The organism is Corallococcus sp. AB011P (genome assembly GCF_003611605.1).
Classification (GTDB): Bacteria; Myxococcota; Myxococcia; order Myxococcales; family Myxococcaceae; genus Corallococcus; species Corallococcus coralloides.
In genome coordinates this window covers 57,432-114,603 of sequence record NZ_RAVX01000016.1, presented here as the reverse complement: position 1 = coordinate 114,603, position 57,172 = coordinate 57,432, and the positions used below count along the sequence as shown (strand labels likewise).

46 protein-coding genes and 1 pseudogene (2 of these 47 only partly in view) are annotated in these 57,172 nt (G+C 70.1%); 18 read left to right on the top strand and 29 right to left on the bottom strand.

The features are described 5' to 3' along the window. A protein-coding gene (locus tag D7X30_RS30400) for an NUDIX hydrolase (protein WP_120566475.1) crosses the window boundary here: on the bottom strand, nt 1-13 show its beginning. The gene continues 668 nt to the left of window position 1, outside the view; 13 of the gene's 681 nt are visible here — the first part of the coding sequence; its start codon is at nt 11-13; the stop codon falls past the left edge of the window. A 232-nt stretch (nt 14-245) separates the two neighbouring features. Between D7X30_RS30400 and D7X30_RS30395 the strand changes: the two genes are divergently transcribed. From D7X30_RS30395 to D7X30_RS30385, 3 genes are all read left to right on the top strand, one after another. Continuing rightward, on the top strand, nt 246-2,540 hold the full coding sequence (locus D7X30_RS30395) for a bifunctional UDP-sugar hydrolase/5'-nucleotidase (protein WP_233591875.1): 2,295 nt from the start codon (nt 246-248) through the stop codon (nt 2,538-2,540). Then, nucleotides 2,540-4,522 (top strand): hypothetical protein, encoded by a 1,983-nt coding sequence (locus D7X30_RS30390; protein WP_120566473.1) that lies wholly within the window; start codon nt 2,540-2,542, stop codon nt 4,520-4,522. The genes D7X30_RS30395 and D7X30_RS30390 overlap by 1 nt, the downstream gene beginning before the upstream one ends. Nucleotides 4,523-4,618: 96 nt before the next feature. Then, nucleotides 4,619-6,151, top strand: coding sequence for a hypothetical protein (locus tag D7X30_RS30385; protein WP_199724587.1), 1,533 nt, complete (start codon nt 4,619-4,621; stop codon nt 6,149-6,151). A 67-nt stretch (nt 6,152-6,218) separates the two neighbouring features. Here the strand turns inward: D7X30_RS30385 and D7X30_RS30380 are convergent, their stop codons facing one another. The 7 genes from D7X30_RS30380 to D7X30_RS30350 form a co-directional block, all read right to left on the bottom strand. Further along, nucleotides 6,219-7,976 (bottom strand): GspE/PulE family protein, encoded by a 1,758-nt coding sequence (locus D7X30_RS30380; RefSeq protein ID WP_233591884.1) that lies wholly within the window; start codon nt 7,974-7,976, stop codon nt 6,219-6,221. 77 nt (nt 7,977-8,053) lie between these two features. Next, complete coding sequence (locus D7X30_RS43690) at nt 8,054-9,820, bottom strand: MYXO-CTERM sorting domain-containing protein (RefSeq protein WP_120566470.1); 1,767 nt, start codon at nt 9,818-9,820, stop codon at nt 8,054-8,056. A 73-nt stretch (nt 9,821-9,893) separates the two neighbouring features. After that, a complete protein-coding gene (locus D7X30_RS30370; protein ID WP_120566469.1) occupies nt 9,894-10,655 on the bottom strand; it encodes a uroporphyrinogen-III synthase in 762 nt (253 codons plus the stop codon). An 11-nt stretch (nt 10,656-10,666) separates the two neighbouring features. After that, entirely contained in the window at nt 10,667-11,608 is a 942-nt protein-coding gene (hemC, locus tag D7X30_RS30365; RefSeq protein ID WP_120566468.1) for a hydroxymethylbilane synthase, read from the bottom strand. Beyond that, entirely contained in the window at nt 11,605-12,945 is a 1,341-nt protein-coding gene (hemA, locus tag D7X30_RS30360; protein ID WP_120566467.1) for a glutamyl-tRNA reductase, read from the bottom strand. The genes hemC and hemA overlap by 4 nt, the downstream gene beginning before the upstream one ends. 2 nt (nt 12,946-12,947) lie before the next feature. Continuing rightward, nucleotides 12,948-13,760, bottom strand: coding sequence for an inner membrane protein YpjD (locus tag D7X30_RS30355; RefSeq protein WP_120566466.1), 813 nt, complete (start codon nt 13,758-13,760; stop codon nt 12,948-12,950). 55 nt (nt 13,761-13,815) lie between these two features. After that, on the bottom strand, nt 13,816-14,178 hold the full coding sequence (locus D7X30_RS30350) for a hypothetical protein (protein ID WP_014398182.1): 363 nt from the start codon (nt 14,176-14,178) through the stop codon (nt 13,816-13,818). Nucleotides 14,179-14,354: 176 nt separating this feature from the next. On the opposite strand from D7X30_RS30350, the gene trxA reads away from it, so the two are divergent. Together trxA and D7X30_RS30340 are read left to right on the top strand one after the other, a co-directional pair. Continuing rightward, on the top strand, nt 14,355-14,681 hold the full coding sequence (trxA, locus tag D7X30_RS30345; protein WP_014398183.1) for a thioredoxin: 327 nt from the start codon (nt 14,355-14,357) through the stop codon (nt 14,679-14,681). Nucleotides 14,682-15,117: 436 nt separating this feature from the next. Beyond that, complete coding sequence (locus D7X30_RS30340) at nt 15,118-15,459, top strand: hypothetical protein (RefSeq protein ID WP_120566465.1); 342 nt, start codon at nt 15,118-15,120, stop codon at nt 15,457-15,459. An 18-nt stretch (nt 15,460-15,477) separates the two neighbouring features. Here the strand turns inward: D7X30_RS30340 and D7X30_RS30335 are convergent, their stop codons facing one another. The 5 genes from D7X30_RS30335 to mreC are packed head-to-tail and all read right to left on the bottom strand — an operon-like array spanning nt 15,478 to nt 20,693. Continuing rightward, nucleotides 15,478-16,119 (bottom strand): PilZ domain-containing protein, encoded by a 642-nt coding sequence (locus D7X30_RS30335; protein ID WP_120566464.1) that lies wholly within the window; start codon nt 16,117-16,119, stop codon nt 15,478-15,480. Nucleotides 16,120-16,137: 18 nt separating this feature from the next. Beyond that, a complete protein-coding gene (gene rodA / locus D7X30_RS30330; protein ID WP_199724595.1) occupies nt 16,138-17,265 on the bottom strand; it encodes a rod shape-determining protein RodA in 1,128 nt (375 codons plus the stop codon). Nucleotides 17,266-17,272: 7 nt separating this feature from the next. After that, nucleotides 17,273-19,333 carry a penicillin-binding protein 2 gene (gene mrdA, locus D7X30_RS30325; protein ID WP_120566462.1) on the bottom strand — a complete coding sequence of 687 codons (2,061 nt, stop codon included), beginning with the start codon at nt 19,331-19,333 and terminating at the stop codon, nt 17,273-17,275. Continuing rightward, nucleotides 19,330-19,830 carry a hypothetical protein gene (locus D7X30_RS30320; protein ID WP_120566461.1) on the bottom strand — a complete coding sequence of 167 codons (501 nt, stop codon included), beginning with the start codon at nt 19,828-19,830 and terminating at the stop codon, nt 19,330-19,332. The genes mrdA and D7X30_RS30320 overlap by 4 nt, the downstream gene beginning before the upstream one ends. After that, nucleotides 19,827-20,693 carry a rod shape-determining protein MreC gene (gene mreC, locus D7X30_RS30315; RefSeq protein WP_120566460.1) on the bottom strand — a complete coding sequence of 289 codons (867 nt, stop codon included), beginning with the start codon at nt 20,691-20,693 and terminating at the stop codon, nt 19,827-19,829. Before mreC ends, D7X30_RS30320 begins: the two co-directional genes overlap by 4 nt. A 229-nt stretch (nt 20,694-20,922) precedes the next feature. Here mreC and D7X30_RS30310 point away from each other — a divergent pair, with 229 nt between their 5' ends. Continuing rightward, nucleotides 20,923-22,500, top strand: coding sequence for a SurA N-terminal domain-containing protein (locus D7X30_RS30310; protein ID WP_120566459.1), 1,578 nt, complete (start codon nt 20,923-20,925; stop codon nt 22,498-22,500). On the opposite strand, the gene D7X30_RS30305 is transcribed toward D7X30_RS30310, so the two are convergent. Beyond that, nucleotides 22,501-23,601: a sensor domain-containing diguanylate cyclase gene (locus tag D7X30_RS30305; RefSeq protein WP_120566458.1), complete on the bottom strand. Its 1,101-nt coding sequence runs from the start codon at nt 23,599-23,601 to the stop codon at nt 22,501-22,503. It abuts the gene before it with no gap. Nucleotides 23,602-23,665: 64 nt separating this feature from the next. Between D7X30_RS30305 and D7X30_RS30300 the strand changes: the two genes are divergently transcribed. Continuing rightward, on the top strand, nt 23,666-24,259 hold the full coding sequence (locus D7X30_RS30300) for a nucleoside triphosphate pyrophosphatase (protein WP_120566457.1): 594 nt from the start codon (nt 23,666-23,668) through the stop codon (nt 24,257-24,259). After that, the gene (locus tag D7X30_RS30295) at nt 24,256-24,921 is read left to right on the top strand and encodes a YggS family pyridoxal phosphate-dependent enzyme (RefSeq protein WP_120566456.1); all 666 of its coding nucleotides are present in this window, start codon (nt 24,256-24,258) and stop codon (nt 24,919-24,921) included. Before D7X30_RS30300 ends, D7X30_RS30295 begins: the two co-directional genes overlap by 4 nt. A 7-nt stretch (nt 24,922-24,928) precedes the next feature. Here the strand turns inward: D7X30_RS30295 and D7X30_RS30290 are convergent, their stop codons facing one another. Continuing rightward, complete coding sequence (locus D7X30_RS30290) at nt 24,929-25,147, bottom strand: hypothetical protein (RefSeq protein WP_120566455.1); 219 nt, start codon at nt 25,145-25,147, stop codon at nt 24,929-24,931. Nucleotides 25,148-25,440: 293 nt separating this feature from the next. Between D7X30_RS30290 and D7X30_RS30285 the strand changes: the two genes are divergently transcribed. The 5 genes and pseudogenes from D7X30_RS30285 to D7X30_RS30270 all read left to right on the top strand — a co-directional run. Beyond that, entirely contained in the window at nt 25,441-26,250 is an 810-nt protein-coding gene (locus tag D7X30_RS30285; protein ID WP_120566454.1) for a DUF3108 domain-containing protein, read from the top strand. Nucleotides 26,251-26,286: 36 nt separating this feature from the next. Further along, the gene (locus D7X30_RS30280) at nt 26,287-27,972 is read left to right on the top strand and encodes a DUF4091 domain-containing protein (RefSeq protein WP_120566453.1); all 1,686 of its coding nucleotides are present in this window, start codon (nt 26,287-26,289) and stop codon (nt 27,970-27,972) included. A 25-nt stretch (nt 27,973-27,997) separates the two neighbouring features. After that, nucleotides 27,998-28,978 carry a DUF3108 domain-containing protein gene (locus D7X30_RS30275; protein ID WP_120566452.1) on the top strand — a complete coding sequence of 327 codons (981 nt, stop codon included), beginning with the start codon at nt 27,998-28,000 and terminating at the stop codon, nt 28,976-28,978. Nucleotides 28,979-29,101: 123 nt separating this feature from the next. After that, entirely contained in the window at nt 29,102-29,323 is a 222-nt protein-coding gene (locus D7X30_RS43175) for a hypothetical protein (protein WP_233591886.1), read from the top strand. Then, nucleotides 29,274-29,405: pseudogene (locus D7X30_RS30270) on the top strand (di-heme oxidoredictase family protein); the annotation flags it as partial. The gene D7X30_RS43175 and the pseudogene D7X30_RS30270, both read left to right, overlap by 50 nt. 10 nt (nt 29,406-29,415) lie before the next feature. On the opposite strand, the gene D7X30_RS30265 reads toward D7X30_RS30270, so the two are convergent. From D7X30_RS30265 to cysS, 7 genes are all read right to left on the bottom strand, one after another. Next, a complete protein-coding gene (locus tag D7X30_RS30265) occupies nt 29,416-29,766 on the bottom strand; it encodes a hypothetical protein (protein ID WP_120566450.1) in 351 nt (116 codons plus the stop codon). 188 nt (nt 29,767-29,954) lie between these two features. Further along, nucleotides 29,955-31,373: a hypothetical protein gene (locus D7X30_RS30260; protein WP_120566449.1), complete on the bottom strand. Its 1,419-nt coding sequence runs from the start codon at nt 31,371-31,373 to the stop codon at nt 29,955-29,957. A gap of 61 nt (nt 31,374-31,434) precedes the next feature. Then, nucleotides 31,435-31,953, bottom strand: a complete 519-nt coding sequence (locus D7X30_RS30255; RefSeq protein ID WP_014398200.1) for a DUF507 family protein — start codon at nt 31,951-31,953, stop codon at nt 31,435-31,437. 138 nt (nt 31,954-32,091) lie between these two features. Continuing rightward, complete coding sequence (gene uvrC, locus D7X30_RS30250; RefSeq protein WP_120566448.1) at nt 32,092-34,032, bottom strand: excinuclease ABC subunit UvrC; 1,941 nt, start codon at nt 34,030-34,032, stop codon at nt 32,092-32,094. Between the two features lie 10 nt (nt 34,033-34,042). Then, nucleotides 34,043-36,208: an excinuclease ABC subunit UvrB gene (uvrB, locus tag D7X30_RS30245; RefSeq protein WP_199724586.1), complete on the bottom strand. Its 2,166-nt coding sequence runs from the start codon at nt 36,206-36,208 to the stop codon at nt 34,043-34,045. 79 nt (nt 36,209-36,287) lie between these two features. Continuing rightward, nucleotides 36,288-37,964 carry a M28 family metallopeptidase gene (locus D7X30_RS30240; RefSeq protein ID WP_120566446.1) on the bottom strand — a complete coding sequence of 559 codons (1,677 nt, stop codon included), beginning with the start codon at nt 37,962-37,964 and terminating at the stop codon, nt 36,288-36,290. Nucleotides 37,965-38,011: 47 nt separating this feature from the next. Continuing rightward, nucleotides 38,012-39,481: a cysteine--tRNA ligase gene (gene cysS, locus D7X30_RS30235; protein ID WP_120566445.1), complete on the bottom strand. Its 1,470-nt coding sequence runs from the start codon at nt 39,479-39,481 to the stop codon at nt 38,012-38,014. A gap of 128 nt (nt 39,482-39,609) precedes the next feature. Here cysS and D7X30_RS30230 point away from each other — a divergent pair, with 128 nt between their 5' ends. Further along, nucleotides 39,610-41,091 (top strand): FHA domain-containing protein, encoded by a 1,482-nt coding sequence (locus D7X30_RS30230; RefSeq protein WP_120566444.1) that lies wholly within the window; start codon nt 39,610-39,612, stop codon nt 41,089-41,091. Nucleotides 41,092-41,509: 418 nt separating this feature from the next. Here D7X30_RS30230 and D7X30_RS30225 read toward each other — a convergent pair whose 3' ends face one another. Continuing rightward, entirely contained in the window at nt 41,510-42,004 is a 495-nt protein-coding gene (locus D7X30_RS30225) for a CarD family transcriptional regulator (RefSeq protein ID WP_014398206.1), read from the bottom strand. A gap of 338 nt (nt 42,005-42,342) precedes the next feature. Here D7X30_RS30225 and D7X30_RS30220 point away from each other — a divergent pair, with 338 nt between their 5' ends. Together D7X30_RS30220 and D7X30_RS30215 are read left to right on the top strand one after the other, a co-directional pair. Then, a complete protein-coding gene (locus D7X30_RS30220; protein WP_233591873.1) occupies nt 42,343-44,655 on the top strand; it encodes a DNA internalization-related competence protein ComEC/Rec2 in 2,313 nt (770 codons plus the stop codon). Then, entirely contained in the window at nt 44,655-44,915 is a 261-nt protein-coding gene (locus D7X30_RS30215; RefSeq protein WP_120566442.1) for a hypothetical protein, read from the top strand. Before D7X30_RS30220 ends, D7X30_RS30215 begins: the two co-directional genes overlap by 1 nt. A gap of 9 nt (nt 44,916-44,924) precedes the next feature. Here D7X30_RS30215 and D7X30_RS30210 read toward each other — a convergent pair whose 3' ends face one another. Beyond that, nucleotides 44,925-46,130 (bottom strand): carbohydrate-binding family 9-like protein, encoded by a 1,206-nt coding sequence (locus D7X30_RS30210; RefSeq protein ID WP_120566441.1) that lies wholly within the window; start codon nt 46,128-46,130, stop codon nt 44,925-44,927. Between the two features lie 185 nt (nt 46,131-46,315). Between D7X30_RS30210 and D7X30_RS30205 the strand changes: the two genes are divergently transcribed. Both D7X30_RS30205 and D7X30_RS30200 read left to right on the top strand, forming a co-directional pair. Continuing rightward, on the top strand, nt 46,316-46,951 hold the full coding sequence (locus tag D7X30_RS30205) for an outer membrane beta-barrel protein (RefSeq protein ID WP_120566440.1): 636 nt from the start codon (nt 46,316-46,318) through the stop codon (nt 46,949-46,951). Between the two features lie 128 nt (nt 46,952-47,079). Further along, entirely contained in the window at nt 47,080-47,916 is an 837-nt protein-coding gene (locus tag D7X30_RS30200) for an FHA domain-containing protein (protein ID WP_120566552.1), read from the top strand. 13 nt (nt 47,917-47,929) lie between these two features. Here D7X30_RS30200 and D7X30_RS30195 read toward each other — a convergent pair whose 3' ends face one another. From D7X30_RS30195 to D7X30_RS30175, 5 genes are all read right to left on the bottom strand, one after another. After that, complete coding sequence (locus tag D7X30_RS30195; protein WP_120566439.1) at nt 47,930-48,370, bottom strand: PH domain-containing protein; 441 nt, start codon at nt 48,368-48,370, stop codon at nt 47,930-47,932. Between the two features lie 64 nt (nt 48,371-48,434). Beyond that, nucleotides 48,435-49,340 (bottom strand): lipopolysaccharide assembly protein LapB, encoded by a 906-nt coding sequence (locus D7X30_RS30190; RefSeq protein WP_120566438.1) that lies wholly within the window; start codon nt 49,338-49,340, stop codon nt 48,435-48,437. Between the two features lie 56 nt (nt 49,341-49,396). Next, entirely contained in the window at nt 49,397-50,707 is a 1,311-nt protein-coding gene (locus D7X30_RS30185; RefSeq protein WP_120566437.1) for an adenylosuccinate synthase, read from the bottom strand. A 12-nt stretch (nt 50,708-50,719) separates the two neighbouring features. Next, complete coding sequence (locus D7X30_RS30180) at nt 50,720-54,388, bottom strand: UvrD-helicase domain-containing protein (RefSeq protein WP_120566436.1); 3,669 nt, start codon at nt 54,386-54,388, stop codon at nt 50,720-50,722. After that, nucleotides 54,385-57,172: the 3' portion of a PD-(D/E)XK nuclease family protein gene (locus tag D7X30_RS30175; RefSeq protein WP_120566435.1), read on the bottom strand. It continues 458 nt past the right edge of the window; the window shows 2,788 of its 3,246 coding nt (coding positions 459-3,246); its start codon lies beyond the right edge, outside the window; it ends in the stop codon at nt 54,385-54,387. Before D7X30_RS30175 ends, D7X30_RS30180 begins: the two co-directional genes overlap by 4 nt.

Here is a 57,172-nt window from a genome sequence, read left to right as displayed (position 1 = left end):
TGCTGGGACGCATGTCTGCCTGCTCTCCTGGTGTCCTGGTAGGTGGAGGTGCCACGGTGGCGTTGCTTGCCCGTGCACCCTTGATCCCGTAGGTTGCGCCGTCCTCAAGTCGTCACTCCCTACGAATCACGGATCCGCCACGAATGTGTCGCGCACTGCTCGGCCTCTTCTGCGCCTGCGCCCTGGCCCTCGCCTCGTGCATGCCTGTGCTGGAAGGCCAGGATTACCACCTTGAAGGTCAGGAGGTGCGGCTTACCCTCCTCCATACCTCTGACATCCACTCGCGGCTCGTCCCGTACGACTTCACGCCGCTGAAGACGGACCAGGACCTGGAACTCATCCCGGAAGCCGGTCCCTTTGGCGGTGCCACGCGCATCGCGTCCATCCTCAAGCGCGAGCGCGCCAAGGGCGACCGCGTCCTGCACCTGGACTCTGGAGACTGCTTCCAGGGCGCGCCCATCTTCAACGTGAACACGGGCGAGGCGGAGTTCCGCTTCCTCTCCGAGTCCCGCCTGGACGCCGCCGTGGTGGGCAACCACGAGTTCGACGCGGGCGCCCTCAACTTCGTCCAGAAGGCGCGCAACTTCGCCAACTTCCCGCTGCTGGCCGCCAACTACTACTGGGACGACCCGAAGACGACCGGCACCAACGGCGCTTCCATGGTGACCAGCCCCTACACCATCCGGACGGTGAAGGGCCTGCGGGTGGGCGTCATCGGCATGGCGAACATCTCCTCGCTCAACTCCATCGTGGAGGGCGGCAACAGCCTGCAGGTGACGCCGCTGGAGCAGAACGAGGCCGCGCGCTCCTATGTGGAGCTGCTGCGCCCGGTGACGGACCTGATTGTCATCGTCAGCCACCTGGGCCTCACCGAGGACCAGGATCTCATCCAGGGCTACGAGGCCTACTATGAGTACGGCCGCGCGAAGCCCTTCATCAACCGCTCGCGCGACGCGTGGAAGGTGCTGGAGTGGTTCGGCCCCGAGGGCAACGACAAGTCGGTGGTGCGCGTGCACATCGCGGGCGTCAGCGGCATGGACGTCATCCTGGGCGGCCACCTGCACGTGGTGCTCAACCCGCCGCAGCTGGTGACGGACCCCGCCGGCCGCAAGGTCGTGCTGTCGCACTCGGGCGCGTTCGCCAAGTACGTGGGCCGCCTGGAGCTGGTCGTGAAGATGCCGAACCAGCGGGGCGAGGCCGAGGGCGCCGAGGTCGTCAGCCAGGACTACCACGCGTTCCCGGTGGACAGCCTCTGGTGCAACGAGGCGATGCGCAGGCTCCGCTTCGAGGACGGCGTCTTCTGGGATCCGGGCAAGTTCATTGAAGCCCCGGGCGTGCGCGAGGCCATCGCGGAGTGCGGCCGTCAGGAGGACGCCCAGACGACGGACCTGCTCATCCCGTACCTGCTGGGCATGGACGTGAAGCTGCAGCTCACCTCCATCTTCTCCTACGCCCCCCTCGACGTGCAGCGGCGCAACAACTCCAATGGCGGTGACTCGCCGCTGGGCAACATCGCCGCGGACTCCATGCGCAAGCGCAACCGCGTGGAGGCGGAGATGGCGCTCACCAACTCCCTGGGCATCCGCGACAACCTCTACGCGGGCGTCGTCACGCAGGAGGCGATGTTCAACGTGTTCCCGTTCGAGAACACCATCAACATCATGTACCTGTCCGGCGTGGAGATGCAGGAGATGTTCGACTTCGTCACCGAGCGCTCCGCGGAGCGCGGGTGCGTGAGCCAGGCGCAGATCTCCGGCGCGCGCTTCACCATGGACTGCGCCCAGGTGCAGCTCAACGACCTGCGCGTCGCGTGCACCCCGGCGACGGTGGCCACGGACTGCCCCCAGGAGGGCCGCGAGGGCCACGCGCCGTGGCAGTGCCTGGAGGACACCGCCGGTTCGCGCTGCTGGGCGCACCCGGGCATCGACATCCAGATCAACGGCAGGCCGCTGGACACCAACGGCACGTACAAGGTCGCGGTGAACGACTACATCGCCAAGGGCGGCTCCGGCTTCACGGTGCTCAAGCGCAACACCACGCGCATCGAGACGGGCATCAGCCTGCGCGACTCGCTCATCGGGTACATGCAGGGCTTCTGCAGCTGCGACGACCTGCTCAACGGCCGGGAGACGTCCAGCAACGGCACGCGCTGCGGCTCGCTGGTCAACGGCCAGTGGACGGTGGATGAGAAGACGCTGAACTCCTGCAAGGTGTCCAAGGCCTTCGAGGACGGGCTCGACAAGACGGTGGGCAGCTGCTCCTGCCGGGATCTGCTCAAGGTGACCACGAACGCCGCCGAGCAGCCGAAGGCCATGGCCCAGTGCGGCCTGCCGGACATGACGCGGGACGCGGCGCTGGCGGAGTGCGCGCTGCCGCAGGGCCCGTACACCGGCCGCTGCACCTGCCGCGACCTCCTGACGGGTGGAAACCCCACCTGCGGAACCATGACGAGCCAGCTGCGGTCGTTCTGTGAGAAGCCCACAGCCATGCCCATCGCGAGCGCCATCGAGGATGGCCGCATCGGGCGGAGGGTGAAGTAATGAAGCGACTCTTCCTGCTGTCCACGCTGGCCCTGGCGGCCGGCTGCTACACCAAGGAGTCCGAGGCTCCCACCGGACTCACCTCCTTCCGCGTGGAGGTGACGAGCATCACCACCGCGGGTTCCGCCACGGCGCTGCTGCCGGTGGTGAACGCCTGCGTCGCGAAGTACGGCAACAACCAGGCGGCGGTGCCGCTCGAGGTGCGTGGCACGACTGACTGCCCCTACACCCTGCCCCGTTCGGACGTGGACATCGGTCTGTCCATCACCGCGATGGACGGCACCGGCGGGGAGATGACGTCCTTCAATGGGCCGGTGTCCTTCCGGGTCATCCCGGGCGACCTCACCGGTGAGTACGGCCAGCGCTGGACGCAGCTCACCAACGGCAAGGGCACCGGCACCGTGCGCGTGGCCCACCTGTACGGTGAGACGCACGTCTGGGTGCAGGACCAGGACCTGGAGCTGATCTACGCGGACGGCGGCGTGGTGGGTGACCTGGCCCAGTTGCCCCAGGAGCCGGCCATCCGCACCCTCGCGACCGGCCTGTCCCCGAGCATCCGGTTCGAGGAGCCCTCCCTCGCCACCATCAATCTGCCCGAGGGCGGCTCGGAGACGAGCGTCTTCGTCAAGCAGTTCATGCGCGTGGGCCGCAATCCGGAGTCCGGCGAGCCGCTGACGCAGAACTGCGACCCGTCCGACCCCAACAACGGCAAGCCGATGATGCTGCTGGTGACGGGCACGGACTCCAGCGGCTTCTACGTCACGGACATGACGGCCTGCCGCGTGGATGAGAAGAGCGTCACGGGCGCGAACATCCAGACCGCGGAGCCGGACGGCTTCAACCCGGGCCGCTTCAACAGCATCTACATCTACAACTACTCCTTCCCGGAAGGGCTGGACTCCGGCGACCTGCTCTGGACGCTGTCCGGCACGGTGGCGGAGTTCACCAACACCACGCAGATGAGCTTCCCCGCCTGGACGCTGCGGGAGAACGTGCGCCTGCTGCCCCAGGACCAGTGGAACAAGTACCTGGACCAGGTGCCGCCGGTGGAGGTGAACGGCCGGCTGTGCGGCTACAGCGGCTCGCCGTACCTGGACGACATCCTGTGTGGCTATAGCTACAAGAACTACAAGATGGAGAGCCTGGAGTCGTCGCTGGTGAAGCTGCGCCGGGTGAAGTTCCCCAAGGTGTTCCGCAACTGCGACGCCAACGGCAACAACGACATGCCCATGTTCTGCCCGGTGGGCAGCAGCGCGTCTCGCAGCTGGCAGAACTGCTTCGCGGAGCCGCCGGATGATCCGGACCTGCCGGAGCGCAAGTGCGTCATCGACTGCACGCTGGGCATCGGCGAGTACGCCGGCACCATCTGCGCGGAGAAGACGACGTACACGAACTTCGGCCAGTTCGTGGTGGAGATGAACGCCACCGGTCCGGCGTCCATGGGCATGGACGAGTCCGTCCCCAACCGCATCATGAACGTCACGGTGGGCACCACGCCCGTGCGGCCGGACAAGGCGCTGCCCCAGGGCTACCGGATGAACATCATCTGCAACCAGCCGGTGCGCGCGCGCTTCGGCCAGGTGAGCGTGACGGCGGACCAGACGGACACGCTCATCGCGGCCAACACCCGCTACGAGTACACCCTGAAGGACTCCGAGGTGACGGTCGCGCTGGTGCGTGACGCCGCCGCCACGGCCAACGCCGCGTGCAAGGTCGCGCCGGACACGCGCTCGCGCATCAGCCTGCAGATCAAGGACGCGGTGCCGGACCTGAACCCGGACTGCAACGAGAACGACGCCGACGCGGCGAAGGCGCTCCAGTGCAAGCAGCTGCGGGCGGCCACCTTCGACGTCGTGGGTCACCTGAAGCACGTGGGTCCGGCGCGTCCGCGCTGGAACGTCCTGCCGAGAGATCAGGACGACCTGTGCTGCTATCCCGGGCCCGGGATGGAGTGCCCGAAGCCCATCAAGCCGTGCCAGTAGCCACCATTCACCTTTGAGCAGTCGCATTGCGCGCCCCGGCGGTATGCCGGGGCGCTGGGAGGAGCGGTCTCCCCCGGACCGCTTCCTGGAGGGACATTGAAAACGTTGCAGACGCTGGCCCTGGCGGGCCTGACAACCCTTTCCGCGCCCGCTTGGGCCGGGGACTTCGTGGACACCCGTTTGTCGTTCGTCTTCGCGGACGACAACGTGCTTGCGGGCGCGGGAGAGACCACTCCCAACAGCCCCAACGCGCGCTTTGGCGCGGGCAACCAGAACACGCAGTTCTACGACAACTTCAACACCAAGTTCTCCGGCTTCGAGTCGCTGTCGAACGTCGTGCTCTACAAGCGCATGCCGGCGTTCTTCGAGGGCCTCACGACGGAGGCGGCCCTCACGCTGCTGGTGCTGGAGCGCCCGTCTGGTGGTGTCGACATCCTCGACAACTCCAGCTACGTGCGCCTGAACTACCAGCCGCCGGGCTGGGGTGAGAAGGAAGGCATCTCGCTCACCGGCTTCCCGGTGTCCGCGGACCGCTTCCGTCTGGGCTACGCGTACCGCATCTCGTGGGGCGGCAGCCCCATCTTCACCAACCGCGCCACCGCGGCGGGTGTGCCGGGCGCCAAGCTGCAGCTGACGCGCGACCGCTGGTACGCGTACGTGGGCGGCAAGACGGCGCTGGTGCTCAACGACCTCATCCTGGAGCAGGAGACGCTCTACGGCGTGATGGCCGGCGCGGGCTGGGACATCCTGGAGACGCTGCGCGTGGAGGCCGGCGGCGGCTACTTCCAGAAGGGCATCGTCCCGGGCCTGGCGAACCAGTCCATCGAGGCGGGCGTCAACGCGGCCGGTGTGTCCGGCCAGATTGTCTACCACGTGGGTGTGCCGGTGGGCACGAGCGTGGACTTCCGCCTGTACAAGAACGACCCGGAAATCTACCAGCGCTTCTTCGCGCCGGAGACGTACCCGGGGGGCCTGTCCTACTCCTTCTCGCTGGAGGGCAGCTACCTCACGCAGACCCTGCAGGACCCGGACAAGTTCGGCGCCACCAAGCCCCAGGGGGCCACGGCGCTCGCCTTCCAGGGCCGCGCGAAGCTGAACCGCTTCCGCTTCAACGCGCTGGCGCTGGTGCGCAGCCTGTCCTTCATCCAGTTCGACGTGCCGGGCTTCCCCCCGTTCCAGGACTTCCCCACGGGCACGGTGCTGAAGCCTGAAGTCTTCGGCGCGGTGGGCGTGGACTACAACATCGCGGGCCTGCACCTGACGCCGGGCTTCATCATCGGCGCGCAGCAGCCGGCGTCCTTCCGCAGCCCGGTTCCGCTCGTGGGCGGCAGCAACCCGCCCCCCAGCCTCACCGGTACGCGCACGGTCGTGGTGCGTGACGCCAACCAGCTGAGCATCCTGCCCAGCACCTGCGGCGGCACCAACGCCTGCGAGGCGGAGCTCATCTGGTCCGCCAAGGCCACCTTCCGGTGGGACCTGTCGGAGACGGTCGCGGCGGTCGGCGAGGTCTACTACACGTACGACACCAACCGGACCACGTTCGAGGACGACGTGACGGGCATCGCGCAGCCGAACTTCGAGAAGCCGCACGCGCTGGGCTTCAACACGCTGCTGCAGGCGCGCTTCTAGGCCGCCCTGCCCGCTTCCGGGCAGCTTCGCGGGGCCCGCCGTGCTTCACGGCGGGCCCTTCGTGTTTCTAGAAGGCGGACGTCATCCGCACCACCTCGTCGAAGGCGGTGAGGCCCTGCGCCAGCTTGCGCACGGCGGCCTCGCGCAGCGTGCGCATGCCACCGCGGCGCGCGGCCTGCGTCAGGTGCTCGTAGGGCGCCTCGCGGGCGATGAGCTCCCGCACCTCGCGGTTCGTGGAGACGATTTCGAAGACGCCGGTGCGGCCGGAGAAGCCGGTGCCGCGGCAGCGCACGCACCCCGCGCCCTTGGACAGCTTCACGCCGCCGGGCAACAGCGGCAGCGGCACTTCCAGGGCCAGGAGCTCGTCCGGCGTGAGCACCGCCTCCTCCGAGCAGTGCACGCAGACGCGGCGCAGGAGGCGCTGGGCCATGACCCCCAGCAGGCTCTGCGCCAGGAGGAACGCCGGCACGCCCAGGTCCTTCATGCGCGCCACCGCGCCCAGCGCGTCGTTGGTGTGCAGCGTGGAGAGCACCAGGTGGCCGGTGAGCGCGGCCTGGATGGCGTTCTCCGCCGTCTCCGCGTCGCGGATTTCGCCCACCATGATGACGTCCGGATCCTGGCGCAGGATGTGGCGCAGCGCCCCCGCGAAATCCAGGCCCACCTTGGGCTGCACCTGCACCTGGTTGAAGGTGTCCCACACCATTTCGATGGGGTCTTCAATCGTGGTGACGTTGACGTCCGGCCCCGCCACCGCCTTGAGCGCGGAGTAGAGCGTCGTCGTCTTGCCGCTGCCCGTGGGGCCCGTCACCAGGATGAGGCCGTGGGGTTGATCAATCCACGACTCGAAGTGGCCCTTCTCGTCCGGATCGAAGCCCAGCTGGGCGATGTCCTGCACCAGCGTCTCCGGGTCGAAGATACGGATGACCACCTTCTCGCCGAAGGCGGTGGGCAGCGTGGAGACGCGCAGCTCCACCTCGCGGCCGTCGCGCTCCGTCTTGATGCGGCCGTCCTGGGGGCGGCGCTTCTCGGAGATGTCGATGCGCGCCAGCATCTTCACGCGCGACACGATGGGCGGGTGCACCTGCGCGGGCAGCGTGTAGACGGGGTGCAGCACACCGTCGATGCGCAGGCGCACCACGGCGGTGGCGCGCTTGGGTTCGATGTGGATGTCCGACGCGCGGTTGTCGAAGGCGTAGCGCAGCAGGTAGTCCACCGCCTGCACCACCGGCCTGTCTGACGCCTCCAGCTCCTGCGTGCCGCTGAGCGACACCAGCTGCTCGAAGTTGGCGATCTGCGCGTTCGCACCGCCAAAGTCGTCCGCGGCCTTGGCCAGCGTCTTCTTGAAGCCGTAGATGTCCGCGATGGAGCGGAGGATGTCCGTCTTCGCGGACAGCACGGGCTCCACCGGCTCGCCGGTGAGCCGGTGGAAGGACTCGAAGAGCTCGCGGTCGAAGGGGTTGGCCACCGCCACGCGCAGCCGCCCCTGTTCGGTGCGCTCCAGGGGCAGCAGCACGTGCTTCTGCGCGTAGGGCCGGGACACCGTGCGGGTGGCCAGCGCCATGTCCATCTTCAGCGGATCCAGCTTCCGGTAGGCCAGCCCCGCGGCGCGCGCGGCGGCCTCCGTGACGCGGTCCTCGTCCAGCACGCCCCGCCCCCCCGGCGCCGGAATCTGGAAGGCCGCGACCACCTCCACGGGCGACACGTCATACCGGGCCGCGTCCTTTCCCGTCCCGCCCTGCGCCTTGAGGACGCGGGCGCGCGCGGCGGGCTCCCGCGCCAGCACCTCCTGCGCCTGCTGGGGTGTCAGCAGGCGCTGGGCGACCATGGCCTCCAGGAGGAAGCCCAGGGTGAAGTCCGTGGCGCCGCGCGAGGGGCCGCTGCTTCCGGGGGGAGCCGCCTGGGTCACACGTTCCTCCTTCTGCGGGTGGCCAGGAGCAACACCCCGAGCCCCACGAGGAATGCCGCGGAGGAGGGGGCGCTCTGGCAGCCGCAACCGCCGGGGTCGTTCGTCGAGCCACCCGTGCCACCGTCCACCGGCGGGGGCGGCGGCGTGCCACCGTCACTGCACAGGGTGCAGGTGCCGCCGTCCGTCTGGGCATACGGGTCGTAGCACTGGCCGCCATTGCCGCAGTACAGACCATTGGGGCAGTCCTGGTTGCTGCGGCAGGCGGCAATGCAGGCGGTCCCTTCCGCGAACGGCACGCACTGGAGCGGCGAGGCGCAGGTGTTCGCGCCGCAGTCGCGGAAGCAGAAGCGATCCTCGCCGGTGCCCGCCGGGCGGCAGGTGCTGCCGGGGCTGCATGAGCAGGTGGACACCGAACACGGCTCCGTGCACACGCCCTGCGGGTTGCCGTTGAGCTTGAGGCACGTCTGGTTGGTGCCGCACTCCGAATCCTGGAGGCACGGGTCGCCGACGCTGCGCGTGCCCGTCTTCTGCTGGATGCAGGCGTGGTCGCACGAGCGGCAGGCGTGGTTGCTGCCGCAGTCGCTGTTGGTGGCGCAGTCGGCGACACACACGTCGCCCCCGTTGTCGGGCAGCGTGTTGCAGGTATAGCCCTCGCGACAGTCCCCCTTGCCCGGGCGGCAGTTCTTCAGACAGCGCTTGCCCACGGCGCCCACGCTGGTGCACGTGGAGCCGATGGGGCAGTCCGCGTTCGCGATGCAGGACTCCGTGCAGTAGCCGTCCGTCCACGCCGGGAAGGCGGTGGTCTTGTCCGCATCCGTGAGGCAGCGCGATTCCGGCGCGCCGCAGGTGCTGGCGTTCGCGCAGGGGTTGCCCACCTTCGTGGTCGACCCGAAGGCCTCCGGCAGACAGGCGAACTGCGAGCCGGGGATGAGGGTCGACGCGCGGCACTGGTAGGGGTCCGGGCAGGCACCGGGCGTACCGACCGGGCACGGCTTGGAGCAGATCTTCTGCGAGGCGCCGCTGGTGGTGGACTGGGCGGTGACGCAGGTGAGCCCCGCGCCGCACGCGGTGGTGTCACAGGGCGAGCCCACCGCACCCGTCTGGGGATAGCGCTGGCAGAACGCCCCCCGGTCATACGACGACAGGGCGCGGCGCTGGGTGCCGGTGTCCAGCGTGATGTACATCACCGCGTCCGAGTAGAAGTACGTGCTGCCCAGGCCCAGGCACTGGCCCACCCCGCGCATCACCGCCGACTGGATGTCGATGAAGCCCGCCGGCGTGGGGGAGAGCGTGGTGAACTTGTAGCTCACGGCGTTGAGGAAGATGTCGCACTGGTAGACGAGGCCACCGTGGGTCAGCGGCACCGCGGCCACCACGCTATTGCTGGCGTTGAGCACGTCCGAGAACTCGGCGCTGTTCGGGTCCGTGACCCAGACGGCGGCGACGCTGAAGCCGTCCAGCCGGTCATTCACGTTCGGGATGGGGACGATGGTGGAGCGGCCCTTGTAGGTGAAGGCGGGCCACGCGCAGTCCACGTCCTGCCAGGCCTGGAAGGCCTTCTTCACCGCGTCTTCCACCAGGGACAGGTCATTGCCCCCGGGCTGGGTGTTGCGCGCGTCCACGTAGTACGGGAACGGATCCTGGCTGTTGTTGAGCACCCAGTGGTCCAGGTACTGGTAGCCCAACTGATCCTGGGCGTGCGCTGTCGCGGCCAGCGCCAGCAGTCCAAGGAGGAAGACACTCCGCTGCGTCCCACGCTTCATCACCCGCACCTCTTCACGTCACGTCCGCACGGGGCGCTCCGCCTGGGCGCCCGGACGTCACCGGGCGGACAGTCTACCCGTGAACGGCGCGAACGGTGGCATCCACCAGCGCTTCGGGCGTGGGGCGCTCGGCCACGGCGGCCACGGGGATGCCCAACTGCGTCAGCGCCGTCGCCGTGGTGGGGCCAATGGCCACCACCTTCGCGGAGGCCAGCGGCTCACGGCCCACTCCCTCCACGAAGGCCTCCGCGGTGCGCGGCGAGGCGAAGAGCACCACCTGGGGCGGAGCAGCGGCCAGCTGGGCCAGCGCCTCGGGTTCGACGGCGGCCGGCGCGCTGCGATAGGCCGTCACGCGGGTGACACGCACGCCCAGGTCGCGCAGGCCGTCCTCCAGCTCCCGCCGCCCCTCCTCCGCCGCGGGCAGGAGCACGTCGTCCTCCGGCCCCAGCACGTCGCGCAGGGCGGTGAAGAGCGCCGCGCCGGTGCCCTCGTGAGGTTCGGCTTCCACCTTCAGGCCGTAGCCCTCCACGGCCCTCGCGGTGCGCGGCCCCACGGCGGCCAGCTTCACGCGGGACAGCCGGTCCAACGTGCCGGCGAGCCGCAGGGCCTCCAGGAAGGCCTCCACGGCGGAGGGGCTGGCGAACACCACCCAGTGGTAGCGCTGCACGTGCTCGGCGGCGGACGCGAGCGGGCGCGGGTCCTCCGGCGGATGCAGCTCCAACAGCGGCAGGCTGAGGACGTCCGCGCCCTCGTCCTCCAGGAGGAAGCACAGCTCTTCGGCCCGCTCACGGGGGCGCGTCACCAAGATTCGGATGCCATCCAGTCGCCGGTCCACGGGCCGGCACTCTAGGCGCGGGGCGCGCCTTCGCGGCGGCCGAAATCGCGCAAGATGTCTCCCGCCCCGCGCGACAGGAGTTCGTCCGCGAGCGCCTCGCCCAGCCGCTCCGCTTCCGGTACGGGCCCCTTCACCTCGGCCCGCACCACCAGCGAACCGTCCGGCCGGCCCACCAGGCCGCGCAGGTACACCTGGCCGTCCTCCACCGTGGCGTGGCCGGCCAGGGGCACGGTGCAGCCGCCCTCCAGCTTCGCCAGGAAGGCGCGCTCGGCCCGCACGGCGTTGCGCGTGGCGATGTCCTCCAGGGGCTGAAGCAGCGCTCGCACGTCCGCGTCCGCCTCGCGGCACTGGATGGCCAGCACGCCCTGCCCCACCGCCGGCAGGCTCTCCGCCACCGGCACCACCTGGGTGATGTGGTGGTCCAAGCCCAGGCGCTTGAGCCCCGCCGCCGCGAGCATGGCGCCCGCGAGCCGCAGGTCGCGCGTCTTCTGAAGGCGCGTCTGCACGTTGCCACGCAGGGAGACGATCTCCAGGTCCGGCCGGCGCGCGCGCAGGATGCAGCTGCGCCGCAGCGAAGACGTGCCCACCTTCGCGCCCGCGGGCAGCATCGCCAGCGTGTGCCCGTCCGGGCTGCAGAACGCGTCGCGCGGGTCCTCGCGCGCCGGCACCGCCGCCAGGATGAGCCCCTCCGGGAACACCGACGTCATGTCCTTGAGGCTGTGCACCGCCACGTCCGCGCGGCCATCCAGCAGGGCCTGCTCAATCTCCTTCACGAACAGGCCCTTGCCGCCCACCGCGGACAGCGGCGCGGACAGGAAGCGGTCGCCCTCGGTGGACATCTTCACCAGGGTGACCTCCAGGCCGGGGTTGCGCTCGGTGAGGAGCGAGGCCACGTGATTCGCCTGCCACAGCGCCAGCGGGCTCTCCCGCGTCGCGATGCGCACCGTCTTCATCGCCGGCTCCCGGTGGCCACCACGGTGTTGCGCGCCTCCTGAGGGGGCGCGGTGGGCTCTTCCGGAGCGATGGCGGCGGCCTCCGCCTCCGTGAGGCCGAACAGCTCCGCGGCGGCTCCCGCCAGCCGGTTGCCCTCACCCTGTGGGCCCACGGCGCGCAGGCGCGCGGTGGGCTCATGCAACAGCTTGTTCACGATGGCTCGCCCCATGGCTTCGATGCTCTTCTTCTGCTTGTCGGTGAGCCCGTCGCCCATGCCCAGCAGCGTGCGCTCCACCTCCGCGCGGGCAATGGCCTCCGCGCGCTGACGCAGGCGCGCCAGCACGGGCATGCCGTCGCGCAGCGCGCGCTCCCGGGCGAAGCGCGCCACCTCCTGCGCCACCAGCCCGCCCGCCTTGTGCGCCTCTTCCGCGCGCGCGGCGGTGTTGTCCGCGACGAACTTCTGGATGTCGTCCACGTCGTACGCGTGCACCCAGTCCAGCGTGCCCACCGCCGGGTCGATGTCGCGCGGCACCGCCAGGTCCACCATGAACAGCGGCCGTCCCTTGCGCGCCCTACTCAGCGCGCCGACATTTTCGCGCGTGAAGATGGGCACCGGCGACGCGGTGCTCGTCACCACCACGTCCGCGGCGCCCAGCAGCGTGAAGAGCTCCTCGAAGGGCTTCGCCACGCCGCCCACCTCCGCCACCAACGCCTCCGCGCGGGCGAGCGTGCGGTTGGTCACGATGAGCTTCCCGGCGCCCGCGTTCTTCAGGTGCCGCGCCGCCAGCTCCCCCATCTCTCCCGCGCCCACCACCAGGACGGTCTTGTCCTTGAGCCCGTCGAACACCTTGCTCGCCAGCTGCACCGCCGCGGACGCCATGGACGTCGCCGCGCGGCCCACCGCCGTCTCCGTGCGCACGCGCTTGGCGCAGCCGAACGCCGCCGCGCACGCGCGCGTCAGTTCCCCGCGCACCGCGCCCGCGCCCTGGCCTCGCTCGAAGGCGTCCTTCACCTGCCCCAGGATCTGGGCCTCGCCCAGCACCATGGAGTCCAGGCTGGCCGCCACTCGGAACAGGTGCACGAGCGCCGCCTCGCCCTGGTGCTCGTACAGGTGCTCCAGCGCCTCAGCGCCGCCCAGCGAGTGCAGCGTCTCCCGCGCGCGCTCCCGCGCCAGGTCCGCGCTGGGGGCCGCCAGGTACACCTCCACGCGGTTGCACGTGGACACCCAGAGCGCCTCCACGGGCGCCTGCGCCAACCGCTGCAACACTTCCGTCTGCCGGGCTTCGGGCAATGCCAGCCGCTCGCGAACGCCCAGGGGCGCGGTGCGGTGTGACACGCCAATGCAGATGAATTCCATGGCTACGGCATCCCCGGGCCAGCGGCGGACAGATCGTAGGACGACAGGAAGGAGACCAGCACCAGGCAGAAACCGGCCATGGTGAGCAGCGCCACCCGCCGGCCGCGCCAGCCGGCGAAGATGCGCGCGTTGACGAGCGCGGCGAACATGCCCCAGGCGACGAACGTCGCCACGTGCTTGGCTTCGAGCGCCCAGGCGAGCCCCCGCAGCGTGGTGGTGAACAGGGCGCCGGTCGCCAGCGTGAGCGACAGCGCGATGAAACCCCACACGACAAGCCGCCGGTTGAGCGTGTCCAGGAACTCCAGGGACGGCAGCCGCGAGAAGAGCAGCCCGAAGTGCTTGGCCTTCACCTCCCGCTCCATCAGCAGGTACATGACGCCTACCCCCGCCGCCACGCCAAAGGCCGTCATGCCCAGCAGCGCGATGGTGACATGCACCGGCAACAGCGGCTGGCGCACCGCGTCCGGCAGCGGCGTGGACCCGCCATGCAGCAACATGCCGATGAGCAGCACCGCCACCGCCAGCGGCGTGAGGAACGCGCCAATGACGGGCTTGCGGTAGCGCACGTCCAGCGCCAGGAACAGCGCCAGCAGCAGGAAGGCGAAGGTGGACATGCCCTGCGCGGGGCCCACCAACCGGCCCCCCTGCGCGCTCAGCAGTTCGATGAGCGCAACGCAATGCATCAGCAGCCCGGTCCCCACCAGCACCCGGCCGGTGACGGCGAGCACCTGGGACTGGCGGACCAGGAAGGCGAGGTAGACGAGCGCGGCCAGGCCGTAGGCGTGGCAGGCGAGCGAGACGAGCGTATGGCTCATGGCGGCAGGCTCATAACCCCGGCCGAGGAGGCATTCAGTCCTGCCTCAGCCCATTTTACATTTTATTGAGAATGAAGGCCGCCAGCAGGTCGGTCTCCGAATTGGGCTTGCGCTCGGGAGCGGGCGCCCCCACTTCCGCCACATAACCCGGAACCACTTCGTATGCGGAGTCCCCGACCAGGATGGAGTCGGCCATCTGCTCAGCCCCCAGCCGGCCGAGCTGCTCCTCGGTCTTCACCCGGGAGACCAGTTGGTGCGTGTCCTCCCCGGACACCAGCTGCACCACATGGACGGCGGGCGTGAGCGGCCAGGCGCTCCCACCCTCGGCGGCGACCACCAGGCGGCCCTCGCGCAGGTCTGCTTTGTCCTCCAGCGCCCACTCCTCGAGCTGGGCCTGGGACAGGAAGAGCTTCGTCACGCCGCGCAGACTACACCACCCTCATGTCCGGCGGGCCCGGAAATGGGGTGCAACCTCCGGCCAGATGCGGCATCCGTTCCACCGGAAGCGGCCCGGCCTTCCCGTCCCCCGAGGCATCCGCCGGACGCGAAGCTAAAGGACGTATCCTACTCAAGCAGTAGACACGAGGTGACGACATGGCTGGCGACGTGATCAACATCGGTGATTCGGACTTCCAGAAGCAGGTCCTGGATTCGCAACAACCCGTGCTCGTGGACTTCTGGGCCACCTGGTGCGCGCCCTGCCGCGCCATCGCGCCCTCCGTCGAGGCGCTGTCCGCCCAGTACAAGGGCCAGGTGACGTTCGCGAAGATGGACATCGACGCGAACCAGGACACGCCCCAGAAGTATGGCATCCGCTCCATCCCCACCCTGTTGCTCTTCAAGGGCGGCAAGGTGGTGGACCAGATTGTCGGCGCGGTGCCGAAGTCGCGCATCGAGGACGTGGTCCGGAAGAATCTCTGAGCCCATGTGTTCCCGGTGACGGGCCCGCTCCACGGCCGTCTCCCTCGTCCCCTCCCACCCATGGTGCCCCTGGCCCTCATCGCCAGGGTTCGCGCCCGGTGAGAGGGGACGTTGCTTATGGGCTCCCAACCAGACACCCGGGCGTGACATGGCTGGCGGTTCGATATGTCTGTAGAAAGACAACTCACCGCGACGGTAAGGGCTTTCACGTACCGGGTGCAGCGCGCCCCCTGACGCAGACGTTTCTCTGCTCTTGAGACAAACGCCCGACAGGGACGGATGGACGATCCTCCCGTCATGTTTTGTTCAACAGACATTGAAATTGCATTACGAGTCAAACACGACCCCAACATGTCTTGTTGACAGAGTTCGCCACAACAGACACAAGTCGCGAGTACACGCCTGTCTTGATTGGCGAGTTTCTACAGGAGTTTTCATGGCACGCCTTCGTAAAGAATTGACCTCGCAAGCACCGCTGACCCCTGCCCTGACGTCGTGGGCGGAGGCCCTGGGTGATGCCATCGGCCGCGGCATGCTGCGCGCGCTGAACACGGGGATGCCGGGCATGGGCGCCGTCGCGGCGTCGCCGGGCAATGGCGCGGTGATGGCGGGTCGCCGCCGCGGCCGTCCCCCCAAGACGGTGGCGGGTGGGCCGGTGCCCATGGACCGCCGCTGCACGGTGAGTGGTTGCACCCGCGAGCAGCGCTCCAAGGGTCTGTGTTCCGCGCACTACCAGGCCGAGCGCCGCAGGCAGATCGCCACCGGCAAGCCGGCCTGAAGGCGGCGTACCGGGGCCCTACTCGCCGCGCCAGGGGTCTCCGGGCGTGGTGGCCTTGAGCAGCTCCCAGGCCGCCATCACGTCGATGACCCGCTCCAGCTCATTGGGCAGGGAGCGGGCGCGCTGGGACTTGAGGTAGTCCTCGGTGAAGGCTCTCAGGCGCATGCCCAGGAAGAGCCGGGCGAGCGCCACCTCCGTCTGACCTGAGAAGTCCAGGAAGCGCAGGGCGAACCCGCTGCGGCCCTGGTCCTCCGGGCCACGCTCCTCCCGCACGATCTCCGCGCGAGCCTCCACGGGGGCGGCCCCCTCCTCCAGCGCGAAGCGCGCGCGCACCACCGTGCCCATGGGCAGGAAGAAGGTGCTCGCGAGGAAGGCGCCGCTGACGCTCACGTTCACGGACGTGAGCCCGGCGGAGAAGCGCCGGCCGCCCGCGTCGTCCTCCACCCAGAGGTCGAAGTGCGTGGCCAGCTGCGCGCGCGGGAAGTGCCGGTGCTCCGGCTCCCCCTGGTTCATCTCGATGCGGGGCACCGCGCCGGCAGTGGGCACGCTGCGAGTGGTCCCCACCGGCGCAACGAGCGGCCGGGGTGCCTGCGTGTCCTCCGGCCCGCGGACCGCCGTGCCGGCCTTCGCCGTCGTCACACCCTTCCTCTGCACCACCATCGGAAGCCTCCGCGGCCGTCAGAACATGTGACGGCGCATGCTGATGTTCACCAGCAGCCCGATGCACAACATCACCGACAGCATCGAGGAGCCGCCGTAGCTCATGAGGGGCAGCGTGATGCCCGTCACCGGCAACAGGCCAATGACCATGCCGATGTTTTCGAACACCTGCCAGAAAAGTGTGGCCACCACCCCCACCGCAACGAACGCTCCAAAACGGTCTCGTGCGTTGAATCCCACGCCCAACCCGAGAATGAAGATGCCGCCGTAGAGCACGAGCAACAGGAGACAGGAGAAGAAGCCGTGCTCCTCGGCCCACACGGAGAAGATGAAATCCGTGTGCTGTTCCGGCAGGAAACGCAGACCTGTCTGGGTTCCCTCACGCCAGCCCTTGCCGGTGAGGCCACCGGAGCCCACGGCGATCTTGGATTGCGCGGCGTGATAGCCGCTGCCACGCAGGTCCGCTTCCGGGTCCAACCACCCGGAGATGCGCTGGCTCTGATGTTTCTTCAGGTGGTGGCGCACGACGGTGGTGCGCGGCTCGGGCATCTCCCGGACGTAGTCGTTCCAGATGATGAGGCCGCCCACCAGCACACCCGCCACGATGGTGGCGGCCAGGTACCAGCGCACCTTGCCGAAGAGGATGACGGTGCCGGAGGACAGGAAGATCATCAGCGCGGTGCCCAGGTCCGGCTGCACCAGCACCAGCGTGAAGGGCACCATCACCACCAGCACCGGCTTCCACAGCCGTACGAGCCCGTAGGACGGCTGATTGGGCTGGAAGTCGTCGTGGTAGACCTTGGCCAGCATCAGCACGACGCCAATCTTCATGAACTCCGCGGGCTGCAGGCGGAACGGGCCAATGACGAACCAGCTCTCCGCGCCCTTCGCCGTATGCCCCACCAGCCGCAACGCCAGCAGCGCCAGGATGTTGAGCACGTAGATGGGGAGGGCCATCCGCTGAATCCAGCGGTAGTCCACCAGGCACACCATCAGCACCGCGCCCAGGCCCACGCCCAGGTAGAGCGCCTGGCTGGTCCACACCGGCGCCATGGGGGGCCGGGACGCGGACGCCAGGTTCCAGATGCCCAGCGCGCACACGCCCAGCACGCACACGACGAGCCCCCACGGCACGTGGGGCATCATCCGGCGCTCAATCCGCAGTTGCACTGTCGTCTCCGGTTTCCGAGGGCGGCTGGATGGGCTCTCCCGGCAGGTTCACCCGCGGCGGGGGCACCACGGCGCGGGTGAGCGCCGCTTCATCCAGGCTGGGCGCCGGCGGCAACGACGGCGTGTAGGGCTGGTTGGCGCGGGGCGGCGGTGACGTCGCGTCCTGCGCCTTCAAGTCGAAGTACTTCTTCATCACGGCCAGCGCCGTGGGCGCCGCGTCCACGCCGCCGTGGCCGCCGTGCTCGTTGAGCACCACCACGGCCAGCTCCGGCTTGTTCGCGGGCGCGAAGCCGGCGAACCACGCGTGGTCGCGCTCGAAGTAGCTCATCTGGTGCGTCTTCAGACGCACGGTGCCAATGCGCGTTACCTGCGCGGTGCCCGTCTTGGCCGCCACCAGGAAGTCCGCGGGCAGGCCCGACTTGAGCTTCGCGCGGTACGAGGTGCCGCCGGGCTCCTGCGCCACCGCCTCCAGGCCTTCGACAATGGCCCGCAGGTGCGCGGGGTTGATGTCCACCTTCGACACCACCTCCGGCTTGAACTCCTCCATCACCTGCCCGTCCAGGTTCTCCAGCCGCTGCACCATCTGCGGCTTGTAGAGCTTCCCGCCGTTGGCCACGGCCGCGTACACCAGCGCCAGTTGCAGCGGCGTCACGTTGACGTCGCCCTGCCCCATCGCGCTGTTGAGCGCCATGCCCTTGGTGTAGCCGCCCGGTGAGGCTTTGTCGTGGTACGCGCTGGACGGCATGATGCCGGGCACCTCCGCCACCACCGCGATGCCCGTGGGACGCCCCAGGCCCAGCAACTTGCCCATCTCCGCGATGGGGTCCAGGCCGATGGTGTCCGCCACCTTGTAGAACCACGAGTCGCAGGACGCCTTCATCGCGCCCCGGGCGTCCAGGGGCCCGTGGCCGCTCTCCTTGTGGCAGCGCCACACGCGCGCGCCCAGCCGGTAGCCGCCGGAGCAGTTCACCACCGTCTCCGGGCGGAACAGGCCGGACTTGAAGGCGGCCAGCTGCGAAATCACCTTGAAGGTGGAGCCCGGGCTGTAGTGCTCCGCGGCCACGCGGTTGATCATCGGGTGGAGCGGATCTCTCGCCAGCGTGGCCATCTGCGACGGCGTCACGCGGCCGGTCAGGAGATTCGGGTCGAAGCCGGGGCGGGACACCAGCGCCTTGATGAAGCCGGTGTTCACGTCGATGGCCACCACCGCGCCCGTCACACCCGGGAACGAACGCTCCGCCTCTTCCTGCAGGCGCATGTCGATGGAGAGCACCACGTTGCTGCCGGCCGTGGGCGGAATGACGGCGTTCTCCCCCAGCTTTTCGTTGAGCTCTTCAATCGTCTGGCCGCGCGCGTTCACCACTTCCTTGCGCACGCCGTCCTGCCCGCGCAGCTTGGACTCGAAGTAGCGCTCCAGGCCGCGCCGGCCGATGTAGTCGCCCAGCGCGTACTTCGCGCCGTCCCCGTTGAGGCGCTCCAGCTCCTCCTGGGTGATTTCGTTCATGTAGCCCAGCACGTGCGACAGCACCATGTCCGCGCGGTAGTTGCGGTGCGGCACGGGCACCACCTCCACGCCATCCAGGATGTCGCGCCGGGCGTTGAGCCGGTCGTACTCGTCGCGCGTCAGGTCCACGCGCACCGGCACCGGCTGGAAGGGCGCGTTGCGGCGGCTCGCGCGGACCAGGTCCTCAATCTTCTTGCGCTGCTCGGGGTCCCACTGGAGCAGCTCGCCCAGGCGCGGAATCACCTGCTCGAAGCAGTCCGTGCAGAAGGCCGGCGTGACGAAGGCGTCGAACGACGGACGGCTGTCCACCAGGATGGTGCCGCGCGCGTCCTTGATGACGCCCCGGTCGGCGCGCAGGCGCACCTCCTTCACGAAGTTCGCCACGCTCTTGGCGGCGTACTCGTCATGGCGGATGAGCTGGAGCCGGTACAACTGGATGGCCAGCGCCACCATACCCAGCGACATGGCCAGGCCCAGCCACAGGAAGCGGCGCTTCAGGTCCCGGCCCGGGGTGTTGTTGCCAATGGTCGGAGGCGTCAACGGAGCAACCCCACCGGGCGCTCCTGCGCCACTTCGAACCGCTTGAACACCGGGAAGAGCAACAGGGCCGCCACGCCCGTGAGCGCCAGCTGCACCGGCATGCCGGAGAGCAGCGGCGCCGTGGAGCCGTCCTTCACCGTGAGCCAGGTGAAGAACGTGGACAACAGGCCGTGCCCCAGGTCCGCGCCCATGGCGAACAGCGCGAAGGCCACGGGCCCTCGCACGTCCACGAACGACGCCACCAGCCGGCCCACCAGGAAGGTGAACACCGCGAGGAACGTGAACAGGCCCGTGGGCTGGCCGCTCATCAGGTCCAGCAGGTAGCCCACCGCGAAGGCGGAGCACGCCCCTTCGGTGAGGCTCGCCCGGAGCGCGAGGAAGGCCACCAGCACCACCGTGACGTCCACGCGGCCCAGCACCAGCCCCGCCTGCTGGACGAACACGGACTCCAGCGTGAGCAGCACCAGCGCCAGGATGACGGTCACCAGGAACTTCATTTCTGCATGCCCTCCGTAGCCGCCCCGCCGGTGGCGTTCATCGCACTGTACGGACTGCCCACCACCAGGACCTCCTCCAGCCGGCTGGTGTCCACCGCGGGCGTGATGTCCGCGCCCTGGAACATGCCGTGCTCCTTCTTCTCCAGCTGCGTCACCCGCCCCACCACCAACCCCGGAGGATAGATGCCATCCGTGCCGGAGGTGATGATGAGGTCGCCGTCCTCCACGTCCTCCGTGCGCAGCATGTTCTCCAGCGTCAGGGGGCCGTTGCCCGCGCCCGCCGCCGTGCCGCGCGCCCGCGAGCGCTGCACCCGCACCGCCACCCGGCTCTGCGGATCCGTCACCAGCGCCACGTCCGCATAGCCGCCCGTGGACCGGATGACCTGCCCGACGATGCCGTCCGGCGTCACCACAGACATACCCCGGAACACCCCGTCCTTCTCCCCGCTGCTGATCCGCACCGACAGGAGCTTCGCCACCGGATTGACGCCCACCACCCGCGCCGGAATCTCCGGCCCGGGCACGGCCTCCGCGTACGCCAGGAGCTTGCGCAGCCGCCCGTTCTCCGAGCGCGCCTCGCCCAGCGCCTGCACCGTCGCCCGCAGCTGCAGGTTCTCCAGCCGCAGCGCGTCATTGTCCTGACGGACACCGCGCAGGTCCAGGTAGTTGCGCACCGCAGCCACGACGCCGTCGATGCCGGCGGTGAGTCCCTGCTGCACGGGGGCCGTGAGCGCGATGACGCCCCGGTCGACGAAGTTCGGGTCGCGGCCCCGCCGCCCGCCCAGAAGGAAGGCGCCGAGCGGGTACAGGAGGAGGGCGGCCACGAGGAGGAAGCGGCGGTACCGCTTGAGAAGAGACAGCACGGACGGGGGCTTTCCCGGGGTGGGCGAAGGACGCGGGTGGAAGGGGAGAGGGTCGGGCTAAGCTGGCTGAATCGCTTGCATTTTCCGGTCTGTTGTCCTAGGCAGTCAAGGCCCGGATGAGGGGGTGTTGACACTCATGCATCCCCACCGGCCGGGCTACCAACAACACGGCGCCGCGAGACCTTCCGCAAGGTGAATCGCGGGCGCTTCCGACCGTGAAGTGACCACAATGGACGGTTTGAATCCCCGGAAGGTCTTCTCCCTCCTGTTCATCATCGGCATCGCCGTGGTGTTCACGCTCCAGTTCGGCCCTGGCAGCAACGGGTTCGCTGACACGGGCAGCCAGGCGCCCACCGCCAGCGCGGTGGCCACGGTGAACGGCAAGGAGATTCCTGTACGCGACTTCAGCATGGCCTGGTCGCGGCAGATGAACTTCCTGCGCTCGCAGGGCAACCCCATCCCGGAGTCGATGGCCCGCCAGTTCGGCCTGGACAAGCAGGTGCTCGACCGGCTGGTGAACGCGGAGCTGCTCGCCCAGTCCGCGGAGCGCCACGGCATCACCCCGTCGGATGAGGAGCTGCGCAAGCTCATCCACGAGAACACCGACTTCCACACCAAGGAAGGCGCGTTCGACTTCGCCCGCTACCAGCAGGTGCTGCGCGACTTCTACCGCCGCACGCCGCAGGAGTACGAGCAGGAGCTGCGCCGCCAGATGGCCGCCCAGAAGATGCTGGACGTGGTGCGTACGGGTGCCGTGGTGTCGGACGACGAGGTGCGCGCCCGCTACGAGAAGGAAGGCAACCAGGCGAAGCTGGTGTTCGCCCGCTTCCTGCCCACGATGTACGCGGACAAGGTCCCCGCGCCCACGCCCGCGAAGCTCGCGGAGTTCCAGAAGACGCACGAGAAGGAGATCGCCGACTATTACGCGGCGAACAGCTTCGTCTACAACGTGCCGGAGCGGATCCGCGCCCGTCAGATCCTGGTGAAGGTGGCCCCGGACGCGACGCCCGAGCAGAAGGCCCAGGCGAAGGCGAAGGCGGAAGGCCTGCGCAAGGAGCTGGACGGCGGCAAGGACTTCGCCACGCTGGCCAAGGAGAACAGCGACGACACCGCCACCAAGATGAAGGGCGGCGAGCTGGGCTGGGTGGAGCGCACCACGTGGGACCCGGCGCTGGCCGACGCGGCGTTCGCGCTGAAGGCCGGGGAAGTGACGCAGCCGGTGGAGTCCGCGCTGGGCGTGCACCTGGTGAAGGTGGAGGAGAAGAAGGAAGCCCAGGCCAAGAAGCTGGACGACGTGAAGGGCGAGATCGCCACCAGCCTCTACAAGCAGGAGCAGGCAAAGGGGCTGGCGAAGGCGGAGGCCGAGAAGGCGCTGGCCGCGGCGAAGGCCGGCAAGTCCCTGAAGGAGCAGTTCCCGGTCCCCGCCGGCCAGCAGCCCGCGCTGCTGCGCTTCGAGGCGGAGACCAGGCCGGAGGCCGTGGAGACGGACAGCTTCACCGCGCAGGGTGACTCCGTGCCGCACCTGGGTCCGGCGCCGGGCCTGGTGAAGGCCACCTTCGAGGCCAACGGCCCGGTGGTGCTGGGCGAGGTCTTCACCGTGGGCGAGGCGAACATCGTCGCGCAGGTGGTGGAGCGCGAGAAGCCGGACACCGCGGGCTTCGACAAGCGCAAGGAGGAGCTGCGCACCCAGGCCCGTCAGGCCAAGCAGATTGAGCTGACGGAGTCCTTCCTCAAGTCGCTGAAGAAGAGCGGCAATGTCGTCACCAACAACGAGGCCATCGACTCGGTGTTGGGCGCCGCGGGGTAGTCACCCGCCGGAGCGGGCGTAGGGGACCTCCAGCGGGGTCCCCTCCGCCGAAGGGGCCTCGGCGACCGCGATGCGGTCCCGGCCCCGGCCCTTGGCCGCGTACATGGCGAAGTCCGCCGCGCGGATGAGGTCCGTGGCAGTGGTGGCGTGCCCCGGGAAGGAAGCCACCCCGACGCTCGCGGTGAGCGCCACGTCCAGCCCCTGCTCGCGCAGGAAGCGCTGGGCGCGGAACGCCTCGCAGATGCGCTGGGCGATGACCTTCGCCCCTTCCGTGTCCGTCTCAATCAACATCACCGCGAACTCGTCGCCGCCGTAGCGGAAGACGGCGTCCAGGTTGTGGCGGCCCAGGCTGATGAGCAGGTCCCCCACCTCCTTGAGCGTGGCGCTGCCCACCAGGTGCCCGTGCCGGTCGTTGATGGACTTGAAGTGGTCCAGGTCCAGGAACACGAGCGACAGCGGGTGGCGGAAGCGCGCCGAGCGCTTCACCTCCTGCTCCAGCTGCGCGCGCAGGTGCCGCGCGTTGAAGCAGCCGGTGTGCTCGTCCGTGATGGTGAGCTCCTGGACGCGGCGGAAGTTGCGAGCGTTCTCGATGGCGATGGCCGCGTAGTCCGCGATGGCGGACAGGGCGGTGAGGTCGTCATGCGTGAAGCCGGGCTCGGTGGGCCCGTTGACCAGCTCAATCACACCCAGCACGCGCTCACGCGCCACCAGGGGCACGGCGAGCAGCGAGCGGGTGTGGAAGGCGGAGGCCTCATCGAAGCGGGGCGCGAAGCTGGAGTCGCCGGCCACGTCGTGGACGAGCCGCGCGACGCCGGAGGAGAACACCGCCCCGGCGATGCCTTCCCCCGGGTTGAGCTGGAGGCCCTTGAGCGCTTCCGCGCCCTCCCCCACGGCGATTTCGAAGTAGAGCTTTCCGCTGCGCTCGTCCTGGAGGATGAGCGACCAGTTGCGCGGCTTGAGCAGCGCACTGACCTTCTGCATCACCAGCGCGAGCACTTCGCGCAGCTCCAGCGTGGAGGTCAGCGCCTTGGCCATCTCGTTGTAGGCGGCCAGTTGCTCCACTGTCCGCTTCATGGCCGACAGGAGGTCCGCGGGGTTCATCGAGGTGCCCTCTGGAGCGCAAGTCTGCTAAGGCCCGCGAGCGCGAAACATCCCGCACCCGCCCATGGATCCAACCGAACGCTTCGTTCTCGCCTCCGCATCGCCCCGGCGCAAGGATTTATTGGCCCAGTTGGGCCTTCGCTTCACCGTGGCGGCGGCGGATATCGATGAAACGCCGATGGCCGGAGAAATTGCGTCGGACTACGTGCTCCGGCTGGCCGTGGAGAAGGCCCGCACGGTCGCCACCCGACACCCGGACGCATGGGTGCTGGCCGCGGACACCACCGTGGCCCTGGGGTCGGAGCTGCTCGGCAAGCCCCGGGACGCGGCGGAGGCGCGGCAGATGATCGCCCGGCTGTCCGGCCGGATCCATGAGGTCTTCACCGGCATCGCGGTGGCGGGCCGCGCCCGGGACGCCCAGGTGGTGCGCACGCAGGTGACCTTTCGCACGCTCTCGACGGATGAGATTGCCTGGTACGCGGACACCGGCGAGCCCCTGGACAAGGCGGGCGCCTACGCCATCCAGGGCAAGGGCGGCTTCCTGGTGCATGGCATCGAGGGCAGTCACTCCAACGTCGTGGGCCTGCCCCTGGGAGAGACGCTGGCGTTGCTGAAGCGCGTGGGCATGCCGCTGCCCTGGACGGAAGGTCAGCGATGAGCGTGGCGGACAACCTGGCGCGGGTGCGCGAGCGCGTGGCGAAGGCCTGCGCGAGCGCGGGACGGCCGGAGTCGTCGGTGACGCTGGTGGCCGTGTCCAAGCTCAAGCCCGCGGCGCTCATCCGCGAAGCGTATGCCGCGGGGCAGCGCGACTTCGGGGAGAACTACGCCCAGGAGCTGCGGGACAAGGCCGAGGAGCTCAAGGACCTGGACGGCCTGCGCTGGCACGCCATCGGCTCACTGCAGACGAACAAGGTGAAGTACGTGGCCCGCGTCGCGCACGCCTTCCATGCGCTGGAGCGGCTGGACGTCGCCACGGAGCTGTCCAAGCGGCGAGCGGGCAGCCCTCCCCTCCCCTGCTATGTGGAGCTCAACCTGGGCGGCGAGGACACCAAGCACGGCCTCACCCCGGACGCGCTGGGCGGCTTCCTGTCGCAGGTGCGCGAGCTGCCGAACCTCCAGGTGGTGGGGCTGATGGCGCTGCCGCCGCCCACGGATGACGTGGCGCGGATGCGCGAGGGCTTCGCCCGGCTGCGCGAGCTGGCGCGGGCGCATGCGCTGACGGCCCTGTCCATGGGCACCACGCACGACTTCGAGCAGGCCATCCTGGAGGGCGCCACCGCCGTGCGCGTGGGCACCGCCATCTTCGGCGAGCGCGCCTGAGGTCCGCTCACAGCTCCCGGAACCGCACCCGCCCCTCCTGGTTGACGAGCGCCTTGTACTCACAACCGCAGTAGTTGCAGCGCACCTCGTCCCCGTCGGTGAACGTCTCGTCCACGGGGTTGTTGGCGTTGCAGCCGGGACAGTCGAACTCCTTCAACACGCGGCTGCCGCCGGCGCCCGACTCCTTGGCGAAGTCGTCGTCGTCGAACTGGAAGTCGTTGGCCATGGGCCCGGACGCTAGCACCGGGCGCGGCGTCCGGGGGTGGCCTGCTGGGCATCCAGGCGGGCGCGCCGGACTGTCCGCCATTTGTCAGCGCCCCTTGCGGGCGTGTACCCCTGCGGGCCGCCATTTCCGTCCCCTGTCAGTCTTTCACAGGCGCGTCCGGAGGGCGGCCGGACGGCTTTGAATGCTGTCCCACGGCCGTCCGTCCTGGAAATGTCCGGTGGCTGGGGCGGTTGAGGGGCACGGTTGGCTTGGGCGGGCCGGCCACCTAACTTGCAAGCAAGGGAGCACACCCGATGCGCAGTCTGTCCAGGTGGGGGTTCACGGCGGCGGTGGTGGGACTCATGGGGTCCACGCTGGCGCATGCCCAGCAGCCCACCGGCGCGGCGTTCGGCCCGGGTGAGCAGGCCCAGTACCGGGTGCGTTACCTGGGGCTGACGGCCGGCACGGCGACGGTGACGGTGGGCGCGCCCATGACGCAGTGGGGCCAGAGCGTGTGGCCCATCGTGTCCATGGCGAAGTCCGACGACCTGGTGGGCGTCTACCCCATCAAGAGCCGCTTCGTGTCGTACTGGGATGCGGGTGCCCAGCGGGTGACGGGAAGCGATCTGCACTCGGAGGAGAACCGCAAGCGCCGCCGCCAGCGCATCCAGATGTCGGCGGACGGAGCGGGCGCGAAGGTCATCAAGCAGAAGGAGAGCGACGCGCCGCGCGAGTCCGAGCACACGCTGCCCGAGGGCACCATGGACGTGGCGGGCGCGACGTTCGCGCTGCGCGGCCAGGAGCTGGTGGTGGGCCGCTCCTATTCATATCCGGTGTTCACCGGCAGCAAGCAGTTCACCATGAGCGCCACGGTGGAGGGCCGCGAGACGGTGACGACGCCCGCGGGTGCTCGGGACACCTTCCGCGTGCGCGTGCACACCGACTTCGGCGGCAAGCTGGAATCCAAGCGCGACATGGTGGCGTACCTCAGCGCGGATGCGCATCACGTGCCGGTGCGCATCGAAGCGGACTTCGCGCTGGGCACCGTCGTGGCGGAGCTCACGGACTACAAACCGGGCCGCGTGGTGGCGGCGGTGGCCCGGGCGGACAACTCGGGCGACTGAAAAGCGTCGTCCGCCAACCAGGGGAAGGCAGGGGGCATGGGCGTGGGTTGGGCATGGGCAGTGGCGGCGGCGCTTTCCGCCGCGCCGGGCGGTGTGCAGGTGGTGTCGCCGCTGGTGAAGGTGCGGCCGGACGCGACGCCGAAGGGCGCGAAGGAGGCCCGCCTCAGCGCGGCCCGGGGTGAATGCGAGGGCACGCAGCTGGTGCTCCCCCAGGGCGTGACGCGCGTGACGATGAAGCCGCTGGCCCTCAAGGGGCCGGGCGCGCCGCTCACCGTGGACGCGTGGCGCGAGGCCTACCTGGACGTGAAGACGCCCTCCAACGGCGAGGGCAAGATGGGCCCGTGGCCCGACGCGCTGGTGCCCCTGTCCGCGCCCGCCAATCCCAGACATCCCACGGTCGTCTACGTGGAGGTCTGCGTTCCGGCGAAGCAGGCCCCGGGCACCTATACGGGGAGCCTGAGCGCGGCGGTGGATGGGAAGGAGCTGCCGGCCGTTCCCTTCCGCGTGGAGGTGCAGCCCTTCGCGCTCCCCGCGACGTCGTCGCTGCCCAACAGCTTCGGCATCTCGCTGTACAGCATCGCGAAGGGGCACGGCATCCCGGCGGAGTCGCCAGACGCGAAGGCGCTCCTGCGCGAGTACGGCAAGACGCTGCTGGAGCACCGCGTGAGCGCGCACGGAATGGGCATGGACCCGCCGCCCGCGAAGTTCCAGGACGGCCGCGCGGTGCTGGACTGGACCGCGTACGACGCGGAGATGGCGCCCTTCCTGGACGGCAGCGTGCTGCCCTCCGGCGCGCGCTTCACCACGGTGGACGTGCGTGACAACCGCAAGGCCTCCACGGACGCGGAGAAGTCCGCGTACTACCGCGCGTTCCAGAAGCACTTCCAGGACAAGGGCTGGAAGGCGCAGCTCTTCTTCTACGCCAAGGACGAACCCAAGCCCGCGGACTTCCCGCTGGTGAAGGCGCAGTCCAAGCGCGTGCGCGACGCGGGGGCGGACATCCCGGTGCTGGTCACCACTGCGTTGAACCCGGCGCTCCTGGGCTCCGTGGACATCCTCACGCCCATCATCAACTGCTTCTACCCGCGCGAGGGCCCACAGACGTGCCACCACGTGGCCAACGCCGCGACCGCGCGCACGCGGCTGCCGTCGCGCGCGAAGGTGTGGTGGTACCAGAGCTGTATGTCCCACGGCTGCACGGGCGGCCCGCCGCCGGACAAGGCGCTGGACCAGGCGTACAGCGACTGGGCCTCGTACATGGTGGACCACCCCGCCCCGCTCAACCGCGCCATGGGCCCGCTGGCCTTCGAAAGCGGCGTGGACGGCGAGCTCTATTTCGACACCGTCTTCGCCTACAACACGAAGAAGGATGTCTGGGCGGACCTCTTCGAGTTCGGAGGCAACGGCGACGGCACCCTCTTCTACCCGGGCACGCCCGCGAAGCTGGGAGGCACGCAGCACCAACCCGTGGTGTCCCTGCGGCTGAAACACATCCGTGACGGCCTGGAGGACTACGAATACCTGCGCCTGCTCACGTCGCTGGGCGACGGCGCCTTCGCGAAGGCGGCGGCGAAGCGGCTGGCGAAGTCCGGGTACGAAATCTCGCGGGACCCGGCGGAGTGGGAAGCGGTGCGCAAGGAAGTGACCGAGCGCATCGTGAAGCGTCAATCGGCTGAACAAGCGAAGCGCTCCGGACGTCGGACTTCCGGGGGAACCCCGTAGTCACTCCCCCCTGGGAGGAAGCAGAATGAAACCCATGCGCACCCTCGTCGCGGCCTGCCTCGCCTTCAGCGCCCTTGGCGCCATCCCGGGTCAGGCCCAGGAGGCCCTGCCCCGTCCGTTGAACATCCTGCGTCCGCCCACGCTCCCGGCGCCGGCGGACTCCGCCGACCCGGAGAAGCCCGCGGCGACCGCGGAGAACACCGGCGACGCGTCCGCCACCCCGGCCCCCAACGAGCCCGTCGTCTCGGTGAAGCCGTGCGAGCAGGGCCTGCCCGTGTTGCGCTCGCCGCTGGCCTTCAAGCCGGGGGAGCTGCTCGAGTTCGACATGGACGCCATGGGCGCGAAGGCGGGCAAGCTCACCATGCGCGTGCAGCGCCCCGCCAACGGCTCGCTGCCGGTGCTGGTGGAGGCGCAGACGAACACGCTGTTCTCCAAGGTGCGCCGGGTGCGAGGCAGCGCGACCAGCTACCTGCACCCCAAGACGCTGCGCCCCTCGCGCTACACCGAGGAGGCCGTGGAAAACGAGCAGCGCCGCAAGGTGAACGTGGACTTCGGCGCGCAGGACAAGAGCGTCAAGGTGGACTACCAGATTGGTGACCGACCCAAGGGCCACTACGACTACGCCTTCGACAAGGACGGCCTGGACGTCGCGGGCGCCATCTACCTCATCCGCCAGCTGCCCCTGAAGAAGGACCTGCCGGTGTGCTTCGACGTGTACGGCATCCGCCGCATGTGGCGCATGACGGCCACCGTGGTGGAGCGCGAGCACGTGTCGCTGCCCCTGGGCGAGTTCGACGCCTGGCACCTGGCCGGCACCGCCGTGCGCCTGGACCGGCCGTCGCAGACGCGCGACGTGCACGTCTGGATTACCGACGACGACCGCCGCCTCCCGCTGGCCGCCGTGGGCGCCATCGACCTGGGCGCGGTGCGTCTGACGCTGTCCGGCGTGAAGCGGCCCGGCGAAAAGCCCATGGAGGCGCAGGGCAAGGAAGATCTCAAGTGGTGACACGGGGTTGAGCCCCCGCCCCGGGCCCGCCTCCCACTGGGAGCGCGGGCTTTTCATTGACCACGAATTGAGACTGACCTGAACCAGAACCGGTCCAATGGCTCGCAGAAGGACTCGCGGCTCGTGTTCGACACGACGCGCCTGGTGCTGGAGGCGGGGCTGGTCGAAGCGCTGTACCTGACGAAGAAGCTGGGCCGGAACGTGGAGCTGTCCGTGGGCCGCTTCGCCTGTGCGGGGGGCGACACGACCCTCGACGACCGCACGTCGCGGGCGTTCGCGCAGCCGTCCCCCAACCGACGGGCGGGCCCGGACGCTGGAAGAGGCCGTGCTGTGGCACGGCGGTGAGGCGGAGCGGGCGCGGGAGGGGTTCCGCGACCTGTCCGCGAGCGACCGGGACGCGCTGGTGCGCTTCCTCCGGTCGCTGTAGCGCCCGGCTTTCAGCCGTTGCGGATCATCCCGGCGGCCTGCGACAGGCGGCGGCGCAGCTGCGTCACCACTTCGTGCAGGTCCTCCAGGCGCTGGAGCACGTGCAGGTTCTCACCCGCGTTCATCAGTGCGACCGGCGTGAGCGTCTCGCGGTGGAGGGCCAGGAGCAGATCGTGGAAGTGCGCCTGCACGTCGCCCAGGGCATCCAGGCCTTCACGGAGGTCGTCCTCCACGAAGTCCAGGAGGACGGTGGAGTCCTCGCGAGCAGGCAGCGTCCGGGCCAGACGCTCCACGGCCCCGCGGACGGGGTCGGTACGGCGCAACATCGCGGGGGTGGCGAGGGCTGCGACGAGAGGGGGCATGCTCAGGACGCTACAGGTCCGTAGCGGCCGGTCAATTTTCCCACCCCCTGCCCGCCGGTGCGAAGGGCCGCCCCGTCAGCGGCGCGCCTCGCGAACCTGTCCGACTGTCGGACAGGTTTGGACCGCTTCGGAGGTCCTGGCGCCGCCCCCCATCGCAGTCAGGGTAGCGGCGGCGTCGCGGAGCTCCCTCAGCGCGCGGGCCCCGCGGCACCGCCAGCCGGGGCCGGGGCCGGGGCCGGAGCCGCGGCGGGCGCGGCGTTGGCCGGGGCCGGGGTGGCCGGCAACGGAATGCTCGGCGAGGCATTGAGTGGCGCTGGCGTCCCCACGAGCGGCGCGGGCGTGCCGGTGTTGAGCGGCGCGGGCGTGCCCACGAGTGGCGGCGCCGGTGTGCCGGCGGACTGCGACAGCGGCGGCACCGTGGCGAGAATGCCCGGGCTCACCTGGGTGGTGCCCACGAAGTTGTTGAAGTCCGGGGCGGACACCTGCGGCGCGGTGAAGCCCCCCACGGACACGCCCGCCACCGTCGGCGGCGTGGCGAACGTCCCCTGCCCCACCGTGGCCGAGGAGCCCGGCGACACGCCCGACACCACCGGGGGCGGATTGGTCGGCGCCGAGGGCACGAACGAACCGCTGAACGTCGAAGGCGCCGCCGAAGGCAGGCCGGGCGCCGAAGGCGGGTTGACCGTCGTCCCCACCGTGCCACTCCCCGGGGTCACCACGGTGGGAGTCGGGCCCGTCGTGGTCGCGACGCTCGGCGTCCCCGCCGTGCCGCTGCCTCCCGTGCCCTGCGCGAAGTGCGGCGCGGGCATGGGTGCCACCGCCGCCGGGAACGCCGTGGGCAACACCGGCGTCAGCGTCCCCAGCGCCGAGGGCAACTCACCCGTCGTAGGCACCACCGCCAGCGACGGCACCCGCGTCCCCTCCACGTCGATGGACACGTTGTCGAAGAGGAACTGGATGAACCCGCGCGGCTCCGCCTGCGGCGGCAGGTTCCACACCACCACCACCAGCTCCGTGTCCCCCGGCCGCGCTTCGCGCAACAGCCGCTTCGTGTCGTCATCCGAGTACGTGCCCGCGTCCAACGCCGCCGCGTGCACCAGCGCGGAGTCCGTCAGCAGCATCCCGTTGCGCCACACGCTGCCAATGCCCCAGACGGCCACCGCCGCGTGCGCACGCGTCGTGGCGCGCCAGCCAATGCCTGTCTCACCGTAGATGGGCGTGCCCATCAGCACCCCACCCTCGATGAGATGCGGCGGCGGTGGAGGGAGCGGCCCGGCGGGCGCCCGCGACATCGCCTGAACGGGCGGGAAGCCCGCTTGCGTCAGCTCCACGCGGTACTCGGTGCCACCCACGCGCAGGCTCGTGGAGAGCTGTGCCTTGTCGCCGAAGGTCGCGTTCGCCACCCCAACCCGGTCCTGCACGGAGAGCGACGCCCGCCCCGTGCCGCGCTCGGTCAGGTCACCGAATGGAAGCGTACCCTGGAAGAAGTAACCGTCCGGCTGCTCGGTCCTCGCGCTGGCCTCCCGGCCCTCGAACGTGACCCCATCGCCCCCTGGCGCCGCCGCCAGGACACCGGACAGCAAGATGCTCGTGATTGGACCCGCCATCGACGCTGCCTCCCTTGAACTTGAAGGTAGGCAGCGGAGCGGGCCGTGGCACGCCCCGGGACTAAATCAGACCGCGGGCGCGGCGGATCTGCTCGACGGTCTTGTTGTACTCGATGTCGAAGGCGCTCGTGCCTTCCTGCAGGTGCTTCAGCCGCGAGCGGGCCTCCCGGTCGATCTCGTCGTCGACGTCCAGGTGCTTCTTCATGCCCTGGAACATCTTCTGACGCAGCACGTTGTCGGGGGAGTAGACCTCCTCGACGTTCCGGCTGATGAGGAGGAACTCAATCATCTGGTTGATGACGTACTCGATGCCCTCGTCCCCCATCTTGAAGCCGCGCACGTCCGCCATCTCGCGCTTCACCTGGTTGAACTTGGAGTAGTCATATCCCCGACGCTCCAGGGCCTCGCGCGTCGCCTGGTTCACACGCTCTTCGTTGGCGAGGTACTCGCGCATGATGGCGGAGAGATCCATCTCGGCGTCGGCCACGCGCATCGGCTCCACCTCGATGTCCCCGTCCTGCATGAGCTGCTGAATGGCCTCGCGCGAGATGATCGGGATCACCTTCGGATACAGCCTCATGTCGGTCCCTCGTCCTCTTCAAACGTGCTCGGATCTTCAACCGCTATAAATCAGCGCCGAGCATGGTCGCAATGAAAAACCCTAGGAACGTCGCGGGTTCCAGCGGCCAGTCCCCCCGGCGTCCGAAGCGGAACTTAATCATGCCGCACCGGGTGGCGACCCTCCATCCGCTTTTTCGTGCACGGGTTCGGAGGCGTCATCCAGGGACGCCTCGCGCACGGGGTCCTCGGTGTCGTCCTCGGGGTCGCCATGCAGACCCGCGTGGACGCGCTCGGCCATCGCCGGGCCTACGACCTCGGTCAGCTCCTCGATGCTGGCCTCGCCCACCCGCTTGAGAGAACCGAAGTGGCGCAGCAACATCTTCCGCCGGCCCTCTCCCACGCCGGGAATGTCCTCCAGCGCGGAACGCAAGGAACTCTTGCGCATGGATTTGCCCTGGAAGGTGATGGCGAAGCGGTGCGCTTCGTCCCGCATGCGCGTGAGCATGAACATTTCCGCTGAATTCTGCGGCAGGACGATGGGATCCTTGCGACCCAGGACGAAGACGCGCTCGGGGCTCTTCGCGCTCTCCGCATCGCGGTCGAAGACCTCCTGATCGCGGCTCTTGGCCAGGCCCACCACGTCCACGCCCTCCACGCCCAGGTCCTTCATGGCCGCGTGCGCGCTGGCGAGCTGACCCTTGCCACCGTCGATGACGAGCAGATCCGGCAGGTCCCCATCCTCCAGGCCGCGCTTGAGCCGGCGGGTGATGACCTCGTACATGCTGGCGAAGTCGTCCTGCTTCTCCACCGATTTGATCTTGTATTTGCGGTAGCGCGACTTGTCCGTCTCCCCATCCGTCACGGCCACCTGTGACGCCACGATGGAGGAGCTCTGGAAGTGGGAGATGTCGAAGCACTCCATGCGGCGCGGGAAGTTGCGCAGGCCCAGCTTGGACTGGAGCCGTGACAGGACCGTGTCGGTTTCGTCCTTGGTGCGCTTTCTCTCCACGAACGCCTGCTCCGCGTTCTTCACCGCCATGTTCACCAGCTCATGCTTCTCCCCGCGCTTGGGGACGAAGACACGCACGCGCTCGCCCTTGCGCTCCGTGAGCAGGGCCTCCAGGCCGTCAGTGCCGTCGCCGGGCTCCAGGGGCAGCAGGACCTCCTCGGGCACGAAGCCACCCTGGTCGTAGTAGAGGTTCACGAACGAGGCGAGCAGCTCGTCGTCCGGGAACTCCTGGCTGCCGAAGGGGAAGGCCTGGCCGCCGTTGAGCCGGCCCTGCCGCACGTGCAGCACGTAGAACAGGATGCGGTCGCCCTCGCGGAACAGGGCGAACACGTCCTGGTCCTTGAAGTCCGTGGTGGCCACCTTCTGGCGCTCCAGGCTGCGCTCGATGGCGAGCAACTGGTCGCGCACCCGCGCGGCCTCCTCGAACTTCAGCTCCATGGACGCGCGCTTCATCCGCGCGCGCAGTCCTTCGATGAGCTGCCCCGCCTTGCCCTCCAGGAACATGGCCACCTCGTCCACGCTCTTGCGGTACTCCTCCGGGGGAACCGGATGGACGCAGGGGGCCGGGCACCGTCCGATTTGGTACAGCAGGCACGGCCGCTTGCGGTTGGCGAGCACGTGGTCCGTGCAGGTGCGCAGGCGGAAGAAGCGGTTGATGAGCCGCAGCGTTTCGCGGATGGCGCCCGCGCTGGAGTACGGGCCGAAGTAGCGCGCGCCGTCCTTCTCGTACTTGCGCACCACCTCCAGCCGGGGGAACGACTGGGTGCGGTCCAGACGCAGGGAGATGAACTGCTTGTCGTCCTTGAGCAGGACGTTGAAGCGCGGCTTGTGCTTCTTGATCAGCTCGTTTTCAAGAAGGAGCGCCTCCTTCTCGTTGTGGACGAGCACCGTCTCCAGGTCGCCCAGCATCGTGTCCAGCAGGGACACGAAGACGCGGGTGTCTCCGGAGCGGTTGAAGTAGCTGCGCACGCGGCTGCGCAGGTTGATGGCCTTGCCCACGTAGATGATGGTCCCGCGCTTGTCCTTCATCAGGTACACGCCGGGCTCGGTGGGCAGCGCGTCCAGCTTCTCCTGCAGCCGGATGTCCATGGGGGCCTCGCTAGTTCTTGCGTGACCGCGAACGGGCCGCGGGCTTGGACGCCCCAGACGCGCCAGAAGAACCGCCACCCGACGAGGAGGGACGGCCGCGTCCCCGCCCCTTCTTCGGCGTGGTGCCGGGCTGGTCCACCGCCTTGGGCGGCGCGCGCAAGAGCGAACGCGAGGCCGGCTTGAGCCCCAGGTCCATGTCCTTGAGCAGTTGGACGCGGTCGCGGAACTCGGCGGCCTTCTCGAATTGCATCTCGTCCGCGGCCTTGAGCATGTCGGCGCTGAACTCCGCGATGAGGCGCTTGATCTCCTTTGGCTCCAGGAGGTCGTTCTCCCCTTCCGCCGCCATGGGCAGCGCGCCCGCGCCCGCGTCGTAGTCCGGGATGTTCTCCGTGAAGTCGGTGATGTTGCTCTTCACCGACCGCGGAGTGATGCCGTGCTCCAGGTTGTACGCGCGCTGGATGTCGCGGCGGCGCGTCGTTTCCTCGATGGCGCGCTTCATGGAGTCGGTCATCTGATCCGAATACATGATGACGCGCCCGTTCACGTTGCGCGCCGCGCGGCCAATGGTCTGGATGAGCGACACGTGGCTGCGCAGGAAGCCTTCCTTGTCCGCGTCCAGGATGGCCACGAGCGACACCTCCGGGATGTCCAGGCCTTCACGCAGGAGGTTGATGCCCACGAGCACGTCGAACTCGCCCCGGCGCAGGTCGCGGATGATGGCCATGCGCTGAATGGCGTCGATGTCCGAGTGCAGGTAACGGACCTTCACGCCCACGTCGCTGTAGTACTCGGTGAGGTCCTCCGCCATGCGCTTGGTGAGCGTGGTCACCAGCACGCGCTCGTTGCGCGACACGCGCACGCGGACCTCTTCCAGCAGGTCGTCCACCTGGTTGCCCGCGGGGCGCGTCTCCACCTCCGGGTCGGTGAGGCCGGTGGGGCGGATGATCTGCTCCACCACCACGCCCTTGGACTTCTGCAGCTCGTACTCGGCGGGGGTCGCGGAGACAAAGACGGCCTGGGGGACCATCTCCTCGAACTCCACGAACTTCAGCGGCCGGTTGTCCAGGGCGCTGGGCATGCGGAAGCCGAAGTTGACCAGCGTCTCCTTGCGGGCGCGGTCGCCGCGGTACATGGCGCCAATCTGGGACACCGTCTGGTGGCTCTCGTCGATGAGGACCAGCAGGTCGCGCGGGAAGTAGTCGATGAGGCACGGGGCCGATTCACCCGGCGCGCGCCCGGTGAAGTGGCGCGAGTAGTTCTCGATGCCGTTGCAGTAGCCGACCTGTTCGATCATCTCCAGGTCGAACATGGTGCGCTGCTCCAGCCGCTGCGCCTCCAGCAGCTTGCCCTCCGCCTTGAACTTCTGGAGCTGTTCGGACAGCTCCTCGCGGATGGTGCGCATGGCGTTCTGGCGCGCGTCGGCTCCGGCGACGTAGTGGCTGGCGGGGAAGATGACGATCTTCTCCAGCTGGCCCAGCGTCTGGCCGCGCAGCGGGTCGAACTCGGTGATGCGCTCCACCTCGTCGCCGAAGAAGCTGACGCGCACGGCGCGCTCTTCCTCGTAGGCGGGGAACACCTCCACGGTGTCGCCGCGGGCGCGGAAGGTGCCTCGGTGGAAGTCCAGGTCGTTGCGCTCGTACTGGGCTTCCACCAGCTTGCGCATGAAGCCGTCGCGGCCCATGTCCTCGCCCACGGCGGCGCGGATGGCCAGGTCCACGTAGCTGCGCGCGGCGCCCAGGCCGTAGATGCAGGACACGCTGGCTACGATGATGACGTCGTTGCGGGTGCGCAGGCTGTGCGTCGCCGAGTGGCGCATCCGTTCGATGTTGTCGTTGATGGACGAGTCCTTCTCGATGAAGGTGTCCGTCGACGGGACGTAGGCCTCGGGCTGGTAGTAGTCGTAGTACGAGACGAAGTACTCGACGGCGTTGCTCGGGAAGAGCGCCTTGAACTCGCCGTACAGCTGCGCCGCCAGCGTCTTGTTGTGCGCGATGACCAGCGCGGGGCGCTTCACGTTGGCGATGAGGTTCGCCATCGTGAACGTCTTGCCCGAGCCGGTGACGCCCAGGAGGGTCTGGTAGCGGTCGCCGCGAAGCAGGCCCTCGGTCAGCTCCCCGATGGCCCTTGGCTGGTCGCCCTGCGGCTTGTGCTCACTGACGAGTTCGAAGTCCGGCATAGAGGACAGATCTAACATCCCCGCTGCCTGTGTACTGAACCTTCGTGCACGTCCGTCCGACAAAGGACGGGGCGCCCGCCTACCTCGCGGCCGGGGACTTCAGTGCCTCCAGGGACTTCAGGCGAGCGGCCTCGAACTCGTCCCCCTTGTTCCACACGGGCATCTCCGGGGCCTTCGCCACCTGGGCGCCCACCAGGAAGAACAGCCGGGTGTCCTCCACTGCGCCGGACAGGTCCCACTCCGGGCGGACCTCGTCGGAGGGCTGGTGGTAGTGCTTCGCCTCCCACTGGCCGCGCTGCTGCTTGCCCCAGCCCTCCGGCCGGCCGATGAAGTCCATGCCGCTGCCGAAGTAGGCGGCGGGAATGCCCTGCCGCGCGAAGTTGAATTGATCCGAGCGGTAGAAGAACCCGCGGTCGGAGAGCTGATCCGCCTTCACCGTGCGGCCCTGCGTCTTCGCCATCGCGGTGACGAAGGTGTCCAGCGAGGACTTGCCCAGGCCGATGACGGTGATGTCGCGCGTGCGGCCCAGCACGTTGCCGCCGTCCACGTTGATGTTCGCGGCGATGCGGCCCGGGGGCACCGGCGGATGCGCCGCGAGGTACGCGGAGCCCAGGAGGCCGTACTCCTCCGCTGCCACCGCGGCGAAGAGGATGGAGCGGCGCGGAGGCGTGGGCAGCGCGGTGAAGGCGCGGGCCACGGACAACATCGAGGCCACGCCGGCCGCGTTGTCCAGCGCGCCGTTGTAGATGACGTCCTCGCCGGGCTTGCCATCGTCCTTCTTGCCCAGGTGATCATGGTGCGCGCTGTAGAGCACCACTTCCTTCGCCAGCGTGGGGTCGCTGCCGGGCAGCAGGCCCAGCACGTTCGCGGTGGGCCGGCGGCGCACCTCGTTGGAGAGGCGCAGGGACAGCGTCACGCCCAGCGGCACCGGGTGGAAGTCGCGCTTCTGGGCGGCGGCGCGCAGCGCGTCCAGGTCCTGCCCCGCGAGCTTCATCACCTGCTTCGTGGCGTCCTCGGTCGTCCACGCCTTCACCTGGAGGCGGGGCGCGTCGCCCGCGGGCAGCTCGAACTGCTCGCCGGTCCACGACGTGCGCACCACCTGCCACGGGTAGCCCGCGCTGGGCGTGGTGTGGATGATGATGGCGCCCGCCGCGCCCGTCTTCGCCGCCTGCTCGTATTTGTAGTCCCAGCGGCCGTACCAGAGGCGCGCCTTGCCTCCGAAGAGGCGCGGGTCGTCCTCCGGATCATTGTTGAGGATGACCAGCGTCTTGCCCTTCAGGTCCGCGCCCTTGAAGTCGTCCCACTGGTACTCCGGCGCGACGATGCCGTAGCCCACGAACACCAGCTCGGAAGCGTCCAGCTTCGCCTCCGGCGCCTGCACGCCGGACACGGCGATGAAGTCCTCACGAGGCTGGAGCTCCACGCGGCCCGCCTTCGCCTGGAAGGTCATGGTGCCGGGGCGGCTGTGGATGCCCATCAGGTCGAAGCGCTGGAGGTAGCTGCCATCCTCCGCGCCCGGCTTGAGGCCCAGACCTTCGAATTGCGTGGCGATGTACTCCTGCGCCAGCGCGTCGCCGCGCGTGCCGGGGCCTCGGCCTTCCAAAAGGTCGCTCGCGAGAAAGCGCACGTGCGCGCGCAGGAGGTCCGCGGTGATGGCCTGTTCGGCCGTCTTCTCCTGCGGCGTGACGGTGGGCGTGCCCGCCGCGAGAACGGACGCCGAGCACAGCGAGACGAACAGCGCTGGGAGGAGCCTCATGGGCCTGAGTGCGTAGCATGGCCGCACGGGCGCCCCCCAGCGGGTTTTCAGGAGGCCGGTGCCGCCACCTTCCAGGAGGTGCCGGCAGGCGTGTCCATGATGTCCACGCCCAGGACCTTGAGGGCCCCGCGCACCTCATCCGCCTTGGCGAAGTCCTTCGCGGCGCGCGCGGCGGTCCGCTCGGCGAGCAGCCGCTCCACCTCCGCCACGTCGATGCCGCGCTCACGGACCGCGCGCTCACGGCGGCGCAGCAGCCACGCGCCCGGGTCGTCCTCGAAGAGGCCCAGGACGCGGGACGTCTCACGCACCTGCTCGCGCAGCGCCTGGAGCGTGCGGCCCACCAGCGGCTTGTCCTTCACGGGCGGCTTGTCGGTGAGCTCGTTCATGAAGCCGAAGAGCCCGGACAGCGCGCCCAGCGCGCTCGCGGTGTTGAAGTCGTCGTCCATGGCGGACTCGAACTCCGTGAGGAAGCGCGCCGGGTCGCCGTGCAGCGGGCCCTTGCCGAAGTCCTTGCCCACCACGCGCTCGTCCACCTTGCGCAGCGTTTCGTAGAAGTACTCCATGCGCCCTTCCGCGTCCTGGAGCGCCTTCTCCCCGAAGTTGAGCGGGTGGCGGTAGTGCGTGGAGAGGAAGAAGAAGCGCAGGGCCTCCGCGTCCACCTTGGCGAGCGCGTCGCGCAGGCGCACCACGTTGCCCAGCGACTTGGACATCTTCGCGCCTTCCAGGTCCAGGAAGCCGCAGTGCATCCAGTACTTCGCCATCGTCTGGCCGGTGGCGGACTCGCTCTGGGCGATCTCGTTCTCGTGGTGGGGGAAGATGAGGTCCAACGCCCCGCCGTGGATGTCGAACGTGCGGCCCAGGAACTTCTCGCTCATCGCGGAGCACTCGATGTGCCAGCCCGGACGGCCCTTGCCCCAGGGGCTGTCCCACGACGGCTCACCGGGCTTCGCCGCCTTCCACAGCGCGAAGTCCAGCGGCTGGCGCTTGAGGTCGCCGGGATGCACGCGCTCGCCCTGGCACAGGTCGTCCAGGTTGCGCTTGGACAGCTTCGCGTAGTCGTCGTCCTTGTCGACGGCGAAGTACACGTCGCCCTTGGCCTCGTAGGCGAAGCCCTTGTCCACGAGCGTCTGGATGATGGCGACGATCTCCGGGATGGTCTCGCTCACGCGCGGGGACACGTCCGGTTCGCGCAGGTGCAGCGCGCGGGCGTCCTCGCGGAAGGCCTCCACGAAGCGCGAGGCCAGGTCCACGGGCGCCTCGCCCGTCTCGTGCGCGGCCTTGATGATCTTGTCGTCGACGTCCGTGTAGTTGCGCACGTACGTCACCTTGAAGCCCCGGTAGCGCAGATAGCGGACCACCACGTCGAACGACGTGAAGGTGCGCGCGTTCCCGATATGAATGTAGCTGTAGACCGTGGGCCCACAGACGTAGACCTTCACTTCGCCGGGCACGAGCGGCTCCAGCGGCTCCTTCTGCATGGACATCGTGTTGAAGAGCCGGATGGATGGGGGGGCCACGGTGGAGGGTCCTCCTTTGGGAACAGGGTGGGCGCGGCACTTGCGCAACGCGATACACACTCTAGGATCCCGGGTCCCACACAGGCCAGCACTTGGCGTTGGAAGCGTCGGATAGGGAGAATCGCCGCATGGCTCCGCCGAATCCGAAGCGTCCGCCGCGCCCTCCCCGCCCTCCAGGGCAGCAGGCGTCGTCGGATGACCCGTCGGAGGAGCTCCCGTTCGACGACGACGAGGTGGCACCCCTGCAGGCGGATGATCCGCGCCCGCAGCGCGTGCCCCAGTATCCGGCGGGCCCCCGGAAGGTGAAGCGGCGGGGGCCGGGCGAGCGCAGCCGGTCCGACCGGGAGCTGACGCCCCGGTATGACTGGGCGAAGGAGTACTCGGATCCGGGCCTGACGCCCGCGTTCGTCTACGTGGAGCGGGGGCCGGGCGCCGGGCAGCTCGTGCCGCTGCGACAGGGTTCCATCACGCTGGGACGGTCCTCCACGTCGGACCTGCGGCTCCAGCATGCGTCCATCAGCCGGCGCCATGCGCAGCTGACCCGGCGGGGCAATGTCTTCACGGTGCGCGACCTGGGCAGCCAGAACGGTACGTTCGTCAACCGCCTGCGCATCAAGGGCGAGGTGGAGATCAAGCCCGGGGACGAGCTGAGCCTGGGCAACGCGACCTTGAGGCTGCGCGGTTCCGGGGCCGGGCCGACGGAGAGCCGGACGGCGCTGGATCCGCTGCGGCCTCGCACGGCGAAGCGTCGGCTGAATGGGGTCGCCGTGGCGGTGGCCGCGGCGGTCGTGGGCTCCGCGGCCGCGGCGTTGATCAGCGTGGTGGCCATGCGCATGGGGGACCGGACTCCCGCGCGGGCTCCAGCCGAAGGTGCGCCCGCCAGGGACCCTGGACCTCCGGTGGTGCCCGTAAAGGAGGCCCAGGAGACCGAGGCGGCAGCGCCCGCGAAGGAGGCCACCGTCGTCGAGGTGGAAGCGCCCGAAAAGGGTTCGAACCACGGGAGTCTGGGAGCGGCGAAGGTCCTCAGCGCTTCGGACATCGCGCGAAGGAGCCAGTCGGGCCAGGTGCCTCCGAGCACCGGGGCAACGGCGAAGGACGCCGCGGCAGGTGAACCCCATCCAGGCGCTTCGAGTCTGGTGCAGGTCGTTGCCGCGTCCGGACGCAAGGCGCTTCCCTCGACCGAGCCGTCAGGGGCTCCGGACGAGCGCCAGCGCGCGGACATCCTCGCTCGCTACGAATCCGGTGACGTGGCCGGGGCGTTGGCCCAGGCGAAGCGCGCGAGCCTCACGCCCCTGGTGCAGCAGCTCACCCGGTTCCAGACCGCTGAATCCGCGGCCCGGACCGCCCTGGCACAGCAGGACCGTCCCCGGGCGCTCGATGCACTCAGCGCCGCCGTTCGGGCGGACCAGGAGCTGTCCCAGGGCTGGAGCCGACAGGGCGTCAGCCTCCGCCGCCAGCTCGCCGGGCTCTACGTGCGCACGGGGCAGGATGCCGTCCGCGCCCAGCGCTTCTCGGACGCCCGCGCGGCCTTCACCACGGCCCTTCAGTACGACGCCGACAACGCAGAGGCCAGCACGCAGCTGGCAGCGCTCGAAGCGCGGGCGCCCTGAATCCGCATGGCTTCGGGCCCGCCGAGGCGCCCCCCCTCCCGGCGCGGTTTTCCAAAACCTGTCCGACTGTCGGACAGGTTTCCGCGGCTCAGCTACGGGAGGGGCTCCTGGTCACGTCCATCCAAGCCGGCCCGATTGTCGGACAGGTTTCCGCGTCCCAGCTTGAGCGGAGGCGCTCAGCCTCTTTTCCATGAGCTGTCCGACTGTCGGACAGGTTTCCGCGGCTCAGCTGGGGCAGAGGGGCCAGACCTTGGCTGGCCAACCCGGTCCGACTGTCGGACAGGTTCGTGCCGTGCTCCGCTGACGGGGAGGCCCATGGGGCCCGGGCTCCAGAAACACGACGCCCCGGATTCCATCGAGGGAACCCGGGGCGAGGGGTGCGAACGCGGCGGCCTGGGGCCGCGCGTCACGCGGGGACTCAGGCGAGGTTGAAGATCTTCTTCAGGTCGGACTCGACCTCTTCCTCGGAGCAGTCCTTGGCCAGCGACAGTTCCTTGATCAGCAGGGAGCGCGCCGTGTCCAGCATCTTGCGCTCTCCGAACGACAGGTCCTTGTCGCCCTTGAGCAGGTACAGGTCGCGGAGCACCTCAGCGATTTCGAAGACGGAGCCCGTCTTGATCTTCTCCATGTACTCGCGGTACCGGCGGTTCCACGTGGTGGAGTCGACGGAGATGTCCTTCTCGCGGAGGATGGAATAGACCTGCTTGACGTCCTCTTCGCTGATGATCTCCCGGAGGCCGACCGAACCGACCTTGTTGATCGGGATCATGATCCGCATCCCGTTCTCCAGGATGCGCAGCACGTAGAACGACTGGCGCTGCCCGGCGACCTCGGTGTGCTCGATGCCCATCACCTCACCGACGCCCTGGCCCGGATAAACCGCCTTGTCACCAGTCTTGAAGCTGGTCTGCACTAACTGCCTCCTTGGAGAAAGCTTCGACCCCGGCCTTCACGCCCGCCACTACTACCACAAACCACATCCACGGGCAACGAAATCGCCTTGACCACCCGATGACAGCCGCACTACGGTGTCCGGTTTTGTGTGCGGTGTCGCTCGGTGTGTGAGCGCCGCGAGACGGACGGGGCGGTGGGTGGGGGTGGGTGTTGGTTCGTTATTCGTGGCGCGACCTGGGTACGCGTCCGTTGTTCTTTCCAGCGCTGAGCCTCTTGCTCGGCGCCCTCTGGGCAACCGGAACAGAGAGCTTCGCCGGGGTATTTCTCCTCTGCGCGCTTTGCCTGGGCGGCTTGGGCATGGCGCTCGGCCCGTTGCCTGGAGCACACCTCGCGGTGCTTGGCGCGATGGCCCTGACGGGCGCGGGGCTTTCCGCCCTGGAGGCGCGGGTCGACGTCCCTCCCTCCTTGAAGGAAGGCGGCAGCGCGGTCCTTGAAGGCGAGTTGGAGCGCGTGGAGCGCTTCGATGGCGCCGTGAGACTGCGGCTCGCGGTGGCCCGTGCAGGGCTGATTCCCGAGCCTCCGGCGGCAGCTCGATTCCGCGTCAGCCTTTCGGGGCGGGGGGATGGTCTGGAATTGAACCCCGGGCAGCGCGTGCGTGTGGAAGCGCGGCTCCTGCCGGATGCGCCTCCTTCGAATCCGGGCGAGCGGGACTTCTCGTCGGCGCGGCGGCGGCAGGGCGTGGCCTTCACGGGCGGCTTCGTTCCGGGGCGCGTGCTGGCGCTCTCCCCTGCCCCCTCCTGGCGGCTCGCGCTGGAGGACGTGCGCGGGCGGCTGACGACGGCGGTGCATGGGGTCGCGCCCTCGGCGGACGCGGCGGCGCTGTTCCTCACGCTGGCCGCCGGGCAGCGCGCGGACCTGGACGCTTCCTGGGAGGATGCGTTCTCACGGGCGGGGCTCGCGCATGTGCTCAGCGTCAGCGGGCTGCACGTGGCGGCGCTCGCGCTGATGACGCTCGCGCTGCTCAGGCGAGGGCTCGTGCGGCTGGGTGGACGCTGGCGGACTCTGGAGGCACGGCGGTGGGCGGCTCCGGCGGCGGTGCCCTTCGTCTGGGCCTATGTGCTCTTCACGGGGAACCAGGCGCCCGCGGTGCGCTCGGCGGTGATGGCCACGGCGGTGCTGCTGGGCCTGTCGCTGTGGCGGCGCGCGGATGGGCTGAACGGCCTGTCGCTGGCGGCGCTGGTGCTTGTGGCCTGGACGCCCTCCAGTGTCGTGGACCTGTCCCTCCGGCTGTCGTTCCTCGCGGTGCTGGGGCTGGTGCTGCTGTCACCCGCGCTGCGCGAGGCCCTTCCCCTGGATCGGCCGGCCCCTTCCGAGCCCCGGCTGCTGAAGCGGTGGGCCGCCCAGGCGCGTGAGACCGTGGCGCAGACGTTGTGCGCGAGCGGCGCGGCGACGCTCGTGGGGCTGCCCGTGGTCGCGGCGGCGTTCGGCCGGGTGAGCCTGGCGGGGCTCGTGTCCAACATCGTCGCCCTGCCCCTGTGTGGACTGCTCACCGGGCTCGCGGCGGGCGGCGCGGCCCTCTTCGTCGTGGCGCCGGTCGTGGCGACGCCGGTGCTGTGGGCGGGCGCCTGGGCGTCGGAGCTCCTCCTCGTGCTGACGCGGGGCTTCGCGGCCGTGCCCTTCGCGGCGGTGGAGGTGCCGGGCCTGGGGCCGTGGCTTGGCGGCGTGTACGCGGTGGGGCTGGGCGCCTGGGCGCTGGGTTCGGGGCGCTGGCGCTGGCTGGGCCTGCTCGTTCCGGGGGCCGTGATGGGTGCACTGCTGCTGCCCGTGCTCGCTCCGGAGCCCGCGCTGCGGATCACCTTCCTCTCCGTGGGCCAGGGGGACGCGGTGGTGCTGCGCTCCCGGGGACACCACGCGTTGGTGGATGCGGGCGGCGTTCCGGAGGGCGCGGATACCGGGGAGCGGTTCGTCCTGCCCTTCCTCAAGGCCGAGGGCGTGTCGAGGCTGGACCTCGCGGTGCTCTCCCATCCGCATCCGGACCATGCGCTCGGGCTCGTGTCGACGCTGGCACAGGTGCCCACCGAACGCCTGTGGCTGTCCGCGGGGAGCGCGGAGGGGCCGCTGTCCCGGCGGATCATCTCGGCCGCGAAGGGCGCCACGGTGGAGGAGGTGGAGGTGGGGCATCCCGCGTTCGTCCTGGGTGAGGCGACGTTGGAGGTGCTGGGGCCCCCCGTGGACCGGGAGCTGATGGAGGGCGCGAACGACCGGAGCGTGGTGCTGCGCGTGCGCCATGGCGACGTCACCGTGCTGCTGGCGGGCGACGTGGAGGCGGACGGCGAGGCCGCGCTCGAGGAGGCGCTGGGCCCGGTGACGGTATTGAAGGTGCCGCACCATGGCTCGCGCACGTCGTCCACCGCGCCGTTCCTGGAGCGCACGCGGCCGCGTCACGCGGTGTTCTGCGTGGGCCGGCGCAACCGCTATGGGTTCCCCCATCCGGAGGTGGAGGCGCGCTACCGGGCCCTGGGCACCGAGTGCTGGCGCACCGACCGGGACGGGGCCATCACCCTGGAGAGCGACGGCGAGGACGTCCGGCTGGTGTCCTTCCTGCCGCGCGTGGATTCCGCGCCGCCCCCCGTTGCCGGGAGTGGGAGGCAGGCCCAGCTTGAACGGTGATGATCTCCGACGACCTGGATCTCCGGCAGCTCACCGCCCAACTCAAGGCCCGCCTGGGCCCTGGCGAGCCCGTGGGCTACCTGCGCGGCAAGTCCCTCATGCGCGACATGCTGCTCGACATGAGGGACAACCGGTTCTCCGAACTGGAGGCCGAGGAGCTCGTCGACACGCTGGAGTCCCGGGGCTTCGTGCGCTTCCTGGGCGACCCGGCGGAGCGCTCCGTGGCGGACGCACCGTGGGACATCTCGCCCCACGCGTGAGCTGCCGGCCTACTGGAAGACGAGCCAGCCGAAGCGCGGCAGCGCGTGGAAGTCGCCGATGAAGAGAGGCGAGAAGGCCTGGCCTTCCACCTGGCGGCGGTCGTGGTGCTCCAACCGGTAGAGGTTGAAGCGCCAGCGCTCACCGGGCTGGGGCGGAATGTGCGGCACCTCCGCGAGCCGGTTGAACGGGATGGCCATCTCCACCGTCCAGCCCTCGTCGCGGTCGGACGCGTCGTCCAGCGTGCCGCGCACCTTCACCGCCGTCTTCATGCCTGAGTCCCAAGAGCGGTCCATGCCCTGGCGCCGCGCGGGGAAGTACGCGTCGAAGATGACGTTGTGGGGCGACACCTGCAGCTCGTTGTACGTGCGCCCGTCCGCGTTGGCGTCGAGGAACACCTCCACGACCTCCTGCTCGTAGATGGAGTCGTCGCGGTTGCGCATGGTGCCCCAGATGTCCGGGTCCTCCACGTCGAAGGCCACGTACAGGTTCGCGTCGTCGTAGACGAGGCGAGCCTGGGTGCGCAGCCGCACGGGCCGGCCGTCGAAGCTGCCCGCGAGCGTCACCGGCTTCGCGCCCTTCCAGGCATCGTCGTCCAGCGCCCCGTCGACCACCGGCGCCTTCTTCACGCGCGTGACGGTGTACTCCGGCAGCGCGGGAGGCTCACCGCCCAGGAGCGGGCCACGCATCCGGTTGCCCCCCAGTTGCATGCGCGGATCATCCACCGCGAGCCGCTCGTCGTCCTTCCAGAAACCCAACACGAGCCGTGCGGGCGTGGCGGGCATGGCGACGGTGTGCACGTCCTCCAGCACCCGGCCCACGGGCCAGGTCTCCAGCGGCGCGGCGCCGTCCTGGAACTCGTGATCCGCGTTGGCCAGCATCTGGCCGCTCTCCGGATCCACCACGTGCGCGAAGAAGTGGAAGCCCTGGGGTGGCGGGCGCACGGCCTGGAAGTAGTGCGCGATGCGCACCGGCTGCCCCGGCGTGGCCTTCTCCGGCGTCACGCGCGCGCCCAGGTAGACGATGGCGCCTCCGGCGAACGTGGCGCCGCTGCGGAAGGTGAGCCCCTCCGGGGCCGCGTCGAGCGTCCGCAGCGTCGTGGGCGCGGGCAGCTTGGGCGTGCGGTGAGCGGGGCCCGCCTGTTCATCGCGGCAGGCGCCACCCATGAACAGGACGGAGGACAGCAACGGGGCGAGGGCAAGGGAGCGGAGGCGCATCGAAGGAGCGGAGTCTACCCTTCCCGTCTTCTGGGAAGCGTCCTTCCTCGGGTGGGGCAGCGCGCTTCCTGTGCCTGGGCAACCCGTCCGCAAGGGAGGGCGGCCGAGCCGGCAGGCCCCCGAGGCCCGGTTGGCATGGACGAAAGTCCACCCCACTTTTCGGTCCAACACAGGGAGGGGACCACATGAGCAAGGGATTGTTGGCTGGCGCGGCGGCGGTGGCGGTGTTGGCGGCGGGCTCCGCGCAGGCGGCTTCGACGGAGCTGCGCAGGTCCGCGGACATGCGCGGCCTGACGTTCCTCGTGGGCGGCGGTGTGGAGGGTTACACCAGCGGCCTGCGCGACCAGATTGATCCAGGCCTGGGCTACGGCGTCACGGTGGCCATCAAGCCGACGAACGTGCTGGGCCTGGAGCTGGCCTACACGGGCGCCATCAGCAACTTCAACGACAGCCGCGTGCTGGCGACGGACACCAGCGGACCGGACATCGTGCGCAACGGCGCGCAGGCGGCGGTGACGCTGGGCCTGACGGCCACGCCGATCCAGCCGTACGTCATGGGCGGCCTGGGCCTGAGCCGCTACAACGTGCGCGCAGCGGCCCTGGGTTTCCAGGACGACACGGTAGGCCACGTGCCGGTGGGCGCGGGCCTGCGCCTGCACATCGGCAGCTTCACCGCGGACGCGCGCGTGAACTACAACTTCCTGTTCGACCAGGAGTTCGCGCTCACCGTGCCGCCGTCCGACGTGGACCTGGGCGGCGACGAGACGTTCAGCAGCGGCGGCCGCTACGTGGGCACCATCAACCTGGGCGCCACCTTCTAGCCAGAAGCGATGGCCTCCGCCGTCCCGGCCTCCGGACATGGGGGGCCGGGGCTGGATGGGGCCTGGGGGCAACCTCGCGAAAACGCGACGTCCGGTGGCAGGCGTGAGGCTTGCTGCCGGGCGTCCGCATGCGCTTCGAATTCGAGCACCTGGGCACCCCCACCCCGTTCGAGCTGACCGAGGGCCACCACCTCCTGGGCGGTGGCCCCGACGACCATGTCCACCTGGAGGGCCTTCCTCCGGGGCTGTTGACCCTGCGCATCGACTCCGGGCGGCTCATGGTGGAGGCGGTGCGCAGCTTCACCGTGAACGCGGTGCGCGTGCTGCCCGGCGTGTCGCGCCTGGTGGTGCCCGGCGAGGTGCTGGGCCTTCCGGACGGCATGTGCCTGCGCGTGCTCGCCGAGCCGAGCGCCCCCGGGCGCGGCGTGGGCACCGTCGCGGTGCTCAAGGGCCTGCTCACGGATGCGGACGCCCCGCCGTCCCGCGCCGCCTCCCTCACCTGCCTCACCGGACTGGACGTGGGCCGCTGTCACGCGCTCGCGGAGGCGCGCACGGACATTGGCAGGGGCGACGGCGCAGCCCTGCGGCTGCGCGACCGGGCCGTGTCGCGGATGCACGCGCGGATCCGCCGCGAGGACCCGGGCTTCTTGCTGGAGGACCTGGGGACGCCCAACGGCGTGTTCCTCAACGGCGTGCGGCTGGAGGCCCCAGCGCCCCTGGCGGACGGGGACGTCGTGGAGTTGGGGCGCTCGCTGCTCCGCTTCCAGGCGGCGTTCGATGAGGCCTCTGGGGAGGCGGGGCCCGTGCCCCGTCCGGTGGCCGCCGTGGAGGAGCCCGCGGATGCAGCAACGCCGCGGCCTCCCGAACGAGGGCCACGGCGCCTGGAGGGATGGATCATCGCCGGGGCCGTCGCGCTGGCCCTGGGTGCGCTGCTCGTCACCTCCCTGGTGGCGGCGACCGGCTGAAGCAGCGCGCACCCTACGCCGGCAGGGGCGAGAGGCCCGCGCGCTCCACCAGGAGCCGGGCCAGGTGCCGGTGGTGACGGAAGAAGCTGGTGAAGTGCACGAAGCCCTGGCTGCCCCGGATGGCGTAGACCGTCACCGGCCCGGGGAGGACGTCCAGCTTGCGGATGTCCGCGAAGGAGAAGCGCCGGGTGCGCACCATGCCCCGGCAGGTGATGCCCCTCGAGTCCACTTCAATGCGGGTGCGGCCGTAGTAGGTGACGGCCACCCCGAAGAAGATGACGAAGAAGGCCGCGGACAGGAACGTCTGCAGCGGCACCCCGTCGAAGTGGAACAGCCAGGCGAAGATGCCCAGCCATAACAGGCCTGCCGCAGCCATCACGGCGGCGAGCACCCTGCGCGGGCGAAAGATTTGGTGCGGCTGCTTCCCCTCCACCGTCCGATCGCGTCCGTCCATGCCCTATAAAATAGTGGGCCGGACAGTCCCTCGGACCATGCCCGTCTGCTCTCCAGGCAGACGGTCAGCGCAGGCGCTCGGCCTTCTGGCGGGACTCCTCTTTCAGCTCGGGCCGCACGTCGGCGGCGGTGGAGCGCGCGTAGCGCTCGTAGAGCTCGCGGGCCTCCAGGTTGCGGCCCAGCGCGCGGTACGCCTCCGCGAGTCCGTACAGCGGCGAGGCCGCGTCCGGCTCCAGCTTCAGCGCGAACTGGTAGTCCGCCGCGGCCTCCGCGTAGCGCCGCAGCCCGATGTTGGCGCTGCCCCGCGCGATGTACGCCACGGTCAGGAGCGGCTCCTGCTGCAGGGCCTGCGTCAGCGTCTGGAGCGCGGGCGCGTAGGCGCGCTGGCTGATGTGCTGGACGCCCTGCTCATAGGCGCGGCGCGCCTGGGCCCGCGTCGTGTCCGCCACGGGGCCCGAGCCGGGCGGCTGCCCCACGGCCTGCGGCGACGCTCCGAGTTCGCCCTGCTTCACGCGCGCCCGGGTGATGTTGTCCTGCGCGCTCTGACGGATGGCGGCGTCCTGGGTGAGGCGCGACGCGGCCTCCCACTCCTCGATGGCGCGCGCGTAGTAGCCGAGCACCGCCAGCGCGTTGCCCAGCTTGAAGCGCGCCTCCACGTGATCCGGCGCCGCGTGCTCGGCGTCGAGGAAGGCGAAGGCCGCTTCGCGGTAGCGGCGCTCGCGCATCAGCGCGTCCCCGTCACGGATCCGCGTGGCCGCCAGCACGGCCTGCGACGTGCGCTGGGGCTGGGACTCCAGCGGGCCGGGAGGCGTGTCGGTGGCCGGGCCCGGTGCGCGCGCGGCCGGGGCGGCGGACTTCGCCTCGGGGGCCGGGGGCTGGGCGCCTGAGCCCTGGGCCCAGGCCGGCACCGCCAACGTGCCAAGCCACACCACCGCCGAGACCCCGAGCTGGAACCTGCGCGTGCGAACCATGTCCCTCTCCCGTCCTGGCCCCCGGCGGGCCAGGACCACTGCGGCCTGCGTCCTTCCTAGCTGCGGAAGGGGTTCTGCAGGAGCACCGTCTCGCCGCGGTCGGCGCCCACGGAGACGCACACCACGGGCACGCCGCTGACCTCTTCCACGCGGCGCACGTAGCGCTTGGCGGCTTCCGGCAGCTCGTCGAAGGTGCGCACGCCGGCGATCTTCTCGTCCCAGCCGGGCAGCGACTCGTAGATGGGCTTCACGCGCGCCAGGTCCTCGTAGTCACCGGGCAGCTCGGTGACACGCTGGCCGTCCAGCTCGTACGCGTTGCAGATGCTGAGCGTCTTGATGCCGCTGAGCACGTCCAGCTTGGTGAGCGCCAGGCCCCACAGGCCGTTGACGCGCACCGCGTAGCGCAGCACCACGCCGTCCAGCCAGCCGCAGCGGCGCGGGCGGCCCGTGGTGGCGCCGAACTCGTCGCCCACCTTGCGCAGCCGGTCTCCCAGCTCGTCGCTCAGCTCCGTGGGGAACGGGCCTCCGCCGACGCGCGTGGTGTACGCCTTGCTGATGCCCATCACCTTGTCGATGGCCGTGGGGCCCAGGCCCGAGCCCACCGCGGCGTTGCCCGCCACGCAGTTGGAGCTGGTGACGAACGGATAGGTGCCGTGATCCACGTCCAGGAGCGTGCCCTGCGCGCCCTCGAAGAGGATGCGGGCGCCGCGGCGGACCTGTTCGGAGAGGAAGAGGGACACGTCGTGCACGTAGGGGCGCAGCCGCTCGCCCAGGGCGGAGAACTCCGCCAGCACCTGCGGCGTCTCCAGGCGCGGCACGTCCACGCCCGCCTGGGCGCAGAGGTCCTTCAGCTCCTCCAGCGCGGCGGGCAGGCGCTCGTCGATGCGGCGGCGCAGGCGCTCCGGGTGGAGCAGGTCGCGCACGCGGATGCCCCGGCGGGCCACCTTGTCCTCGTAGGCCGGACCGATGCCCCGCCCCGTGGTGCCGATGGCGCTGCCACCGCGCGCCTTCTCGCGGAAGCTGTCCAGCAGCTTGTGCCACGGGAAGATGACGTGGGCGTTGTCGGAGATGAGCAGCTGCGCGTCATCCTTGAGGAAGCCGCGCGGCTTGAGCGCGTCGATCTCTCCGACGAGGACGGCGGGATCCACCACCACCCCGTTGCCAATGACACACGTCTTGCCCGGGTGAAGGATGCCGGACGGAATCAGGTGCAGGACGGTCTTCTGCCCACCCACCACCAGCGTGTGGCCCGCGTTGTTGCCGCCCTGGAAACGGACGACCACCTGGGCGTGCTCGGTGAGAAGGTCGACGACCTTGCCCTTCCCCTCATCTCCCCACTGCGCTCCGATGACGACGACGTTCGGCATGGTGCCCGCCGCTTAGCACGCGGGAGGGGCCGGGTGACAGTGTTCCGCGAAGCCGCAGTGAAGGGCCTGGCAGGCCGCCTTGTCCCACCCCGGCCATGCCCGCGACATTTCGGCCTGGACGAGCGCTCGGACGCCCTCTGCCAGCCGGCGCACCGCCCCGGCGTCGGCGGATCCGGCCGGGAGGAATTCCGGCTCCGGGGAGGCGTCTCCCAGGAAGGCCACGCCCACCCGCACCGGCACCCCGTCGCGCACCATCCGCGCGGACGCCAGGGCCAGGGCTGTCAGCTCGTGAGCACACGCGGCCGGGCCCAGGGGGTGGCGGGCGCCCGGGCGCAGGAGCACCGCCACGGCCTCGCCGTCCGGCGCTTCCCAGAGCAGATCCACGGCGCCCTCCACGCTGGCGGAGTCATCCAGGTCCAGCACGAAGTCCAGGCCCCGGTGGATGGTGGACGCGGGCACCACCGCGAGCTGGCGGGCGAACGTCGTGCCCAGGAAGCGCTCCACGGTGGCGAGCACGTCGCCCAGGTCGTCCTCGTCCGGATCCCGGCCCGCGCCGCGCAGAAGGTTCTCCAGGTGCGCGCGCCGCTCGGAGGCCTCCGCGTCCGGGCCCGCGAGCGACAGGTCCACCTCGCGCAACAGCCGCGTGACGAGCTGGTCCGGACGCTCCACGGGCAGCCAGCCGTCGGGCTCCACGAAGATGGGCGCGGCGCGCACGGGGGCCTCCCAGGGTTCGGATCCGACGGCGAGCCCCATGCGGTGGAGCTGGTGGTAGCGGCGCGGGCAGGTGAGGAAGTCCTGGACCGCGCGCACGGAGGCGACCGCCGGGGCGTCGGTGAACACGGCGGCACCGGCCCCGGAGGCTTCGTCGGACATGCGCTCCAGCGCGGACTCCAGGCGGATCCGCGCCTGTTCGAGTTGCTCCTTCGTGGGCGGCTCCGGATCCGCGGGCGGCGGCAGCTGCTCCACGTTCACGTCGTTGGCGAGCGCACGCAGATCCGGATCCGCGTCCAGCCGTCGGTCCACGCGGTGCCACCACGTGTCCGTGCCCGCGCGCTTCTCCTCGCCGCCGGACAGCACGAGCAGGTCCTTGGCGCGCGTGAGGGCCACGTAGAGCAGGCGCAGGTATTCGGCGTCTTCGCGGGCCTTCAGCTCGGCGCGCACGGCCTCGAAGCGTTCGGAGGTGAACGTGTCCAGCGAGTCCGGCATCCACGGCCGCAAGGCCAGGCCGAAGGAGCGCTCGAAGTAGGCCCGGGCGGACGTGGTGCGGCGGCGGCCTCCCATCCCGGGCACGATGACCACCGGCCACTCCAGGCCCTTCGCGCGGTGGATGGTGAGCAGCTGCACGGCGCGCGGGTCGCCTTCGTCCAGCAGGTCCGCCTGGGCCTCGTTGGGGTCGGAGTCCGCCAGCTGGCGCAGCTCACGCGCGAAGGCCACGCAGCCACCCGTGCCACGCTCGTCCCGGCGTGACGCCAGCGACAGGAGCTTCTCCACGTTCGCGCTCGCCTGCTCCGCGTAGGGCGAGCCCGCGAGTGCCTCGCGATAGCCGGTCGCGTCCAGCGCGGCCTGCAAGAGGGCATGCACGCCCAGCCGATCCCTCTCGCGCCGCAGCACGGGGATGAGCTCCAGGAAGCGCGCGAGCCGCGACTGCTCGCGCGCGGACATGGCGGCGCGGACCTCTTCATCCACCAGCCGGGGTGAGCCGAGCGACAGCGGCAGGTCCCCCGCGAGCCGGAACAGCGACGCGTCCGACAGGCCGACGAGCGGCGAGCGCAGCACCGCGGCGAACGCCAGCGCGTCGTCCGCGTCCGCGAGCAGCGCCAGCAACGAGGCCAGGTCGCGCACCTCCTGGGCCCCGTAGAAACCGCGGCCTCGTAGCACCCGGTGCGGCACGCCGTGGCGGATCAACGCCTGCCGGTACTCCTCCAGGTGCGTGAAGGTCCGGAAGAGCATGGCCACGTCGCCGCCGCGCGCGGGACGCAGGCCCTTCTTGTCCTCCGCCATCACCGCCGGCGGAGCACCGGGCGCGAGCATCACCCGCAGCCTGCGGGCCACCGCGTCCGCTTCGTACTCGCGCAGCTCCGGGGCGGTGTCGGCCTCCGGCAGGGTGAGCCGCTCCACCACGGGCCCGTCGGCCAGGTTCGGGCGCGTGGGCGACAGGTCGTCCGTCTCGGGTTCGTAGACGACCTCGAAGGGACGGGGCGTCGCCTCCTTCGCCACGAGCAGCCCGGCGAACGCGCGGTTGAAGAAGGACAGGACACCGGGCAGCGAGCGGTAGTTGTTCTGGAGGAAGCCGCGCATGCCGCCCTCGGCTTCGATCTTGTCCGCGAGGACCTTGAACACGGACACGTCCGCGCCACGGAACTCGTAGATGGACTGCTTGCGGTCACCCACCGCGCACAGGAACGCAGGCTCCAGGGGCAGCGAGGCCACCAGGTCCGCGTCCGGCGTCAGCTCGCGCGGGCCACCTTCGCGCATCTCCGACAGGAGCAGCACCAGCTCCAATTGCAGCCGGTTGGTGTCCTGGAACTCGTCCACCAGCAACGCGCCCTGCCGCTCCTGCACCTGCTGCCGGAACTCCGGATGGTCGCGCAGCAGGTCGCGCGCCTTCACCAGCAACGAGGTGAAGTCGAACACGTTGCGCCGGGTCAGCTCCGCGTCGTGCCGCTCCTCCACCTGGGTCAGGAGGTCGCGGAAGGTGGCCTCGAAGGGCGCCGTGCGCCACGCGGCGTAGGCATCCTCCAGCCTCCGCACGGAGCCGTCGCTCTTGCCCTTCACCTTCCAGAGCAGCTCCTTCAGGCACGCGCCCGCGCCCTTGCGCAGGTTGACCAGGTTGCGCGGCTCCGACAGCAGCACGGAGCGCAGCAGCGGGAAGTGGCCCGGCTGCATGAACGTGTCCGGCGTCATGCCCTTCAACGCGGGCTCGCACGCGGACAGGAGGCTGCTCCATTCGCCCTTGGTGTCCTGGGCGCGGGCGTCCAGGCAGAGTCGGCGGCAATCCTCGATGAGGGCCTCGAGCTGCGCCTTGTCCGCCACGCCGTCGCCCACGCGCGCCGTGGCGGCCTTGAGGCCCTCTTCGCGCAGCGTGCCGTAGACGTCCATCAGCGCGGCCACGAGCCCGTCGGAGAAGCCGGAGCCGGAGAAGCCCAGCTCCGCGCACAGCTCGCGCACGCGCGCGTCGCCGCCCTCCAGCGCGTCCAGGACCACGCGTTCGGTGACGTCCTCCAGCAGGCCCGCGGCCTCCAGCTCGTCCAGCACCTCGAAGGCGGGATCGATTCCCACCGCGGGCGGGGCACGGCGCAGGAGCTGACCGCAGAGCGAGTGGAACGTGCCCACCGTCGCGGCGCCCAGCTCCTCGCGCACCTTGCGCCACGCGTCCTGCGTGGGGAACGGGCGCTCCAGCCTCGCGAGCGACGCGCGCAGGTCCTTCTCCGCGTCGAGCGGGACGTCACCCTGGGCCAGCGCGTCCAGGCGCTCGCGGACGCGCTTGCGCATTTCGGCGGCGGCCTTGTCCGTGAACGTGAGCATGCACAGCCGGGACGGGCGCAGCGGCTCCGCCTGCCGCGCTCCCGCGAACAGGTGCAGCGTCATCGTCACCAGGCTGTACGTCTTGCCCGCGCCGGCACCCGCCATCAGGGCCAGGTTCTTCTCCAGCGCGAGCATGTGGGGCGCGGTGTCGCTCATCCGCTCCCCTCATCCGAGATGCGGCGCTCGGTGATGCGGCACACCGCGCGGTAGCCGCACTTGCCGCAGTCATTGGGCCGCGCCGGGAAGTCGCCCTTGCGCAGCTGACGCACCAGCGACTCCACCGCGTTGGGCAGGTTGAGGCCGGCGGCCTCCGCCACGCGCTGGCGCACCTCCGGGTCGGTGGACAGCAGGTCCTCCAGCTCCGCGGGCGGCAGCACCGAGGACAGGTGGATGGCGTCGCCCGTGCGCAGTGAGAACCACGCCGCGTTGCGCGCGCCCACGTGGCCGGCCTCGCGCGCGGCGTAGAGGTACAGCGGGAGCTGGAAGTCCGACCGCAGCAGGTTCTCCTTCAGCGTGCGCTTGTCCAGGCGGCCCGTCTTGTAGTCGATGACGCCCACTTCCACGCCGGCCGTGTCCAGCCGGTCGATCTGTCCCTCGAAGACGATGGCGTCCTCCGCCACCATCAGCTTCACGTCACTCCAGCGCTTGTCCTCGGCCGCCGGGCCGAAGCGCAGCTCGAAGCCTTCGGGCACCAGCGGGTCGAATGGCAGGCCATGTCGCGGATCCGCGAGGATGCGCCGGGCCATGGCCTGGGCCTTCTCGCCCGCGAGCTTCCACAGCTCGTGGTGGCCCACGTGGTACAGCTCCGCGAAGTGCCGGCTGGCCTTCTTGACCGCCTTCTCCAGCACCTCTTCGGGGATGTCCTCCGGCGCCTGGCCCAGGAGCTTCTTCTCCTTGAGCGCCTGGAAGACCTCCTCCATCACGCGGTGCCAGAAGGTGCCTCGGCCCCGGGCGTCGAACTCCTCGTTGGCCACCACGGGCTCGGCCACCTTCAGGCCGTACGCGATGAAGCCCTGGAAGCCACAGTTGCCGAACTTCGACAGGGCGCTCGCGGACAGCGGGCGCTCCAGGCCGAAGTGGAACGTGTCGCGCAGCTTCTGCTCCAGCTGGGGGCCCTGCACGCCGCCGGTGAACTCGCCGGGCAGCTCGTCCTCGCGGCCGAAGAAGCGCAGGCGCGCGGCCTCCATGTGGGCCAGCTCTCGCGCGCTGCGGAACCAGTCGTCCGCGCCGAAGCGGTCCTTGAGCACCTGTCCCGCGGGGTCCGGTTCCGTGACACGCAAGGAGGGGAAGGTCAGGCCCGCCAGCGCCTCCAGCGCCACGGTGCGCCGCAGCTCCGGCGGCGTGAGCACTTCGTCCAGCGGCAGCACCGGGGGCAGCGTGCGCGTGGACCACTTGTGGCCGGTGAGCCGGCGCACCTCCTCCAGGAACGCGGAGGGCACCTGCTCCTGTCCCCCCGCGGCCTTCACCGCGAACGACAGGCTCAACGAGCCCTCCGCCGCCGCGAGCGCGCTGGCGAAGAGCAGCCGGTCCTCCGTGAGGCGCCAGGGCGCCCGGTCGTCGAACTCGCCGCCGGTGAGGCGGAACACGTCGCGGGTCAGGTGCTGGTTGAGCGCCACGCGCTCCGCGTCTCCCAACAGCGGCGACGGCGGATCCCTCCCGGGGAGCCGGCCTTCCGTGAGCCCGGCGACGAAGAGGTGCCGGAAGGTGCGGCCCGGCACCTCCGCCAGGTCCAGCACCTCCACCGCGCCCGTGGACGGGCCTCGCGCGGGGAGGTGCACGTCGCGCAGCGCGTCCGCCAGCCACCGGCCCAGCACGCGCCGGGTGATGCGGGGACCTCCGCCCACGGCGCGCAGCGAGCGCAGCAGCGCTTCCATCCGCTGGCGGAACGCCGCGAGCGCCGCGTCGTCCCGGGCCCTTGCGTCCTCGATGCGCGCGCCCAGGGTCCCGGCCTCGCGAGCCTCCAGGGGCCCCGCGGAGTCCAGCAGGCCCAGCCGCTCCACGACCTTCCACCACGCGGCGATCGACTCCGCGGCGGGGGCCTCCTGGGGAATGTGGCGGCATTCGTCGATGAGCCGCATCACGCGGTCGCGCAGCGCGCGCACGGCCATCACCTTGACCGCGTCCTCCTTGCGCTTGCCGCCCTGCGCGGCCATCCGGCGCGAGAGCCCTTCCAGGCGCACGTCGTAGGCGCCCTTGCCTCGCGTGGCGCCCAGGCGGTCGTCGCGCGCGGCGGCGAGCGCGAAGAGGGTCGCGGGTGCATCCGGCCCACCGCGCGACAGCGAAGGCACGTAGCGGCTGGAGACGAGCTCCGCCACGCGTTCGGCCGGGAAGCCGTCCTCCATCAGCACCGGCAGCTCCAGCGCCAGCCGCACCGGCCCCGCGAGCGCGAGCGGCTCACCCCACGGCAGGCGCACCGGCACTCCCAGGTCGCCCAGGGCCTCCGCGAGCCAGCCCGCCTCCGGGCCCAGGTCCCGGTACGCGATGGCGATGTCGCCCGGCGCGCTGCCCGAGTCGATGAGGCGGCGCACGTCGCGGGACACCACGCGGGCCTCCTCGCGCGCGTTCGTCGCGTTCCACACGGACAGCCCATCCACCGCGCCCTTCAGCACGTTGCGAGCGGCGCGGGGCGAGAACAGGTGCCGGCCCAGGTCCGTGAAGGGGCGGCCCTCGAAGGTGACGTCCGCCTTGAAGAGGTCCACGTGGGGCATGGTCTCGCCCCGGTTCTCGAAGGCGCGGAACAATGCCGCGAGCGCCGCGTCCGCCACCGGCGAGCCACCCACCGGCGTCTCCACGCGCAGCGACACGCGCCGGGCCTCGCACGCCGCGGCGAGCCCCATCAGCAGCTCCAGCTTCGACGGGCGCACGTCGTAGACGCCGTGGAGCACCAGCCCCGTCACCCCGTCCCAGCCCGAGGGCCACGCGCCCCGGTCCAGCGCCTCG

Excerpts from the sequence above, each read along its gene's own strand:
- D7X30_RS30390 (WP_120566473.1), top strand. The coding sequence starts at position 2,540 with ATGAAGCGACTCTTCCTGCTGTCCACGCTGGCCCTGGCGGCCGGCTGC.
- D7X30_RS30380 (WP_233591884.1), bottom strand. The coding sequence starts at position 7,976 with ATGGTCGCCCAGCGCCTGCTGACACCCCAGCAGGCGCAGGAGGTGCTG.
- D7X30_RS43690 (WP_120566470.1), bottom strand. The coding sequence starts at position 9,820 with ATGAAGCGTGGGACGCAGCGGAGTGTCTTCCTCCTTGGACTGCTGGCG.
- hemC (WP_120566468.1), bottom strand. The coding sequence starts at position 11,608 with ATGAAGACGGTGCGCATCGCGACGCGGGAGAGCCCGCTGGCGCTGTGG.
- hemA (WP_120566467.1), bottom strand. The coding sequence starts at position 12,945 with ATGGAATTCATCTGCATTGGCGTGTCACACCGCACCGCGCCCCTGGGC.
- D7X30_RS30355 (WP_120566466.1), bottom strand. The coding sequence starts at position 13,760 with ATGAGCCATACGCTCGTCTCGCTCGCCTGCCACGCCTACGGCCTGGCC.
- trxA (WP_014398183.1), top strand. The coding sequence starts at position 14,355 with ATGGCTGGCGACGTGATCAACATCGGTGATTCGGACTTCCAGAAGCAG.
- D7X30_RS30340 (WP_120566465.1), top strand. The coding sequence starts at position 15,118 with ATGGCACGCCTTCGTAAAGAATTGACCTCGCAAGCACCGCTGACCCCT.
- D7X30_RS30335 (WP_120566464.1), bottom strand. The coding sequence starts at position 16,119 with ATGGTGGTGCAGAGGAAGGGTGTGACGACGGCGAAGGCCGGCACGGCG.
- rodA (WP_199724595.1), bottom strand. The coding sequence starts at position 17,265 with ATGATGCCCCACGTGCCGTGGGGGCTCGTCGTGTGCGTGCTGGGCGTG.
- D7X30_RS30320 (WP_120566461.1), bottom strand. The coding sequence starts at position 19,830 with ATGAAGTTCCTGGTGACCGTCATCCTGGCGCTGGTGCTGCTCACGCTG.
- D7X30_RS30310 (WP_120566459.1), top strand. The coding sequence starts at position 20,923 with ATGGACGGTTTGAATCCCCGGAAGGTCTTCTCCCTCCTGTTCATCATC.
- D7X30_RS30305 (WP_120566458.1), bottom strand. The coding sequence starts at position 23,601 with ATGAACCCCGCGGACCTCCTGTCGGCCATGAAGCGGACAGTGGAGCAA.
- D7X30_RS30300 (WP_120566457.1), top strand. The coding sequence starts at position 23,666 with ATGGATCCAACCGAACGCTTCGTTCTCGCCTCCGCATCGCCCCGGCGC.
- D7X30_RS30295 (WP_120566456.1), top strand. The coding sequence starts at position 24,256 with ATGAGCGTGGCGGACAACCTGGCGCGGGTGCGCGAGCGCGTGGCGAAG.
- D7X30_RS30290 (WP_120566455.1), bottom strand. The coding sequence starts at position 25,147 with ATGGCCAACGACTTCCAGTTCGACGACGACGACTTCGCCAAGGAGTCG.
- D7X30_RS30285 (WP_120566454.1), top strand. The coding sequence starts at position 25,441 with ATGCGCAGTCTGTCCAGGTGGGGGTTCACGGCGGCGGTGGTGGGACTC.
- D7X30_RS30280 (WP_120566453.1), top strand. The coding sequence starts at position 26,287 with ATGGGCGTGGGTTGGGCATGGGCAGTGGCGGCGGCGCTTTCCGCCGCG.
- D7X30_RS30275 (WP_120566452.1), top strand. The coding sequence starts at position 27,998 with ATGAAACCCATGCGCACCCTCGTCGCGGCCTGCCTCGCCTTCAGCGCC.
- D7X30_RS30265 (WP_120566450.1), bottom strand. The coding sequence starts at position 29,766 with ATGCCCCCTCTCGTCGCAGCCCTCGCCACCCCCGCGATGTTGCGCCGT.
- D7X30_RS30260 (WP_120566449.1), bottom strand. The coding sequence starts at position 31,373 with ATGGCGGGTCCAATCACGAGCATCTTGCTGTCCGGTGTCCTGGCGGCG.
- D7X30_RS30255 (WP_014398200.1), bottom strand. The coding sequence starts at position 31,953 with ATGAGGCTGTATCCGAAGGTGATCCCGATCATCTCGCGCGAGGCCATT.
- uvrC (WP_120566448.1), bottom strand. The coding sequence starts at position 34,032 with ATGGACATCCGGCTGCAGGAGAAGCTGGACGCGCTGCCCACCGAGCCC.
- uvrB (WP_199724586.1), bottom strand. The coding sequence starts at position 36,208 with ATGCCGGACTTCGAACTCGTCAGTGAGCACAAGCCGCAGGGCGACCAG.
- D7X30_RS30240 (WP_120566446.1), bottom strand. The coding sequence starts at position 37,964 with ATGAGGCTCCTCCCAGCGCTGTTCGTCTCGCTGTGCTCGGCGTCCGTT.
- D7X30_RS30230 (WP_120566444.1), top strand. The coding sequence starts at position 39,610 with ATGGCTCCGCCGAATCCGAAGCGTCCGCCGCGCCCTCCCCGCCCTCCA.
- D7X30_RS30220 (WP_233591873.1), top strand. The coding sequence starts at position 42,343 with ATGGCGCTCGGCCCGTTGCCTGGAGCACACCTCGCGGTGCTTGGCGCG.
- D7X30_RS30215 (WP_120566442.1), top strand. The coding sequence starts at position 44,655 with ATGATCTCCGACGACCTGGATCTCCGGCAGCTCACCGCCCAACTCAAG.
- D7X30_RS30210 (WP_120566441.1), bottom strand. The coding sequence starts at position 46,130 with ATGCGCCTCCGCTCCCTTGCCCTCGCCCCGTTGCTGTCCTCCGTCCTG.
- D7X30_RS30205 (WP_120566440.1), top strand. The coding sequence starts at position 46,316 with ATGAGCAAGGGATTGTTGGCTGGCGCGGCGGCGGTGGCGGTGTTGGCG.
- D7X30_RS30200 (WP_120566552.1), top strand. The coding sequence starts at position 47,080 with ATGCGCTTCGAATTCGAGCACCTGGGCACCCCCACCCCGTTCGAGCTG.
- D7X30_RS30195 (WP_120566439.1), bottom strand. The coding sequence starts at position 48,370 with ATGGACGGACGCGATCGGACGGTGGAGGGGAAGCAGCCGCACCAAATC.
- D7X30_RS30190 (WP_120566438.1), bottom strand. The coding sequence starts at position 49,340 with ATGGTTCGCACGCGCAGGTTCCAGCTCGGGGTCTCGGCGGTGGTGTGG.
- D7X30_RS30185 (WP_120566437.1), bottom strand. The coding sequence starts at position 50,707 with ATGCCGAACGTCGTCGTCATCGGAGCGCAGTGGGGAGATGAGGGGAAG.
- D7X30_RS30180 (WP_120566436.1), bottom strand. The coding sequence starts at position 54,388 with ATGAGCGACACCGCGCCCCACATGCTCGCGCTGGAGAAGAACCTGGCC.